The 55,856-nt window shown below is 66.3% G+C and carries 52 protein-coding genes (1 of these 52 running past the window's edge); 20 read left to right on the plus strand and 32 right to left on the minus strand.

All coding sequences use genetic code 11. The features are described 5' to 3' along the window. Positions 1 to 106: 106 nt before the first annotated feature. Entirely contained in the window at positions 107 to 1,219 is a 1,113-nt protein-coding gene (locus AC3WTC_RS11325) for a PLP-dependent cysteine synthase family protein (RefSeq protein WP_025877326.1), read from the minus strand. Between the two features lie 126 nt (positions 1,220 to 1,345). Here AC3WTC_RS11325 and gloA point away from each other — a divergent pair, with 126 nt between their 5' ends. After that, on the plus strand, positions 1,346 to 1,864 hold the full coding sequence (gene gloA / locus AC3WTC_RS11330; RefSeq protein ID WP_088101934.1) for a lactoylglutathione lyase: 519 nt from the start codon (positions 1,346 to 1,348) through the stop codon (positions 1,862 to 1,864). Between the two features lie 125 nt (positions 1,865 to 1,989). Then, entirely contained in the window at positions 1,990 to 2,418 is a 429-nt protein-coding gene (locus AC3WTC_RS11335; protein WP_025877330.1) for a VOC family protein, read from the plus strand. A gap of 125 nt (positions 2,419 to 2,543) precedes the next feature. On the opposite strand, the gene AC3WTC_RS11340 is transcribed toward AC3WTC_RS11335, so the two are convergent. Both AC3WTC_RS11340 and glmS read right to left on the minus strand, forming a co-directional pair. Continuing rightward, entirely contained in the window at positions 2,544 to 2,975 is a 432-nt protein-coding gene (locus AC3WTC_RS11340; RefSeq protein WP_025877332.1) for a CBS domain-containing protein, read from the minus strand. 442 nt (positions 2,976 to 3,417) lie between these two features. Further along, positions 3,418 to 5,256: a glutamine--fructose-6-phosphate transaminase (isomerizing) gene (gene glmS / locus AC3WTC_RS11345; protein WP_032976564.1), complete on the minus strand. Its 1,839-nt coding sequence runs from the start codon at positions 5,254 to 5,256 to the stop codon at positions 3,418 to 3,420. Positions 5,257 to 5,470: 214 nt separating this feature from the next. On the opposite strand from glmS, the gene AC3WTC_RS11350 reads away from it, so the two are divergent. The 7 genes from AC3WTC_RS11350 to AC3WTC_RS11380 all read left to right on the plus strand — a co-directional run bounded on the left by AC3WTC_RS11350 (position 5,471) and on the right by AC3WTC_RS11380 (position 13,289). After that, positions 5,471 to 6,748: an efflux RND transporter periplasmic adaptor subunit gene (locus AC3WTC_RS11350; protein ID WP_025877336.1), complete on the plus strand. Its 1,278-nt coding sequence runs from the start codon at positions 5,471 to 5,473 to the stop codon at positions 6,746 to 6,748. Positions 6,749 to 6,779: 31 nt separating this feature from the next. Beyond that, complete coding sequence (locus tag AC3WTC_RS11355) at positions 6,780 to 7,502, plus strand: ABC transporter ATP-binding protein (RefSeq protein ID WP_025877338.1); 723 nt, start codon at positions 6,780 to 6,782, stop codon at positions 7,500 to 7,502. 10 nt (positions 7,503 to 7,512) lie between these two features. Continuing rightward, the gene (locus AC3WTC_RS11360) at positions 7,513 to 8,817 is read left to right on the plus strand and encodes an ABC transporter permease (RefSeq protein WP_492711439.1); all 1,305 of its coding nucleotides are present in this window, start codon (positions 7,513 to 7,515) and stop codon (positions 8,815 to 8,817) included. A 21-nt stretch (positions 8,818 to 8,838) separates the two neighbouring features. Beyond that, a complete protein-coding gene (locus AC3WTC_RS11365; RefSeq protein WP_033832271.1) occupies positions 8,839 to 10,053 on the plus strand; it encodes an ABC transporter permease in 1,215 nt (404 codons plus the stop codon). A gap of 1 nt (position 10,054) precedes the next feature. Beyond that, a complete protein-coding gene (locus tag AC3WTC_RS11370; protein WP_218788011.1) occupies positions 10,055 to 10,444 on the plus strand; it encodes a PDZ domain-containing protein in 390 nt (129 codons plus the stop codon). Between the two features lie 140 nt (positions 10,445 to 10,584). Beyond that, complete coding sequence (locus AC3WTC_RS11375; RefSeq protein WP_025877345.1) at positions 10,585 to 11,931, plus strand: sigma-54-dependent transcriptional regulator; 1,347 nt, start codon at positions 10,585 to 10,587, stop codon at positions 11,929 to 11,931. Then, positions 11,928 to 13,289 carry a sensor histidine kinase gene (locus AC3WTC_RS11380; protein WP_492711440.1) on the plus strand — a complete coding sequence of 454 codons (1,362 nt, stop codon included), beginning with the start codon at positions 11,928 to 11,930 and terminating at the stop codon, positions 13,287 to 13,289. Before AC3WTC_RS11375 ends, AC3WTC_RS11380 begins: the two co-directional genes overlap by 4 nt. A 469-nt stretch (positions 13,290 to 13,758) precedes the next feature. Here AC3WTC_RS11380 and AC3WTC_RS11385 read toward each other — a convergent pair whose 3' ends face one another. Further along, positions 13,759 to 14,292 (minus strand): GNAT family N-acetyltransferase, encoded by a 534-nt coding sequence (locus AC3WTC_RS11385; protein WP_492711441.1) that lies wholly within the window; start codon positions 14,290 to 14,292, stop codon positions 13,759 to 13,761. Then, entirely contained in the window at positions 14,261 to 15,628 is a 1,368-nt protein-coding gene (gene glmU / locus AC3WTC_RS11390; RefSeq protein ID WP_100436937.1) for a bifunctional UDP-N-acetylglucosamine diphosphorylase/glucosamine-1-phosphate N-acetyltransferase GlmU, read from the minus strand. Before glmU ends, AC3WTC_RS11385 begins: the two co-directional genes overlap by 32 nt. A gap of 79 nt (positions 15,629 to 15,707) precedes the next feature. Between glmU and AC3WTC_RS11395 the strand changes: the two genes are divergently transcribed. Next, positions 15,708 to 16,091: a GtrA family protein gene (locus AC3WTC_RS11395; protein ID WP_100436938.1), complete on the plus strand. Its 384-nt coding sequence runs from the start codon at positions 15,708 to 15,710 to the stop codon at positions 16,089 to 16,091. Between the two features lie 77 nt (positions 16,092 to 16,168). On the opposite strand, the gene AC3WTC_RS11400 is transcribed toward AC3WTC_RS11395, so the two are convergent. The 9 genes from AC3WTC_RS11400 to AC3WTC_RS11440 form a co-directional block, all read right to left on the minus strand. Further along, positions 16,169 to 16,591 (minus strand): F0F1 ATP synthase subunit epsilon, encoded by a 423-nt coding sequence (locus tag AC3WTC_RS11400; protein WP_025877355.1) that lies wholly within the window; start codon positions 16,589 to 16,591, stop codon positions 16,169 to 16,171. 112 nt (positions 16,592 to 16,703) lie between these two features. Beyond that, on the minus strand, positions 16,704 to 18,110 hold the full coding sequence (atpD, locus tag AC3WTC_RS11405; RefSeq protein WP_025877357.1) for a F0F1 ATP synthase subunit beta: 1,407 nt from the start codon (positions 18,108 to 18,110) through the stop codon (positions 16,704 to 16,706). Between the two features lie 38 nt (positions 18,111 to 18,148). Next, positions 18,149 to 19,012 carry a F0F1 ATP synthase subunit gamma gene (gene atpG, locus AC3WTC_RS11410; protein ID WP_025877359.1) on the minus strand — a complete coding sequence of 288 codons (864 nt, stop codon included), beginning with the start codon at positions 19,010 to 19,012 and terminating at the stop codon, positions 18,149 to 18,151. Positions 19,013 to 19,107: 95 nt separating this feature from the next. Continuing rightward, positions 19,108 to 20,655, minus strand: coding sequence for a F0F1 ATP synthase subunit alpha (gene atpA, locus AC3WTC_RS11415; protein ID WP_025877361.1), 1,548 nt, complete (start codon positions 20,653 to 20,655; stop codon positions 19,108 to 19,110). Between the two features lie 44 nt (positions 20,656 to 20,699). Beyond that, positions 20,700 to 21,227, minus strand: coding sequence for a F0F1 ATP synthase subunit delta (locus AC3WTC_RS11420; protein ID WP_025877363.1), 528 nt, complete (start codon positions 21,225 to 21,227; stop codon positions 20,700 to 20,702). A 2-nt stretch (positions 21,228 to 21,229) separates the two neighbouring features. Further along, the gene (locus AC3WTC_RS11425; protein ID WP_025877365.1) at positions 21,230 to 21,700 is read right to left on the minus strand and encodes a F0F1 ATP synthase subunit B; all 471 of its coding nucleotides are present in this window, start codon (positions 21,698 to 21,700) and stop codon (positions 21,230 to 21,232) included. Positions 21,701 to 21,814: 114 nt separating this feature from the next. Further along, positions 21,815 to 22,117 carry a F0F1 ATP synthase subunit C gene (atpE, locus tag AC3WTC_RS11430; RefSeq protein ID WP_025877367.1) on the minus strand — a complete coding sequence of 101 codons (303 nt, stop codon included), beginning with the start codon at positions 22,115 to 22,117 and terminating at the stop codon, positions 21,815 to 21,817. Positions 22,118 to 22,181: 64 nt separating this feature from the next. After that, positions 22,182 to 22,970 carry a F0F1 ATP synthase subunit A gene (gene atpB / locus AC3WTC_RS11435; protein ID WP_025877369.1) on the minus strand — a complete coding sequence of 263 codons (789 nt, stop codon included), beginning with the start codon at positions 22,968 to 22,970 and terminating at the stop codon, positions 22,182 to 22,184. Between the two features lie 31 nt (positions 22,971 to 23,001). Further along, complete coding sequence (locus AC3WTC_RS11440; RefSeq protein ID WP_032952006.1) at positions 23,002 to 23,334, minus strand: hypothetical protein; 333 nt, start codon at positions 23,332 to 23,334, stop codon at positions 23,002 to 23,004. 496 nt (positions 23,335 to 23,830) lie between these two features. Here AC3WTC_RS11440 and AC3WTC_RS11445 point away from each other — a divergent pair, with 496 nt between their 5' ends. Next, positions 23,831 to 24,649, plus strand: a complete 819-nt coding sequence (locus AC3WTC_RS11445) for a hypothetical protein (protein ID WP_025877373.1) — start codon at positions 23,831 to 23,833, stop codon at positions 24,647 to 24,649. Between the two features lie 463 nt (positions 24,650 to 25,112). Here AC3WTC_RS11445 and lpdA read toward each other — a convergent pair whose 3' ends face one another. The 3 genes from lpdA to AC3WTC_RS11460 all read right to left on the minus strand — a co-directional run bounded on the left by lpdA (position 25,113) and on the right by AC3WTC_RS11460 (position 29,442). Further along, the gene (lpdA, locus tag AC3WTC_RS11450; protein WP_492711443.1) at positions 25,113 to 26,921 is read right to left on the minus strand and encodes a dihydrolipoyl dehydrogenase; all 1,809 of its coding nucleotides are present in this window, start codon (positions 26,919 to 26,921) and stop codon (positions 25,113 to 25,115) included. 107 nt (positions 26,922 to 27,028) lie between these two features. Further along, positions 27,029 to 28,759, minus strand: coding sequence for a dihydrolipoyllysine-residue acetyltransferase (gene aceF / locus AC3WTC_RS11455; RefSeq protein ID WP_032976572.1), 1,731 nt, complete (start codon positions 28,757 to 28,759; stop codon positions 27,029 to 27,031). Positions 28,760 to 28,872: 113 nt separating this feature from the next. Then, positions 28,873 to 29,442: a DNA-deoxyinosine glycosylase gene (locus AC3WTC_RS11460; protein ID WP_080149793.1), complete on the minus strand. Its 570-nt coding sequence runs from the start codon at positions 29,440 to 29,442 to the stop codon at positions 28,873 to 28,875. Positions 29,443 to 29,628: 186 nt separating this feature from the next. Here AC3WTC_RS11460 and AC3WTC_RS11465 point away from each other — a divergent pair, with 186 nt between their 5' ends. The 3 genes from AC3WTC_RS11465 (at position 29,629) to glpK (ending at position 33,432) form a co-directional block, all read left to right on the plus strand. Then, positions 29,629 to 30,264: an OmpW/AlkL family protein gene (locus tag AC3WTC_RS11465; RefSeq protein ID WP_049464294.1), complete on the plus strand. Its 636-nt coding sequence runs from the start codon at positions 29,629 to 29,631 to the stop codon at positions 30,262 to 30,264. A 120-nt stretch (positions 30,265 to 30,384) separates the two neighbouring features. After that, positions 30,385 to 31,869 (plus strand): glycerol-3-phosphate dehydrogenase, encoded by a 1,485-nt coding sequence (gene glpD / locus AC3WTC_RS11470; protein ID WP_492711444.1) that lies wholly within the window; start codon positions 30,385 to 30,387, stop codon positions 31,867 to 31,869. 63 nt (positions 31,870 to 31,932) lie between these two features. Continuing rightward, positions 31,933 to 33,432, plus strand: coding sequence for a glycerol kinase GlpK (glpK, locus tag AC3WTC_RS11475; protein ID WP_025877385.1), 1,500 nt, complete (start codon positions 31,933 to 31,935; stop codon positions 33,430 to 33,432). An 86-nt stretch (positions 33,433 to 33,518) separates the two neighbouring features. Here glpK and AC3WTC_RS11480 read toward each other — a convergent pair whose 3' ends face one another. Both AC3WTC_RS11480 and AC3WTC_RS11485 read right to left on the minus strand, forming a co-directional pair. Further along, complete coding sequence (locus AC3WTC_RS11480) at positions 33,519 to 34,313, minus strand: MetQ/NlpA family ABC transporter substrate-binding protein (RefSeq protein ID WP_025877387.1); 795 nt, start codon at positions 34,311 to 34,313, stop codon at positions 33,519 to 33,521. A 26-nt stretch (positions 34,314 to 34,339) separates the two neighbouring features. Beyond that, entirely contained in the window at positions 34,340 to 35,311 is a 972-nt protein-coding gene (locus tag AC3WTC_RS11485; protein WP_025877388.1) for a helix-turn-helix transcriptional regulator, read from the minus strand. Between the two features lie 81 nt (positions 35,312 to 35,392). On the opposite strand from AC3WTC_RS11485, the gene AC3WTC_RS11490 reads away from it, so the two are divergent. Continuing rightward, entirely contained in the window at positions 35,393 to 35,995 is a 603-nt protein-coding gene (locus tag AC3WTC_RS11490) for a LolA family protein (protein WP_025877389.1), read from the plus strand. Positions 35,996 to 36,102: 107 nt separating this feature from the next. Then, positions 36,103 to 36,879 (plus strand): DUF481 domain-containing protein, encoded by a 777-nt coding sequence (locus AC3WTC_RS11495; protein ID WP_025877391.1) that lies wholly within the window; start codon positions 36,103 to 36,105, stop codon positions 36,877 to 36,879. A 116-nt stretch (positions 36,880 to 36,995) separates the two neighbouring features. Here the strand turns inward: AC3WTC_RS11495 and hemC are convergent, their stop codons facing one another. The 5 genes from hemC to mdoH all read right to left on the minus strand — a co-directional run bounded on the left by hemC (position 36,996) and on the right by mdoH (position 42,904). Beyond that, a complete protein-coding gene (gene hemC / locus AC3WTC_RS11500) occupies positions 36,996 to 37,907 on the minus strand; it encodes a hydroxymethylbilane synthase (RefSeq protein WP_025877394.1) in 912 nt (303 codons plus the stop codon). 575 nt (positions 37,908 to 38,482) lie between these two features. Beyond that, complete coding sequence (locus AC3WTC_RS11505; protein WP_025879008.1) at positions 38,483 to 39,211, minus strand: LytR/AlgR family response regulator transcription factor; 729 nt, start codon at positions 39,209 to 39,211, stop codon at positions 38,483 to 38,485. A 10-nt stretch (positions 39,212 to 39,221) separates the two neighbouring features. Next, positions 39,222 to 40,238 (minus strand): sensor histidine kinase, encoded by a 1,017-nt coding sequence (locus AC3WTC_RS11510; RefSeq protein ID WP_080277664.1) that lies wholly within the window; start codon positions 40,236 to 40,238, stop codon positions 39,222 to 39,224. Between the two features lie 30 nt (positions 40,239 to 40,268). Continuing rightward, positions 40,269 to 40,928: an alpha/beta hydrolase gene (locus AC3WTC_RS11515; RefSeq protein WP_059065212.1), complete on the minus strand. Its 660-nt coding sequence runs from the start codon at positions 40,926 to 40,928 to the stop codon at positions 40,269 to 40,271. A gap of 50 nt (positions 40,929 to 40,978) precedes the next feature. Next, positions 40,979 to 42,904, minus strand: a complete 1,926-nt coding sequence (gene mdoH, locus AC3WTC_RS11520) for a glucans biosynthesis glucosyltransferase MdoH (protein ID WP_051585049.1) — start codon at positions 42,902 to 42,904, stop codon at positions 40,979 to 40,981. Between the two features lie 494 nt (positions 42,905 to 43,398). Between mdoH and AC3WTC_RS11525 the strand changes: the two genes are divergently transcribed. Next, a complete protein-coding gene (locus tag AC3WTC_RS11525) occupies positions 43,399 to 45,435 on the plus strand; it encodes a TonB-dependent receptor domain-containing protein (RefSeq protein WP_492711447.1) in 2,037 nt (678 codons plus the stop codon). Between the two features lie 57 nt (positions 45,436 to 45,492). Here the strand turns inward: AC3WTC_RS11525 and AC3WTC_RS11530 are convergent, their stop codons facing one another. Beyond that, positions 45,493 to 45,663 carry a hypothetical protein gene (locus AC3WTC_RS11530; protein WP_162887695.1) on the minus strand — a complete coding sequence of 57 codons (171 nt, stop codon included), beginning with the start codon at positions 45,661 to 45,663 and terminating at the stop codon, positions 45,493 to 45,495. Between the two features lie 216 nt (positions 45,664 to 45,879). On the opposite strand from AC3WTC_RS11530, the gene AC3WTC_RS11535 reads away from it, so the two are divergent. Further along, positions 45,880 to 46,266, plus strand: coding sequence for a DUF2628 domain-containing protein (locus tag AC3WTC_RS11535; protein ID WP_025879013.1), 387 nt, complete (start codon positions 45,880 to 45,882; stop codon positions 46,264 to 46,266). A gap of 72 nt (positions 46,267 to 46,338) precedes the next feature. On the opposite strand, the gene AC3WTC_RS11540 is transcribed toward AC3WTC_RS11535, so the two are convergent. Further along, a complete protein-coding gene (locus tag AC3WTC_RS11540) occupies positions 46,339 to 48,873 on the minus strand; it encodes a methyl-accepting chemotaxis protein (protein ID WP_492711448.1) in 2,535 nt (844 codons plus the stop codon). 222 nt (positions 48,874 to 49,095) lie between these two features. Beyond that, positions 49,096 to 49,989 carry an NAD-dependent epimerase/dehydratase family protein gene (locus AC3WTC_RS11545; RefSeq protein WP_080149788.1) on the minus strand — a complete coding sequence of 298 codons (894 nt, stop codon included), beginning with the start codon at positions 49,987 to 49,989 and terminating at the stop codon, positions 49,096 to 49,098. 329 nt (positions 49,990 to 50,318) lie between these two features. On the opposite strand from AC3WTC_RS11545, the gene AC3WTC_RS11550 reads away from it, so the two are divergent. Then, positions 50,319 to 50,615, plus strand: coding sequence for a KGG domain-containing protein (locus AC3WTC_RS11550; RefSeq protein WP_080149787.1), 297 nt, complete (start codon positions 50,319 to 50,321; stop codon positions 50,613 to 50,615). A gap of 103 nt (positions 50,616 to 50,718) precedes the next feature. Here the strand turns inward: AC3WTC_RS11550 and AC3WTC_RS11555 are convergent, their stop codons facing one another. The 5 genes from AC3WTC_RS11555 to AC3WTC_RS11575 form a co-directional block, all read right to left on the minus strand. After that, positions 50,719 to 51,069, minus strand: coding sequence for a VOC family protein (locus tag AC3WTC_RS11555; protein WP_279209197.1), 351 nt, complete (start codon positions 51,067 to 51,069; stop codon positions 50,719 to 50,721). Positions 51,070 to 51,168: 99 nt separating this feature from the next. Next, the gene (locus AC3WTC_RS11560) at positions 51,169 to 51,369 is read right to left on the minus strand and encodes a hypothetical protein (protein ID WP_033832284.1); all 201 of its coding nucleotides are present in this window, start codon (positions 51,367 to 51,369) and stop codon (positions 51,169 to 51,171) included. 83 nt (positions 51,370 to 51,452) lie between these two features. Continuing rightward, a complete protein-coding gene (locus tag AC3WTC_RS11565; protein WP_234003384.1) occupies positions 51,453 to 52,076 on the minus strand; it encodes an SLOG cluster 4 domain-containing protein in 624 nt (207 codons plus the stop codon). A 36-nt stretch (positions 52,077 to 52,112) separates the two neighbouring features. After that, the gene (gene cml, locus AC3WTC_RS11570) at positions 52,113 to 53,294 is read right to left on the minus strand and encodes a CmlA/FloR family chloramphenicol efflux MFS transporter (protein WP_492711449.1); all 1,182 of its coding nucleotides are present in this window, start codon (positions 53,292 to 53,294) and stop codon (positions 52,113 to 52,115) included. 216 nt (positions 53,295 to 53,510) lie between these two features. Further along, positions 53,511 to 54,416: a LysR substrate-binding domain-containing protein gene (locus AC3WTC_RS11575; RefSeq protein ID WP_059065226.1), complete on the minus strand. Its 906-nt coding sequence runs from the start codon at positions 54,414 to 54,416 to the stop codon at positions 53,511 to 53,513. Between the two features lie 109 nt (positions 54,417 to 54,525). Between AC3WTC_RS11575 and AC3WTC_RS11580 the strand changes: the two genes are divergently transcribed. Then, positions 54,526 to 55,856 carry the 5' portion of an MFS transporter gene (locus tag AC3WTC_RS11580; RefSeq protein ID WP_492711450.1) on the plus strand. 136 nt of this gene lie beyond the right edge of the window, so 1,331 of the gene's 1,467 nt are visible here — the first part of the coding sequence; its start codon is at positions 54,526 to 54,528; the stop codon falls past the right edge of the window.

Consider the following 55,856-nt stretch of genomic DNA (forward strand, 5'->3'; position numbering starts at 1 on the left):
GGGTATTGAGTGCGGCCAGCTGCGCCGCTGCGCTCGCCGGGCATGGCCCGGCGCTGCCGACCTGTCCTGGTAGCGCCGGGCCATGCCCGGCGGATGCCTGACGGGCTTACAGCGCTTCCAGACTGCACCACGGCAATCCAGGCAGGCCCTGCCCGGCCACCGCCGCCGCTACCTGCGCGTCGGCAGCGTCCACATCGATTCCCTGCCGCACATACCAGGCCGGGTCGTAATAGCTGTGCGCGTAGCGATCGCCGCTGTCGCACAGGATGCTGACGATGCTGCCCTGGCGGCCGGCCTCGCGCATCCACTGCGCGGCCTGCAGCACGCCGATGAAGTTGGTGCCGGTGGAGCCACCGACGCGGCGCCCCAGCTGGCGGCTGACATGACGCATCGCAGCCAGGCTCAAGGCGTCGGGCACCTTCACCATGGCATCGACACTGGTCGGGATGAAGCTGGACTCCACCCGCGGCCGGCCGATGCCTTCCACCCGCGAGCCGCCGTTGCAGGTCATGCCGCGCCACTCGTTGCCGCCGGCCAGGGCAGCCTGGTAGCCATCGTAGAACACCGAGACTTCCGGGTCCGCACACAGGATGCGGGTGTCATGCCGGCGATAGCTGACGTAGCGCCCGAGCGTTGCTGCGGTACCGCCGGTGCCGGGGCTGCACACGATCCAGTCCGGAATCGGGCTGGGCTCCTCGGCCATCTGCTTGAAGATCGATTCGGCGATGTTGTTGTTGGCACGCCAGTCGGTGGCGCGCTCGGCATAGGTGAACTGGTCCATGAAGTGGCCGCCGGTTTCGCGGGCCAGCTTTTCCGAATCGCAGTTGAGGTCGCAGGCGCGCTCGACCAGATGGCAGCGGCCACCGTGGAACTCGATCGCGGCAATCTTCTCCGGCGACGTCGTGGCCGGCATCACTGCGATGAACGGCAGGCCGAGCAGGCGCGCGAAGTAGGCCTCGGAAACGGCGGTGGAGCCGCTGGAGGCCTCGATCACCGGCCGCCCTTCACGCAGCCAGCCGTTGGCCAGCGCATACAGGAACAGCGAACGCGCCAGCCGGTGCTTGAGGCTGCCGGTGGGATGGCTCGATTCATCCTTCAGGTACACCTCGATGCCCTCGAACCCGGGCAGCGCCAGCGGGATCAGGTGGGTATCGGCGGAACGGTTGAAATCGGCTTCGATCTTGCGGATGGCGGCGGCCACCCATTCACGCTGCGACATGGCGGGCAATGGTCATCAGGACGGAACGGTGCGATCCGGCCATTGTACGTCGCGGTGCCGTCAGCTGCCGGCCCGTAGAATGACACCCATCCGGCCGGCAACGGCCCTGTCTGAAGGACCTCCCCCATGACCATTCCCGCCCTGCGCGATGTCCCCGGCGTCGCCGCCCAGGCCCCGGCCGAGACCACCGGCTTCGTCTTCAACCACACCATGCTGCGGGTCAAGGACGCCACCGCCTCGCTGGACTTCTACACCCGCGTGCTGGGCTACCAGCTGATCGACAAGCGCGACTTCGCCGAAGCCCAGTTCAGCCTGTACTTCCTGGCCTACGTACCGGCCGGCACCGTGGTGCCGGAAGATGACAACACCCGCCGCCTGTGGATGGCCGGCCTGCCGGGCGTGCTGGAACTGACCCACAACCATGGCACCGAGAACCAGGAAGGCGCCGTCTACCACGACGGCAACAGCGACCCGCGCGGCTTCGGCCACATCTGCGTGTCGGTGCCGGACATCGAAGCGGCCTGCCAGCGTTTCGAAGACCTGGGCGTCACCTTCCAGAAGCGCCTGACCGACGGCCGCATGAAGAACCTGGCCTTCATCAAGGACCCGGACGGCTACTGGGTCGAGATCATCGCCAACGCCTGACCCAGAAAGGGGCACAATTCCGGTAGCGCCGGGCCATGCCCGGCGGCCTTGAGCAGGCCGCGCTGCGCGCTCGCCGGGCCCGGCCCGGCGCTACCGACTCCGTCCCCCTTTTTTGCGAGGTTCGTATGGAAACGATGGAACTGCACCGTGGGCGATTGATCGACCACATCCAGCTGGTCGTACGCGATCTGGCCGCCAGCCGCCGCTTCTACCAGGCGGTGTTCGACACGATCGGCATCCCGGTGGCCGGCGAAGGCGATGACTACTTCTGGGCCGACGAGTTGTTCATTTCCAGCGCCAGCAGCGAGGCCGCTGCCGGCCAGTTGACCGGTCGCCACCATCTGGCGTTCCAGGCACGCGATACCGCCACCGTCGATGCTTTCCACAGCGCTGCGCTGGCGGCTGGCGGCAAGGACAACGGCGCGCCCGGCGAGCGCCCGTACCATCCCGGCTACTACGGCGCCTTCGTGCTCGATCCGGATGGCAACAACATCGAGGTCGTCTACCACGGCCCGGCGAACTACAGCGCCGATTCGGTGAAGGTCAGCTTCTGATTCCTGCGCTACGCGCTCGCCGGGCATGGCCCGGCGCTACCAACGAATGAAACCGGGCATGGCCCGGCGCTACCAACGAAGAAGCCGGGCAATGCCCGGCTTCGTTTCATCACACAGCGCAGGCCTCAGTGGGCCGCCATGTAGATGTCCTGCAACACGGCCTTTTCCAGCTCCAGCTCGCCCAGCAGGTTCTTCACGATGTCACCCAGGCTGAGGATGCCGACCAGCTTGCTGCCGTCTGTGACCATCAGGTGGCGACGACGCGAGTAGGTCATCAGGGACATGGCCTGCTTCAACGTGGCGTCCGGCGCAATGCCTTCCAGGCCGGTGGACGGCAGGCTGGAAATCACCCGGCGACCGGCCTGCGGGCCATCATCGGCCAGACTGCGGACGATGTCCTTTTCGGAAATGATGCCGACCGGCGCATCATCCTTCATCACTACCAGTGCGGCGATTTTATTCGCGCTCATCTTGTGCGCGGCGGCACCGATCGTGTCTTCCGTGTCGATGGTGATGACAGCTTCTTTCTTGGATTGCAGGAGCTCGCGGACGTTCATTCTTGTTTCCTGGTGCAGGTCACTCAAGTCAAAAAAGTGTGCTCTGCCGATTCGCCCCCTCCCCGGGAACAGACCTTTCAGTGCACGTCTGGCGCACCCACCTGCCGCTTGGAATGGATCGGCAGACGTCGTGCTGCAACACGAACGAGGGGGTTCAACGGCTCAACCCGGATCTCGGTCAACTCGATTCTACGACTGCGACCATCGGTCACTAGCGGCATCGATGGGACAGTTCGTCGTAGGAACCAACTGACGATCCAGAGAATGGCACCGCGGCTGAAACCGCCGCTGAATACAGGCGATGTCGCGCATTAAAGATTGATTGCCTGCTGCCGACTGCGGACAGAAAACCCGGCGGCTGTCCCACTTGGCAGCGCCAGCGTCGTAAACGAAAGGGGCCACGTGGGCCCCTTTCGCATGCAGCATCCAATGGATCCGAGTGTTACTCCACCGTAACGCTCTTGGCCAGGTTGCGCGGCTTGTCCACGTCGGTGCCGCGCGCCAGCGCGGTGTGGTACGCCAGCAGCTGCACCGGGATGGTGTGCACCACCGGGCTGAGCACGCCGGCATGGCGCGGGGTGCGGATCACGTGCACGCCTTCGGACTCGTTGAAGTTGCTGTCCTGGTCGGCGAACACGAACAGCTCGCCGCCACGCGCGCGCACTTCCTGCATGTTGGATTTGACCTTCTCCAGCAGGCTGTCGTTGGGTGCGATCACCACCACCGGCATGTCCTCGTCCACCAGCGCCAGCGGCCCGTGCTTGAGCTCGCCGGCCGGGTAGGCCTCGGCGTGGATGTACGAGATTTCCTTCAGCTTGAGCGCGCCTTCCAGGGCGATCGGATAGTGCAGGCCACGGCCGAGGAACAGCGCACTGCTCTTGCGTGCGAAGCGCTCGGCCCATGCGGCGATCTGCGGTTCCATGTTCAACGCATGCTGCACGCTGCCCGGCAGGAAACGCAGCTGCTCCAGGTAGTCCGCTTCCTGTGCGGCATCAACGCGGCCATGCAGCTTGCCCAGCACCACGGTCAGCTGGAACAGCGCGGCCAGCTGGGTGGTGAACGCCTTGGTCGAGGCCACGCCGATCTCGGCGCCGGCACGGGTGTAGCAGACCAGTTCGCTGGCGCGCGGAATCGCGCTTTCCGGCACGTTGCAGATCGACAGCGTGTGCGTGTGTCCCAGCGATTTGGCGTACTTCAGCGCTTCCATCGTGTCCAGCGTTTCGCCGGACTGGGAGATGGTCACGATCAGGTGCTTGGGATTGGCATACGCGGCGCGATAGCGGTATTCGCTGGCGATCTCCACGCTGCACGGCAGGCCGGCGATGGCCTCGATCCAGTAGCGCGCGGTCAGGCCCGAGTAGTAACTGGTACCACAGGCCAGGATCTGCACGCCCTCGATTCCCGACAGCACCGCTTCGGCATTCTTGCCGAACAGTTCGGCCGGGAAGCCACCAGCGTCGATCGCCGCTTCGATGGTGTCGCCCAGCGCACGCGGCTGCTCGTGGATCTCCTTCTGCATGAAGTGGCGGTACGGGCCCAGCTCCAGGGAGGCCAGCGAGACATCGGAGAGATGCACATCGCGCTCGATCGGCTGATCGTTGCCATCGAAGATGCTCACGCCATCCCGGCGGATCTCGGCGGTGTCGCCCTCTTCCAGGAAGATCACCTTGCGCGTGGCCGACAGCACGGCCGACACATCGGACGCCACGAAGTTCTCGCCCTCGCCCAGACCCACCAGCAGCGGGCAGCCCATGCGGGCACAGACGAAACGTTCCGGCTCGGCACGGCTGACCACGGCCAGCGCATAGGCACCGGTCAGTTCCTTCACCGTGTGCTGCAGCGCGACCAGCAGGTCATCGCCCTTCTTCAGATGGTGGTGGATCAGGTGGGCGATCACTTCGGTGTCGGTCTGCGACTCGAAGGTGTAGCCCAGCGCGCGCAGCTTCTCGCGCTGCTCCTCATGGTTCTCGATGATGCCGTTGTGCACCAGCGCCACGCCATGGCTGATGTGCGGATGCGCGTTCGCCTCGGTGACACCACCATGGGTGGCCCAGCGGGTGTGGCCGATACCGAGGCTGGCGTTGAAGCCTTCCGCCTCGGCAGCAGTGGCCATCTCCGAGACACGACCGGTGCGGCGTACGCGGCGCACCTCGGGCCGTTCGGCCTGATCGATCACGGCGATGCCGGAGGAATCGTAGCCGCGGTATTCCAGTCGCTTCAGTCCTTCGATCAGCAGCGGCACCACGTCGCGCCCGGCGATCGCACCCACGATTCCACACATGTCACGCATTTCCTTGAAGACGGTCGCCGCATTCTAGCCTGCGTGTCCGCCAGCCCCCTCCTGTCCGCTTAATGAAAGTGTCCGGAAAGGTGTCCGCGGACACCCGGACAGTAGCGACACATGTTCAACTCATTGATGGAAAAGGAAATAAAGTTGGCACGCTGTGTGCTTTGTCCATAGCACCACTCTGGCACCACCGACAGGCACGAACCCGATGATCCGCGACACCTCCGCCCAGGACCAGATCGTTTCCTCCGCTTCAGCCAGTGCCCCCAAGGCCGCATGGCACCGTTACCGCTGGCCGGCCCTGGCGGGTATCGCGCTGCTGGCCGGCATCGGCTGGGCCGTGCATGCGTGGTCCAATGCCAGCAGCTCGTTCGACAGCAGCCGGGTGCGCATCGCCGAAGTGCAGCGCGGCGACCTGGTGCGCGACATCGCCGCCGACGGCCGCGTGATCGCCGCCAACAGCCCGGTGCTGTACGCCATCTCCGCCGGCACGGTGGACCTGAAGGTGGTCGCCGGTGACGTGGTCAAGAAGGGCCAGGAGCTGGCGATCATCGACAGCCCCGAGCTGCGCAGCAAGCTCGCCCAGGAGGAGGCTACCCTGGCCGGCCTGGAAGCCGAGGCCAGCCGCGCCAACCTGGATGCCACCCTGGCCCGGGCCAAGTCGCGCAAGGAAACCGACCAGGCCAGCATCGAGCGGCAGGCCGCCGACCGCGACCTGCAGCGCTACCAGCGCGGCTTCGATGGCGGCGCGGTGCCGCAGATCGATCTGGCCAAGGCCCAGGACACCCTGAAGAAGGCCGACATCAGCTTGGTCAATGCCACCACCGATGCACGCCTGCAGAGCCAGGGCGCGGACCTGGACGCACGCAACAAGCGTTTGCTGGCCGACCGCCAGAAGGCCGTAGTGGCCGAAGTGCGGCGCCAGGTGGACGCACTGACCCTGCGTGCACCGTTCGATGGCCAGGTCGGTCAGGTGCAGGCCACCCAGGCCACCAACCTTGCCGCCAACGCGCCGGTGCTGGGCGTGGTCGACCTGTCCAAGTTCGAAGTCGAGATCAAGGTGCCGGAGAGCTTCGCGCGCGATCTGGCGATCGGCATGCCGGCGCAGCTGACCGGTGGCAATGGCCAGCCGTTCCCGGGCGAGATCAGTGCGGTGTCGCCGGAAGTGGTCAATGGTGAAGTCAACGCTCGCGTCCGCTTCGCTGCGGCCCAGCCTGAAGGGCTGCGCCAGAGCCAGCGGATGTCGGTGCGGGTGCTGCTGGATACCCGCAGGAACGTCATGAAGGTCGAGCGCGGCCCGTTCGTGGAACAGGGCAACGGTGTGGCGTACGTAATGGATGGCCGCACCGCGGTGCGTCGTCCGATCGAACTGGGCGTCAGCAGCCTGGGCGAAGTGGAAATCAAGTCGGGTGTGCAGCCGGGGGACCGCATCGTGGTCTCGGGCAGCGACCTGTTCAAGGACGCCGAACGCGTCTCCGTCAACTGACAACTCATACATCCTGGAGAGAGGACACCCCATGTACATGCTCGAAATGCGTTCGGTCGCCAAGGTCTTCCGTACCGAACAGGTGGAAACCCACGCGCTGCGTTCACTGGAACTGCAGGTCAAGGAAGGCGAGTTCGTCGCCGTCACCGGTCCGTCCGGCTCCGGCAAGACCACCTTCCTCAACATCGCCGGCCTGCTGGAAACCTTCACCAGCGGCACCTACATGCTTGATGGCCAGGACGTCAGCAAGCTCGGCGATGATGCCCGCAGCCGCCTGCGCAACCAGAAGATCGGCTTCATCTTCCAGGGCTTCAACCTGATTCCGGACCTCAACCTGTTCGACAACGTGGACGTGCCGCTGCGCTACCGCAGGATGAGCGCCGGCGAGCGCCGCGAGCGCATCGAAAAGGCGCTGAGCCAGGTTGGCCTGGGCTCGCGCATGAAGCACTACCCGAACGAACTCTCCGGCGGCCAGCAGCAGCGCGCGGCGATCGCCCGTGCCCTGGCCGGCAGCCCGCGCCTGCTGCTGGCCGACGAACCGACCGGCAACCTGGACACGCAGATGGCGCGCGGGGTGATGGAACTGCTGGAGGAGATCAACGCCGCCGGCACCACCATCGTGATGGTCACCCACGACCCGGAACTGGCCGCACGCGCGCAGCGCAACGTGCACATCGTCGACGGCCAGGTCACCGACCTGGTGCGCGAGCCGGTGCTGGCCACCCCGCGTCGCATCGTCGCCGTCAACGAGTGAGGGCACGACCATGTTCGCCTACTACGCCCGACTGGCGGTACGCAGCTTCCGCCGCAACAAGGTACTGACCGCGCTGATGGTGGTGGCCATCGCGCTGGGCATCGGTGCTTCGATGACCACCCTGACCGTGTTCCACGTGCTGTCCGGCGACCCGATCCCTGACAAGAGCGACCGCCTGTTCTACGTGCAGGTCGATCCGCGCCCGCGCTCGGGTTACCTGACCGGCGAAGAGCCGGAGACCCAGATGACCCGCTTCGATGCCGAGACGCTGCTGCGCGAGAAGCGTGGCGAGCGCCAGGCGATGATGAGTGCGGGCGCCGTCACCGTCGAGCCGGAAGGCAGCACGTTGAAGCCGTTCAACATCGACACCCGCTGGACCTCGGCCGACTTCTTCCCGATGTTCAACGTGCCGATGCTGTACGGCCGCGCCTGGACCGCCGGCGACGATGACGGTCGCGCCCGCGTGGTGGTGCTGTCCAAGGTGATCAATGACAAGCTGTTCCAGGGCGCCGACAGTGTCGGTCGCCAGATCCGGGTCGAGGGCCATTCGCTGCGCGTGATCGGGGTGATGGATACCTGGAATCCGGAACCGCACTTCTTCGACCTGACCGTGGGCAACTACGGCCGCGAGGAAGACCTGATGATGCCGCTGTCCACCGCGATGGACCTCAAGCTCGGCAGCAACGGCAACATGAACTGCTTCCGCGACGGCGCACCCGATGACGACAGCAATTCGATCAACGCGCCGTGCACCTGGATCCAGTACTGGGTGGAGCTTGAGCCGTCCAAGGCCGAGGACTACCGCCGCTACCTGGTGAACTACTCGGACCAGCAGCGGGCTGCCGGCCGTTTCGAGCGCCCGGCCAACGTGCGCCTGCGCACCGTGATGGAGTGGCTGACCTTCAACAACGCGGTACCCAGCGACGTGCGCCTGCAGATGTGGCTGGCCCTGGGTTTCCTCGGTGTCTGCCTGGTCAACACGGTCGGCCTGCTGCTGGCCAAGTTCCTGCGCCGCAGCGGTGAGATCGGCGTGCGCCGCGCACTGGGTGCCAGCCGCGGGCAGATCTTCCTGCAGTGCCTGGTCGAGGCGGGCGCGGTGGGCGTGGTCGGCGGCGTGCTCGGCATCGGCCTGGCACTGCTGGGCCTGTATGCAGTGCGCCAGCAGCCGGTGGACTACGCCAAGCTGGCCCACCTCGACGGCAGCATGCTGCTGCTCGCCCTCGGCCTGACCCTGCTGGCCAGCATTGCTGCCGGCTTCCTGCCCGCCTGGCGCGCGATGCAGGTCACCCCGGCCATCCAGCTCAAGTCGCAGTAAGCACCAGAACGAGGACTTCCCATGGACATCCGCCCCATCCTCAGCACCCTGCGCCGGCACAAGACCGCAGCCGCATTGATCGTGCTGGAAATCGCCCTGACCTGCGCCATCGTCTGCAATGCCCTGTTCCTGGTCACCCAGCGCGTGGAAAAGATCAGCCAGCCCAGCGGCCTGGCCGAGAACGAACTGGTCATGGTCCGGGTCAGCGGCATCGGCAAGCAGGCCAACGCCATGGCCCGCACCAACGAAGACCTGGCATCGCTGCGCGCGATTCCCGGCGTGACCAGCGTGACCAAGGTCAACCAGCTGCCATTCCGCCGCAACTCGAGCAACACCAGCATCTCGCGCGAACGTGACCAGGAGCGCCCGACCGCGTTCGTGTCGTTGTACATGTTCAGCGAGAACGCACTGCCGACGCTTGGCCTGCAGCTGGTCGCCGGCCGCGACTTCCTGCCCAGTGAATACATCGACTATGAGGAAGCCCAGAAGAATCCGAAGCCCGACCGCGCCGCGCCGGTGATCATCAACCAGCAGGTCGCCGCCAAGATGTATCCGGACCAGAGCGCGCTGGGCAAGACCTTCTACATGGGCAACCAGGCCCTGCACGTGGTCGGCGTGGTCGCCCATCTGGCCACCCCCACCGACTACAACGACAACAGCACCCTGTCGATGATGCTGCCGGTGCGTACCGACTTCACCCGCGGCCCGTACATGCTGCGCACTTCGCCGGAACGCCGCGATGAAGTGCTGAAGGGTGCGCTGGCCGCGCTGGAGCACAACGACCCCAACCGCCTGGTGCGCGAGAAACTGACTTACCAGGAACAGCGTGCCGACTACTTCAAGAACGACCGCTCGATGGTCGGCCTGCTGGTGACGGTCTGCGTGGCGCTGCTGGTTGTCACCGCCCTGGGCATCGTCGGCCTGGCCAGCTTCTGGGTGCAGCAGCGCAGCAAGCAGATCGGCATCCGCCGCGCATTGGGCGCCACCCGCGGGCAGATCCTGCGCTACTTCCAGACCGAGAACTTCCTGCTGGCCACGCTGGGCATCGTGCTGGGCATGCTGGCGGCGTACGCCATCAACCTGGCCCTGATGAACATGTACGAGCTGCCGCGCATGCCGCTGCTGTACCTGCCGCTGGGCGCAGCGCTGCTGTGGCTGCTGGGGCAGATCGCCGTGTTCGGCCCGGCCCGCCGCGCTGCGGCGGTGCCACCGGCCGTCGCCACGCGGGGGGCGTGAGATGCGCGCCAGCCTGCTGGTGCTGTTGCTGGCCCTGCCGCTGCCGGTACTCGCCGGCAGCAGCAGCGCGCAGACGCTGGAGTGGCGCCAGGACGATGCGCGGCTGGCGCTGCGCTCGACCGAAGGCGTGGTGAGGGTGGATGCGGCCAGCCCGGAGGCGCGCTTCGGCGTGCGCCATGGCGACCGCATCCTGCGCGTGGACGATTCGCCGGTGCGGCAGATCGAACAGCTCGCCGACGCAGTGCGGGCGGCATCGACGCCCACCGTCCACCTGCTGCTGCGCCGCGATGGCCGGATGCTCACGGTACCGGTGAACGTGGCCCAGTGGCGCCCCGCGCTGGCGCCGCCGCCCCCCCCTCCGGCTCCGCCGCCGCCGCCGCCACGGCGCTGAGTCCGGACGCCCCTGCGCTACCGCTGGTTTCGCTATATTGCAGAGCGGCCCGGTAGCGCCGGGCCATGCCCGGCGGTTCCAGCCGCTGCAACTTCACCCGCCCCGCCGGGCATGGCCCGGCGCTACCCTCTTTGCGACCCATGCCTGCGATCCTGATCATCGACGACAACGCCAGCGTGGGAACCGCGCTGGACGTGCTGTTCTCCCTGCACGACATCGACACCCTGCTGGCGCAGAGCCCGGCCGAAGGGCTGGCGCTGCTGGAATCGCAGCCGGTGGACCTGGTGATCCAGGACATGAATTTCAGCGAGGACACCACCTCCGGTGAGGAAGGCGAGGCGCTGTTCGCACAGATCCGCGAACGCCACCCCGATCTGCCGGTGATCCTGCTGACGGCCTGGACCCACCTGAGCAGCGCGGTGGACCTGGTCAAGGCCGGTGCCGCCGACTACCTGGCCAAGCCCTGGGATGACCGCAAGCTGCTGACCACGGTCAACAACCTGCTGGAATTGTCCGAAGCGCGGCGCGAGCTGGACCAGCGACGCCAGCGCGAACAGCGCCAGCGGCATGCGCTGGAAGACAAGTACGCATTGTGTGGTGCAGTGTTCGCCGACCCCGCCAGCGAGCGGGTGATCGCCCTGGCCTGCCAGGTCGCGCGCTCGGAGCTGCCGGTACTGATCACTGGCCCCAATGGCGCGGGCAAGGAGAAGATCGCGCAGATCATCCAGGCCAACTCGCTGGTGGCCAAGGGTCCGTTCGTGGCGGTGAACTGTGGCGCCCTGCCCTCCGAACTGATCGAGGCCGAACTGTTCGGCGCCGAGGCCGGCGCCTATACCGGCGCCAACAAGGCGCGCGAAGGCAAGTTCGAGGCAGCCGACGGCGGCACGCTGTTCCTGGATGAGATCGGCAACCTGTCGCTGGGTGGGCAGATGAAGCTGCTGCGCGTGCTGGAGACAGGACGTTTCGAACGCCTGGGCTCCAACCGCGAACGCCAGGTCAAGGTGCGCGTGGTCAGCGCGACCAATGCCGACCTGCCGGCGATGATCCGCGAAGGTACGTTCCGCGAAGACCTTTACTACCGGCTCAACACGGTGGAACTGACGCTGCCGCCGCTGGCCGACCGCCCCGGCGACATCGTGCCGCTGGCCGAGCATTTCCTCAGCATCGGCAAGCCGCTGTCCAGCACGGCGGCCACCGCACTGCAGCGCCACCTGTGGCCGGGCAACGTGCGCGAGCTGCGCAACGTGATCCAGCGTGCCGAGCTGCTGGCCACCGGCAACCGCATCGAAGTGGCCGATCTCAACCTGCCGCGTGCACCTGCTGCACCGCGCCCGACGCCAAGCGCCGGCAATGATCCCGATCGCGCACGCATCGAAGAAGTGCTGGCGCGCAACCACGGCGTCATCGCACAGGCGGCCAACGAGCTTGGACTGAGCCGGCAGGCGCTGTACCGGCGCATGGACCGTCACGGCATCCCACGCGAATGAAGCGACGCTCCTTCACCTTCCGCCTGTTCCTGCGCCTGCTGCCGGTGCTGGCGCTGGCTGCCGCGCTGCCGTGGCTGCTGGCCTACTGGATGGACCATGGCTGGGTGGTGACCACGGTCTCCACGATCATCCTGCTGTCATTGATGTGGTGGACGCTGCGCCGCGCCACCGCACCGGTGCGCTCGTTGATGCGGGCGCTGTCCGGGACCACCAGCAGCTACCGCGACGGTGAGTACAACTTCGGCATCTACTGGCCCGGCAATGACGAACTGGGTGACCTGGTGCAGGCACACCGCGAGCTGGGGGAAGTGCTGCGCGCACAACGCCAGGGCCTGGTGCAGCGCGAACTGCTGCTGGACACCATGGTGCAGAACACCCCGGTGGCGATGCTGCTGATCGCCGCCGGTGGCGATGGCATTTCCCGCGTGGTGTTCTCCAACCTGGCCGCGCGCAAGCTGCTGCACAGCGGCTGGAAGCTGGAAGGCCAGCGCATGGAAGACGTGCTCGAGCAGCTGCCGGTGGAACTGCGCGATGCCATCGGCCGCGGCGGCGACAGCCTGTTTGCGGTGAAGTCGGAAAGCGAAGACGGTGTGGAGGGCGACGAGGACGACGAACAGGTCTATCACCTGTCGCGGCGCGCGTTCCAGCTCAACGGCCGCCCGCATGACCTGCTGTTGGTACGCCAGCTCACTGCCGAACTGCGCCGGCAGGAAGTACAGACCTGGAAGAAGGTGATCCGGGTGATCAGCCACGAACTCAACAACTCGCTGGCGCCGATCGCATCGCTGGCGCACTCCGGCGGCGAACTGGTCAAGCGCGAGCGCTTCGACCGGCTGCCGGAGATCTTCACCACCATCGAAGACCGCGCCCGCCACCTGGAAGGCTTCATCCGCGGCTACGCGCGTTTCGCCAAGCTGCCGCAGCCGCAGCTGCAGACCGTGCACTGGGCGCCGTTCCTGTCCAGCCTGTGCCAGCAGATTCCGTTCACGATGGAGCGTGCACCCGACGAGGAACTGAGCAGCCGGATCGACATCGCCCAGTTCGGCCAGGCCCTGCTCAACCTGCTGAAGAATGCACACGAGGCCTGTGCTGAAGCAGATCCACCGAACAACGACGTGCAGGTGCAGCTGACCCGGCTGCCGCAGTGGCTGCGGCTGGATGTGCTGGACCGCGGCAAGGGCATGAACGAGCAGGTGCTGCAGAATGCGCTGATGCCGTTCTATTCGACCAAGCGCAACGGCACCGGGCTGGGGCTGGCCCTCACCCGCGAGATCGTCGAGGCGCACGGTGGTCGCGTGTCACTGCAGAACCGCACCGACGGCGGGCTGTGTGTGTCGATCCTGTTGCCGGTGGGGTAGGTTTGTTCTTCCTTCCTCTGTTGATGGCTGAAGGTTGATCATTGTTCATGGGTGTCACTTTTCTTTGTACGCAAAGAAAAGTAACCAAAAGAAGCGTTCCGCCGGCCGCGAGCCGTCGTGCTGCGCATCGGTGCTCGGCTCGCTTCAAGACGGACTCGAGAAGCAGAGCAAAAGCATCCACGCATGGCGTGGATCTACTGGGTGCAGCTGTGGCCTTTGACTTGGGTCCGCCTTGAAGCGAGCCGAGCACCGCAGGGCCGGCGAGGGCGAAGAGGCGCGGGTGTCTGAGCGCAGCGAGTTCCCGCGCCGTCCCTCGACGGACCAAGGAGCGCAGGGTACCGGCGTGCGCAGCACGACGGCTCGCGGACTGGCGGCGCGTTTCTTTTGGTTACTTTTCTTTTCGCGCGAAAAGAAAAGTGACACCCATGAACCGTGATCAACCTTCAGCAATCAACAGAAGAGGCAAAAACTAAAGCACCCGTCGCATCGCCACCCGCAGGTGCATCGGGAATCCCAACGCGGCTTCCTCGGCCATCACCCCTCGCAGGCCCGCGCCCCACTCTGGCTCCGGCAGCAGGGTGAATCCTTCGCTGGCATAGAACGCCGCATTCCACGGTACATCGGACAACGTGGTCAGCACCGCCGCCGGATAGCCAAGCGCCCTGGCCTCGGCGAGTGCATGCTGCAGCAACGCCCGTCCGTAGCCACGGCGAGCATGATTGGGATCCACATCCATCTGCAGCACATGGAAATCGCCGTCGAGCGTACCGCCCAGCAAATAGCCGGCGATGCCGCCAGCGGCGCCTTCGATGATCCACAACAGGCCACGCCGCAGTCCGGCCTGCAACGTGGGAAGGTCCAGTCCATGGCCGGCGAACACCGGGTACGCCTCGTGCCCGCGCAGCAGTTCACCCGCACGCTGTTCGATGCGGGGCAGCGCACTCAGTTCATCGACGCGCGGTGGCCTCGGCTCAGCTTTTCTTGATGGGGCGCTGCCAGCCATCGATGGTTTCCTGGCGCGCACGGGCTACGGTCAGCTTGCCGTCCGGCGCAGTGCGGGTGATGACCGAACCGGCAGCAATCGTCGCGCCTTCACCGATCAGCACCGGCGCCACCAGCGAACTGTTGGAGCCGATGAAAGCGTTGTCGCCGATGGTGGTGGTCGACTTGTTCACGCCGTCGTAGTTGCAGGTGATGGTGCCCGCGCCGATGTTGACCTTGCTGCCGATCACCGCATCGCCCAGATAGGTGAGGTGGTTGGCCTTGCTGCCCACTCCCAGGGTGACCTTCTTGGTTTCCACGAAGTTGCCCACGTGCACGCCATCGGCCAGCACGGTGCCCGGGCGCAGGCGCGCGAACGGGCCGATCTGCGCCGCACCCTCACTGATCACGCCTTCCACATCGCAGTGCGCACGCACTTCGGTGCCAGCGCCGAGTGTGACGTCCTTCAGCCGGGTGAACGGGCCGATGGTCACGCCATCGCCGAGCACCACCTTACCTTCAAGGATCACATCGACATCGATCATCACATCGCTGCCGACGATCACCTCACCCCGGATATCCACCCGCGACGGATCGCGCACGCGCGCGCCCTGGATGCACAGCGCGCGCACCGCGCGCCGTTGCCAGGCCCGTTCCAGCTGCGAGAGCTGCCACGGATCGTTCGCGCCTTCGGCGTCCTGCGCATCGGCCACCAGGGCCATCTCCGCCGGAGTGAACTCGCGGGCGGCAAAGGCGAATACATCGGTCAGGTAGTACTCGCCCTGCGCGTTGCTGTTGGACAGCTGCGACAGCCAGCGGCGCAGCGCCGTCGATTCGGCAGTGATGATGCCGGTGTTGATGATGCGCACCCGGCGCTGTTCGTCATCGGCGTCCTTCTGCTCGACGATCGCCCCGACCTTGCCTTCGGCGTCGCGCAGCACGCGACCATAGCCGGTGGGATCCTCGACATCGGCCACCAGCACGGCCAGCCGGCCCGGCTGGGCCAGCAGGTCGCGCAGGGTCTGCGCACGGATCAACGGCACATCGCCGTACAGCACCAGCACCTGGGCGGCGTCGGGCACCTCCGGCATGGCCTGGGCAACGGCGTGACCGGTACCCAGCTGCTGCGCTTGTTCCGCCCACAACAGGTCCGGCTGGTCAGCGAAGTAGCTCCGCACCTGATCCCCGCCGTGGCCGTACACCACGTGGATGGCGGCCGGCTGCAGTTCCCGCGCCGTGGCGATCACATGCGCCAGCATCGGCTGGCCGGCAATCGGCTGCAGCACCTTGGGCAGCACCGACTTCATGCGCTTGCCGGCGCCAGCGGCGAGGATGATCACGTGCAGGGGTTGGGTCATGCGGGCGGTCCACGATTCGATGGCGGTGATTCTAGAACGGAGGCCGTTAACATGGGGCCCCCACCATGACCCCGGCACCATGAGCCTGCTCCGCCAAGGCCGTTCCTATCTCGTCATCGGCCTGCTGCAGTTGCTGCTGGACTGGGCGGTGTTCGTGCTGGCGACGGCGGCCGGCATGCCGGCTGCGCCCGGCAACGTCTGCGGACGCGTGGCCGGCATGCTGCTGGGTTTCTGGCTCAATGGACGCATCACCTTCGCCGACGCCAACGGGCAGCGCCTGGGCTGGCGCCGCTTCGCACGATTCCTGCCGCTGTGGCTGCTGCTGACCATGGCCAGCACACTGCTGGTGGCCGCCGCCGACCATGCGCTGGGCCTGCGGTACGCCTGGCTGGCAAAGCCGCTGGTGGAAGCGGGCCTGGCGGTGGTGTCTTTCCTGCTGCTGCGCCATGTCGTGTACCGGTAACGGCGTTTCCGCTACGTTGTCGACACATACAAAAACGCCGGCACTGGGCCGGCGTTCCTGCTCGATGGCGCTGGACCTCAGTGCTTGAGGGTCTTGCGCAGGCGCTCAAGCGCCTGCAGCTGGACAACGGCCTCTGCCAGCTTCTGCTGGGCTTCGGCCACTTCCATCGCTTCGCCGCGGTTGGCCAGGATGCGTTCGGCTTCTTCCTTGGCCTTGCGGACCGAGGCTTCGTCGATGTCCTGTGCGCGGATCGCGGTGTCGGCCAGCACGGTCACCACCTGCGGCTGCACTTCCAGGATGCCGCCGGAAATGGCGAAATCCAGCTGCTCGCCGCTCGGCGTGGTCACTACCACCTTGCCCGGCTTCAGGCGGGTGATCAGCGGTGCGTGCTTGGGCGCGATGCCCAGTTCGCCCAACTCACCGGTGGCCACGACCAGGGTCGCTTCGCCACGGAAGATTTCCTGCTCGGCGCTGACGATGTCGCAACGGATGGTGCTCATGTAACTCTCTTCGCTAGGGGGCGGGTCGAACCCACCGCAGGGATTCCGCAGCGGTGGGCGCAGGCCCACCCCGTGTCACGGTCGGGACGGGCGTGTGCCCGTCCCCGCCGCATCAGGCCTTCTCGGCCATCTTCTTGGCCTTCTCGACCGCTTCTTCGATGCTGCCGACCATGTAGAACGCCTGCTCCGGCAGGTGGTCGTACTCGCCATCGACGATGGCCTTGAAGCCACGGATGGTGTCCTTCAGCGACACGTACTTGCCCGGCGAGCCGGTGAACACTTCGGCCACGTGGAACGGCTGGCTGAAGAAGCGCTCGATCTTGCGGGCGCGCGACACGGCCTGCTTGTCTTCTTCGGACAGTTCGTCCATGCCCAGGATGGCGATGATGTCCTTCAGTTCCTTGTACTTCTGCAGGGTCTGCTGGACGCGCTGGGCGGTGTCGTAGTGCTCGTGGCCGATGACCAGCGGGTCCATCTGGCGGCTGGTGGAGTCCAGCGGATCGACCGCCGGGTAGATACCCAGCGAAGCGATCGAACGCGACAGGGTCACGGTCGAGTCAAGGTGGGCGAAGGTGGTCGCCGGCGACGGATCGGTCAAGTCATCGGCCGGCACGTAGACGGCCTGGATCGAGGTGATCGAACCATTCTTGGTCGAGGTGATGCGCTCCTGCAGGACGCCCATTTCCTCGGCTAGGGTCGGCTGGTAACCCACTGCCGACGGCATACGACCCAGCAGTGCCGACACTTCGGTACCGGCCAGGGTGTAGCGGTAGATGTTGTCGACGAACAGCAGCACGTCCTTGCCCTTGCCGTTCTCGTCCTTCTCGTCGCGGAAGTACTCGGCCATGGTCAGGCCGGTCAGGGCGACGCGCAGACGGTTGCCCGGCGGCTCGTTCATCTGGCCGTACACCATCGCGACCTTGTCCAGGACGTTGGAGTCCTTCATCTCGTGGTAGAAGTCGTTGCCCTCACGGGTACGCTCACCCACGCCGGCGAACACGGACAGACCGCTGTGCGCCTTGGCGATGTTGTTGATCAGTTCCATCATGTTGACGGTCTTGCCGACGCCGGCGCCGCCGAACAGGCCGACCTTGCCGCCCTTGGCGAACGGGCACATCAGGTCGATGACCTTGATGCCGGTTTCCAGCAGCTCGGTGGCCGGGGACTGGTCTTCATACGACGGAGCAGCGCGATGGATTTCCCAGGTGTCGCTGGAGGCGACCGGACCGGCTTCGTCGATCGGGCGGCCGAGCACGTCCATGATGCGGCCCAGGGTGCCAGCGCCGACCGGCACGGAGATGCCGCGGCCGGTGTTGGTGGCCACCAGGTTGCGCTTCAGGCCATCGGTGGAGCCCAGCGCGATGCAGCGGACCACGCCGTCACCGAGCTGCTGCTGCACTTCCAGGGTGATTTCGGTGTTGTCCACCTTCAGCGCGTGGTACACCTTCGGCACCGACTCGCGGGGGAATTCGACGTCGACGACGGCGCCGATGATCTGAACGATCTTGCCCTGACTCATTGCTGCATCCTCTAAATGTGTGCTTTTAACGAACGCGGTCAGACTGCTGCCGCGCCGCCGACGATTTCGGAGATTTCCTGGGTGATCGCTGCCTGGCGGGCCTTGTTGTAGACCAGCTGCAGGGTTCCGATCAGCTTGTTGGCGTTGTCACTGGCCGACTTCATCGCCACCATGCGCGCGGCATGCTCGGAAGCGACGTTTTCCAGCAGCGCCTGGTACACCAGCGACTCGATGTAACGCGTCATCACGTGCTCGAGCACGGTCGCGGCATCGGGTTCGTACAGGTAGTCCCAGTCGTGGTGCGCAACCTGCTTCTCAGCGGCCGGCAGCGGCAGCAGCTGATCGAAGCTGGCCTTCTGCGTCATCGTGTTGACGAAGCGGTTGTAGACCAGGTACACGCGGTCGACCTTGCCTTCGGTGAAGGCGTCGAGCATGACCTTGATCACACCGATCAGCGATTCCAGCTTCGGCGTGTCGCCGATGTGGGTCACCGTGCCGACCATGTTCACCTTGACCCGGCGGAAGAAGGTCGATGCCTTCTGGCCTATGGTCACCAGGTCCACTTCGGCGCCCTTGTCCTGCCAGGCCTTGGCTTCGCCAAGCATCCTGCGGAACAGGTTGTTGTTGAGGCCGCCGGCCAGACCGCGATCGGAGGAGATCACGATGAAACCGACCCGCTTGACCTGCTCACGCTCGACCAGGAACGGATGCTGGTAGTCGGTGCTGGCCTGCGCCAGGTGGCCGATCACCTGCTTCATCGCCTGCGCGTACGGACGCGAGGTCTTCATCCGATCCTGCGCCTTGCGGATCTTGGAGGCCGAGACCATTTCCAGGGCGCGCGTCACCTTGCGGGTGTTCTGCACGCTCTTGATCTTGGTTTTGATTTCGCGTCCGCTTGCCATCTTTTATTCCCGTGGCGCGGGGCCGGGGCCCCGCGTTGTTCAACCGTTTGATCGTCTGGTCCAGCGGAGCATCGCTCCGCTCTACAGGACCTCGATTACCAGCTGCCGGTGGTCTTGAACTCGACGATGCCCTTCTTGAAGGCACCTTCGATGTCGTTGTCCCAACCGCCGGTGGCGTTGACCTTGCCGATCAGTTCGCCCTGGGTGTTGGCGAAATGCGCGTGCAGGCCTTCTTCGAACGCCAGCAGCTTGCTGACCGGCACGTCGTCGAGGTAACCCTCGTTGACGGCGTAGATCGACAGCGCCTGGTTGGCGATCGACATCGGCGCGTACTGCTTCTGCTTCATCAGCTCGGTGACGCGCTGGCCGCGCTCAAGCTGCTTGCGGGTGGCTTCGTCCAGGTCCGAGGCGAACTGCGCGAACGCAGCCAGCTCGCGGTACTGGGCCAGCGAGATACGGATGCCGCCGGACAGCTTCTTGATGATCTTGGTCTGCGCCGAACCACCGACGCGCGACACCGAGATACCGGCGTTCACGGCCGGGCGGATGCCGGCGTTGAACAGATCGGTTTCCAGGAAGATCTGGCCGTCGGTGATCGAGATCACGTTGGTCGGAACGAACGCGGAAACGTCGCCGGCCTGGGTCTCGATGATCGGCAGCGCGGTCAGCGAACCGGTCTTGCCGGTCACCGCACCGTTGGTGAACTTCTCGACGTACTCTTCGGACACGCGGGCAGCGCGCTCGAGCAGACGGGAGTGCAGGTAGAACACGTCACCCGGGTAGGCTTCACGGCCCGGCGGGCGCTTCAGCAGCAGCGAGATCTGGCGGTAAGCCACGGCCTGCTTGGACAGATCGTCGTACACGATCAGCGCGTCTTCGCCGCGGTCCATGAAGTACTCGCCCATGGTGCAGCCCGAGTAGGCGCTGATGTACTGCATCGCGGCCGATTCGGACGCGGTGGCAGCCACCACGATGGTGTGAGCCAGGGCGCCGTTCTCTTCCAGCTTGCGCACGATGTTGGCAACGGTCGAAGCCTTCTGGCCGATCGCTACGTACACGCACTTGATGCCGGTACCCTTCTGGTTGATCACCGCATCGATGGCCAGTGCGGTCTTGCCGGTCTGGCGGTCACCGATGACCAGCTCGCGCTGGCCACGGCCGATCGGGATCATCGAGTCGACCGACTTGTAACCGGTCTGCACCGGCTGGTCGACCGACTTGCGCCAGATCACGCCCGGAGCAACGCGCTCCACCGGAGCGGTCAGCTGGGTGGCCAGCGGGCCCTTGCCGTCGATCGGCTCGCCGAGCGCGTTGACGACGCGGCCCAGCAGTTCCGGACCGACCGGCACTTCCAGGATGCGGCCGGTGGTCTTGGCGACGTCACCTTCGCGCACGTTCTCGTAGCCACCCAGGACCACGGCGCCGACCGAGTCGCGCTCCAGGTTCAGGGCCAGGGCAAAGGTGTTGTTCGGCAGTTCGATCATTTCGCCCTGCATCACGTCGGCCAGACCGAAGATGCGCACGATGCCGTCGGACACGCTGGTCACGGTGCCTTCGTTGCGCGATTCCGCGGCCAGCTTGACCTTCTCGATGCGGTTCTTGATCAGTTCGCTGATTTCGGAGGGGTTGAGCGTGGTTGCCATCGTCAAGTCCTAGTGCCGGCAGCGGGGCCGGACGTTAAATGAATTCAGTTAGCGAGCGCGGTCTGCAGACGGGCCAGCTTGCCCTTCAGCGAACCATCGATGACCACGTCGCCGGCGTCGATCACAGCGCCGCCGATCAGCGAGGCGTCGACCGCGGTGGCCACTTCGACCTCGCGGTTGAAGCGCTTGCGCAGCGCGGCCTTGATCGCGTCCAGCTCGGCAACCGACAGCTCGGCCGCGGAGGTCACCGTGGCCTTGACCACGTGCTCGGCCTCGGCGCGCAGGGCGTCGAACATGCCGGCGATCTCCGGCAGCAGCGGCAGACGATGCGACTCGGCAAGCACAGCCAGGAAGCGCGAGTAGGTCTCGCCGCGGGACTCCGGCGCCAGCAGGGCGATGGCGTCATCGCGACCCAGCTCCGGGTTGGCGAGCAGGGCCGCCACGCGCGGGTCGGCGGCGACGTGGGCGGAGAACGCCAAAGCGTCCGACCACGGCGCGAACGCGCCTTCGTCACGCGCGGTCGCGAAGGCGGCGCGGGCGTACGGGCGGGCAAGCGTGAGGGCCTGGCTCATCCTTAAATCTCCGAGGCCAGCTCGTCGAGCAGCGCCTTGTGGGCGTTGGCGTCGATTTCGCGCTTGAGCAGCTTTTCGGCACCGGTCACGGCCAGCGCGGACACCTGCTTGCGCAGATCTTCACGGGCACGGTTGGCGGCGGCGTCGATTTCGGCCTGGGCCAGGTCCTTCTGACGGGTGGCTTCGGCAACAGCTTCGTTGCGGGCCGCGTCGACGATCTGGTTGGCACGCGCGTGGGCCTGGTCGATGATCTCGTTGGCCTTGGTGCGGGCTTCCTTCAGCGCTTCATTGACCTTGTCCTGCGCCTGGGCCAGATCTTTCTGGCTGCGGTCGGCAGCAGCGAGGCCTTCAGCGATCTTCTGCTGGCGCTCTTCGATCGCGTTCATCAGCGGCGGCCAGATCTTGGTCGCGATGAGCCAGATCAGGGCGGCAAAGGCCAGGGCCTGGGCGATGAGGGTAAAACCGATATCCATGGGGTTCGCTCAGTCGGTTGTGACGGGATGGATGCGCCGCCACACGGGCGGCGCCTCCGAACCTTCATCCGCGACCAGGCGCCTGCGGCGCCCGGTCGTTTCACTTTCGCTGGATCAGCCAGCGATTGCCGGCAGGCGCGAGACGAACTCGCCGACCAGCGGGTTGGCGAAGGCGAACAGCAGGCCCACGGCGACCGAGATGATGAAGGCGGCGTCGATCAGGCCGGCGGTGATGAACATGCGGACCTGCAGGACCGGGATCAGTTCCGGCTGGCGCGCGGCCGACTCCAGGAACTTACCGGCCATGATGGCCAGACCCAGACCGGCGCCCAGCGCGGCCAGGCCGATCATGATGCCGACGGCGAGGACGGTGGAGCTCTGAACTTGGGCGAGATTGGTCAGGACGGCGAAGTACATGGTTTTCTCCAGGAACTTGATTGCTAAGGGTTTAGAAACAAACGGATGAAGGGTGAAGCGAAACTCAGTGAGCGTCTTCCGACAGGCTCAGGTACACGATGGACAGCATCATGAAGATGAAGGCCTGCAGCGGGATCACCAGCAGGTGGAACAGCATCCAGCCGAAGCCGGCGAACGCGCCTGCAAACATGCCGGCGATACCTGCACCGCCCAGCACCCAGATCAGCAGGAACACGATTTCACCGCCGAACATGTTGCCGAACAGTCGCATCGCCAGCGAAATCGGCTTGCTCAGCCACTCGACGATGTTCAGGATCAGGTTGAACGGCATCATCCACTTGCCGAACGGTGCGGTCAGGAATTCCTTGGTGAAACCACCAATACCCTTGGCGCGCAACGCGAAGAACAGCATCAGGAAGAACACGCTGATCGACATGCCCAGGGTGGCATTGACGTCAGCGGTGGGGACCGGCTTCCAGTACGGCACGCCCATCAGTTCGAGCGGCTTGGCGATGAAGTCGGCCGGGATCATCTTGATGAGGTTCATCAGGAGGATCCAGAAGAAGATCGTGATCGCGATCGGGGTCACCAGCTTGCTGGTGCCGTGATAGGTGTCCTTGGCCTGGCGGTCAACGAACTCCAGGCAGATCTCGACGAATGCCTGCCACTTGCCCGGCACGCCGGAGGTGGCCTTGCGGGTCGCCATCCAGAAGGCGACGACCATCACCAGGCCCATCAGCAGCGAGGTTACCAGCGTGTCCACGTGGATCGCCCACGGGGTGCCATGACCTGCAGTCAGATTGTGCAGGTGATGCTGGATGTAGGAGGTGGGTGTAAGCGCCTCGCCTGCCATGTGTCCGGAACCTTAAGTTAAATGAATTCGATTAGCGCCTGGCCATGGCCAGGACCTGGAACATCAGCCCGACGGCGATACCGGCCAACAGCGCCAGTGCAGGCAGCTTGAAGACCAGGAACCCCACCATCAGGACACCAAAAACGAGCGCCCACTTGGCCACGATCGCAACGATCAGGCGTGCCATGGCCGAACCGGCCCCCAGCGCACCACCACCCAGCGCCATCCGTGCCGCCACCCAACCACCGGCCGAAACCGCCACACCGGATGCCAGGGCACCAAGGGCATACTTCGGCCCCACCAGCAGGAAGGCCAGAGCCAGGACAGCCACCGCGGCCAGCGGGTAGACCGCGGCGCGCAGCATCAGTCGCCGACCCGTTTCTACGGAGTTCAGCACAGGACGTCCCGCGTGGTTACAAGTGGATGGCTGAGGCGACTACAGCAGGGGGGCCTCATCGAGCCGCCAAATTATAGCAATGGGACAATTTGCGAGACAACCGCTGCCTGTTCATATCGGAACAGCGCAAGTTGCGGTAAGGGCTGCGGTTTTGCAGCCCACCACGGGGACAATGCCATCTGCGCGATGTTGCGGTGCAGCGCATTGAACTTTGGTCGCAGGCGGCGGAACTTTTCGCCGACGGCAGTGGTCCCATCTTCCGACCTGCCTGCAGCTACCTCGTCGACGCTTCGCCTGCAGGTCCCCATGATGGCCCCGAAGCGCCGCTCCGGGGCCATCTTTTCGCAGGGCGCTGACAGCGCTGAACCGTCCACATCGCGTGGACCATACCTTCACGAATGGTGGACAGCGACGTCCGGCAAAGTGGCCTTCATTCCGATGAACCACTGCAAGGACTCTTTCGATGCGCTCCGTCCCCACCCTGCTCGCCCTCTCGCTTCTCGCCGCCGGCGCGTCGTTCGCCTCCTCCGCCCATGCCGCCGAAGGCGATGACCGCTTCGCCCTGCGCCTGGGTGCGATGAACATCGACTCGGACAACACCCTGCGCGGCAACACCAATGTCGCCGGCCAGGACATCGGCTTCTCCGAGGACTTCAAGCTGGGTGGCAAGGAATGGGAGCCGCGCATCGACGGCATGTTCCGCATCAGCAACCGCCAGCGCCTGCTGTTCAACTACTTCAAGTACGACAAGGACCGCCGCGAGACGCTTGGCCAGGACATTTCCTTCGGCAACGTCAACGTGCCGGCCGACAGCTTCGTCAAGGCCGAGCTGAAGTACCAGGTGGCCAGCCTGGTGTATGACTACTCGGTGGTGGACACCGAGAAGTTCGATCTCGGCCTGCAGCTGGGTGCCGAATACGCCAAGGTCAGCACCAAGGGCTACGCCGACCTGGGCACGGTGTATGAAGGCCAGTTCCTGGACGAGAAGACCGACGGTGTGGCGCCGGTGGTCGGTGCACGCCTGAGCTTCACCCCGTCCGAAAAGTGGATGATCACCCTGCAGGGCCAGTACCTCAACACGCGCTGGGGCAGCTTCGACGACTACAAGGGTGACCTCAGCCGCGCCAACGCGATCGTCGATTACCGCTTCACCCAGAACTTCGGCGTATTCGCCGGCTACGACTGGTTCAAGCTGGATGCGGACAAGAAGGGCAGCGACGGCACCATCGGCCTGAAGCAGGAATTCAAGGGCCCGGTGGCGGGTATCAGCGTCACCTTCTAAACCCTGCTCCCCTTCCACAGAACTCTCTCTCCTGGCGCGGCCTCCGGAACATCGGGGGCCGCGTTTTTTCTTTGCATCGTCGAGCAGAAGCGGGTTGGTCGAGCGCTTGAGGGAGAGGGGGCGGGGTGCGAATGTCCCCCGGCGCCGGCCTGCGGCCGTCACCTCCTCCTTTACTTCGCACCCAGCCCCCTCTCCCTCCGCGTGTCAGGCATCCAGGCAGCCGCTGCGGTGGTTGTGGCTCCGCCTTCCGCAAGCCGAGCCGCTGCGCGGGCGGCAGGCGTTTCAACAAAGTAAAGGAGGAGGCGACCGCCGAAGGCGGGCGACGGGGGACATTTGTCGAAATGCCTGCCGCCCGCGCAGCGGCCCGAACGCTCGCAGTGAGCATGATCGAAGACTCGCGCAGACGACCAACAAAAAACCCGGCTTGCGCCGGGTTTTCCGTTTCGCCGGGCATGGCCCGGTGCTACTTCTTTTTAGGAAGATACAGATCGGTGATCGTGCCGTCGTAGATTTCCGAGGCCATCGCCACCGATTCGCTCAGTGTCGGGTGCGCGTGGATGGTGTGGCCGATATCTTCGGCTTCGGCACCCATTTCGATCGCCAGGCCGATCTCGGCCAGCAGGTCACCGGCGTGCACGCCGACGATCGCACCGCCGATGATGCGGTGGCTGTCCTCGTCGAAGATCAGCTTGGTGAAGCCCTCGGTGCGACCGATGCCGATCGCGCGGCCGCTGGCGGCCCACGGGAACTTGGCCACGCCAACCTTCAGGCCCTTGGCCTTGGCTTCGGTCTCGGTGACGCCAACCCAGGCGATTTCCGGGTTGGTGTAGGCCACCGACGGAATCACCCGTGCCACCCACTCCTTCTTGTGCCCGGCAGCCACTTCGGCCGCCAGCTTGCCCTCGTGCGTGGCCTTGTGCGCCAGCATCGGGTTGCCGACGATGTCGCCGATGGCAAAGATGTGCGGCACGTTGGTGCGCATCTGCCGGTCGACCGGAATGAAGCCACGATCGGTCACCTGCACGCCGGCCTTTTCAGCATCGATCTTCTTGCCGTTCGGCGAACGACCCACGGCCACCAGCACGCGGTCGAAGGTGCCCTGCGCCAATGCCGGCGTCTGGCCTTCCTCGGCGGCTTCGAAGGTCACGGTGATGCCCTTGGCATCGGCGGTCACGCCGGAGGCCTTGGTCTTCAGGTGCACGTCAATGCCCTGCTTCTTCAGGCGGTCGGCCAGCGGCTTGACCAGGTCCTTGTCGGCGCCCGGCATCAGCTGATCCATGAACTCGACCACGGTGACCTTGCTGCCCAGCGCGCCGTACACGGTGGCCATTTCCAGGCCGATGATGCCGCCACCGACGACCAGCAGCGAACCCGGCACTTCGGCCAGTTCCAGTGCGTCGGTGGAGTCCATCACGCGCTTGTCGTCCCACGGGAAGTTCGGCAGCTTCACCGCCTGCGAACCGGCGGCGATGATGCACTTCTGGAAGCGCAGCAGCTGGGTGCTGCCGTCAGCGGCGGTGATTTCCAGCTCATTGGCGGACACGAACTTGCCCACGCCCTGCACGCTGCGGACCTTGCGCTGCTTGGCCATGCCGGCCAGGCCCTTGGTCAGCTGGTTGACGACCTTTTCCTTGTACTGGCGCAGCTTGTCCAGGGTGATGGTCGGCTTGCCGAACTCGACGCCGAAATCACCGGCATGGGCGACTTCGTCGATCACCGCAGCGGCGTGCAGCAGTGCCTTGGACGGGATGCAGCCGACGTTGAGGCAGACGCCGCCGAGGCTGGCGTAGCGTTCGACCAGCACCGTATCCAGGCCGACGTCGGCGGCGCGGAAGGCGGCGGTGTAGCCGCCCGGGCCCGAGCCCAGCACAACCATTTCGCATTCGATGTCGGCGGCCTTGCCACTGGACAGTGCCGGCTTCGGTGCCGCGGGCTCGGCGGGGGCGCGGTGCGACGGCGTCACCGGCGGCTTGCTGGCCGGGGCGGCGGCCGCCGGGGCCGGCGCAGCGGTCTTGGCCGGCGCTTCAGCGGCGCCTTCGGTCTCCAGCAGCACGACGACCGCGCCTTCGGACAGCGTGTCGCCCAGCTTGACCTTGATTTCCTTGACCACGCCGGCTGCCGAGGACGGCACTTCCAGGGTCGCCTTGTCCGACTCCAGGGTCACCAGACCCTGGTCTTTCTTCACCGTATCGCCAACGGCGACCAGCACTTCGATCACCGGCACATCGCTGTAATCGCCGATGTCGGGAACCTTGATTTCAATCGTGGCCATGGTGGGTTTTCCTCGTGCCCGACCGGCGTGGCCGGCGGGCTGTCACTGCGTTTCGACAGGCGGCCGCGCCAGGGGCAGCGGCCGCACGGTGGGGGCGAAGCGGTGCCTTACAGCAGCACGCGGCGCATGTCGGCCAGCACCTGCGAGAGGTACGTGGTGAAGCGTGCGGCCAGGGCGCCATCGATGACGCGGTGGTCGTAGCTCAGCGACAGCGGCAGCATCAGCTTCGGAGCGAACTCCTTGCCATTCCAGACCGGCTGGATGGACGACTTGGAGACGCCGAGGATGGCCACTTCCGGGGCATTGACGATCGGGGTGAACGCGGTGCCGCCGATGCCGCCCAGCGAGCTGATCGAGAAGCAACCGCCGCTCATGTCGGCCGGGCCCAGCTTGCCGTCACGCGCCTTCTTGGCCAGCTCGCCGGTTTCCTGCGCGATCTGCACCACGCCCTTCTTGTCGACGTCGCGGATGACCGGAACGACCAGGCCGTTCGGGGTATCGGCAGCGAAACCGATGTTGAAGTACTTCTTCAGGGTCAGGTTCTCGCCGCTGGCATCCAGCGAAGCGTTGAACTCCGGGAACTTCTTCAGCGCCGCAGCGCTGGCCTTGATCAGGAAGGCGAGCATGGTCAGCTTGATGCCGGCCTTCTCGTTCTCCTTGTTCAGCGCCACGCGCAGGCCTTCCAGGTCGGTGATGTCGGCCTGCTCGAACTGGGTGACGTGCGGGATCATCGCCCAGTTGCGGGCCAGGTTCGCACCGGAGATCTTCTTGATGCGCGACAGCGGCTGCACTTCCACGTCGCCGAACTTGCTGAAATCAACCTTCGGCCACGGCAGCAGGTTGAGGCCACCGCCGGCAGCCACGGTGCCACCGGCAGCTGCCGGAGCGCCGCCGCTGAGCGCGGCCTTGACGAACTTCTGCACGTCGGCCTTGGTGATGCGGCCGCCCTTCTCGCTGCCACTGACCTGCAGCAGGTCGACACCGAGCTCACGGGCGAACACGCGCACCACCGGCGATGCGTAGGGCACCTTGGCCGGCAGCACGCCATCGGCGTTGAACTGTACCGGCGGGCTGGTCGGCGCGCCGGCCGAGGGGGCGCTGGCGATCTCGCGGGCGGCCAGCTTGTCCGGCTGGGCCGGCACGGCGACCGGCTCGACCTTGGTGGCGGTCTCGGCGGCAGCCGGGGCAGCAGCGGCGGCCGCCTTGCCCGGGGCCGGGGCGGCAGCGCCTTCGGCTTCGATGATGGCGACCACGTTGCCCTGCGACAGGTTGTCGCCGACCTTGACCTTGATCTCCTTGACCACGCCGGCGACCGACGACGGCACTTCCATGGTGGCCTTGTCGCTTTCCAGCGTGACCAGGCCCTGGTCCTTCTTAACCGTATCGCCCACGGCGACCAGCACTTCGATGACCGGAATGCCGCTGTAATCGCCGATATCCGGCACCAGGGCTTCCACCGCGCCGCCGCTGGCAGCGGGGGCGGCAGCAGCGGCCGGAGCGGGAGCGGCCTGGGTGGCAGCGGCCGGAGCAGCGGCCTTGGCCGGTGCGGGTGCAGCGGCGGGTGCAGCGGCAGCGGCCGGCTGGGCAGCCTCGCCGTCGGCCACTTCGATCAGTGCCACGACCTTGCCTTCGGACAGGCTGTCGCCCAGCTTGACCTTGATTTCCTTGACCACGCCGGCCACCGAGGACGGCACCTCCATGGTCGCTTTATCGCTTTCCAGCGTGACCAGGCCCTGGTCCTTCTTCACCGTATCGCCGACGGCAACAAGCACCTCGATTACCGGGATATCGCTGTAGTCACCGATATCGGGGACACGTGCTTCCTTGATTTCGGCCATGGGGAGAACTCCGGCAATCTGGTGTAGGGAAACGTCTATTGTGCGGCCAGCGGGAGCCAGCGCCAACCGTTACAGGTGTTTTCAGTACGCACGCAGCCGGGACACGCTGTTGCTCATGGCCCGCCGGCGCTTCCAGTCGGTAGCGTATTGTCCTGCCGATGTCCGCTTGATGTCGCCAGTGCGACGGCCACCGGCTGCCAGGCCTGGCGCAGGCGCGGCAAGGACCACGCTGCGTTGGCCGGACTGGTGGACGGCAGCGCCAGCACCTTGGCCGACGTGGCCAGCTGCGGCTGCACCCAGCGCTGGAAGGCCTGCATCGCCGCGGCACCGTTGCAGCCGATCAGCTGCAGGCCAGGCAGTGCGGCGATCAGTGCGGGAAGTGCATTGGCCACTTCCGTGCCACGCACGATGTCCGCATCCAGGCTTCCGCGTCGTTCGCAGCGGCCGATCACATCCCACAGGCCGACGCCATTGGCTGCCAGCGCCTGCAGTCGCTGCGCGTACGGCATTGCCGGGTCGAAGCCGCACAGATCGCCGAGCAAGGGCCAGAAACGATTGCGCGGGTGCGCGTAGTAATGCTGTGCCTGCAACGAAGCGATACCGGGCATTGAACCCAGCAGCAACACCCGGCAATCCGCGTTCACCTGCGCAGGCAGGCCGATGCACAACGTTGCAGCGCTCACATCTTCTCCAACTGCATGAATATTCCAGGAGGGCAGAAACCGCATGGAAACAGGGATTTCGCGCTGTTCGCTGAACAGTGCGAACTAATTTTTAACGCGCGTCGGATTCGATTCATGTTGGGGCGACTACGGTGTGCTCGCCCCGCAACCGGGGGCCCAAAACAAGAAACATTAGGAGATTCCCCCATGCGCTCCATCCGTATCCTGAGCCTCGCCCTGCTGACCTCCGCCGCGTTTGCACCGGCTGCCTTCGCGCAGGACAGCAGCACCACCGATACCGCCTCGGGCAAGCATTTTGCCGTGGTTGGCGGCGTCTCGCTGCTGCAGCCGAAGAATGACCCGATCGACGGCATCAAGAAGGTCGATGGCGGCCCGGCACCGACCGTCAGCTTCAGCTACTACATCAACGACAACTGGGCCGTTGAACTGTGGGGCGCTGCAGACAAGTTCGACCACAAGGTGAAGGGCCCGGGCAATGCCCGTCTCGGCAGCGTCGAGCAGCAGCCGGTCGCGCTGAGCGGCCAGTACCACTTCGGCCAGGCTGACAACGTGTTCCGACCGTTCGTGGGCGTGGGCTACTTCCAGTCGGCCTTCAGCAATGAAACCCTGGCCGACGGCAGCGACTCCGACATCCGCCTGAAGGACGCCAAGGGCGTGATCGGCACCGTCGGTGTGGACATGAACATCAACTCGACCTGGTTCGCCCGTGCCGACGCCCGCTACATGCGTTCGCGTCCGGACGTGAAGGTCGGCGGCGAGAAGATCGGCGAAGCGAAGATGGATCCGTGGACCGTCGGCTTCGGCATCGGCGCCCGCTTCTAAGCGCTTCTGCGTCTTTGTCGTACCGCGACGGGCCCTTCGGGGCCCGTCGTCGTTTCCGTCACCCGGGTTCTGTAGAGTCGACTGACAGTCGGATCTACACAGACGGGATGCGGAGGCGCGATGCACGAGGTCGACCTGCTGGTGATCGGCGCTGGCATCAACGGCGCCGGTATCGCCCGTGATGCCAGCGGCCGCGGCCTGAAGGTGCTGCTGTGCGAACAGCACGACCTGGCAGCACACACCTCCAGCGCCAGCAGCAAGCTGATCCATGGCGGACTGCGCTATCTGGAACAAGGCGAGTTCGGCCTGGTGCGCAAGGCGCTGGGCGAGCGCGAGGTGGTGCGTCGGCAGGCGCCGTTCCTGGTGCGGCCGCTGTGCTTCGTGCTTCCGTGGCAGCCGCACCTGCGCCCGCGCTGGATGCTGCGGCTCGGGCTCTGGCTGTACGACCATCTGGGCCGGCGCAGTCCCGCCTTTCCTGCGTCGCGAGCCGTGGATCTGCACGACGATCCACTCGGCGCGCTGCTGTCGCCACAGCTGCAGCACGCCTTCAGCTACGCCGACGCGCAGGTGGATGATGCGCGGCTGGTCATCCTCAACGCGCTCGATGCTGCGCAGCGGGGTGCATGCATCCTGACCGGCACGCGCTGCGTGGACCTGCAACGCGGGCACGGACGCTGGCACGCCGTACTGGAAAACGCCGCAGGCCATCAGCAGACCGTGCAGGCACAGGCGGTGGTCAACGCCGCAGGCCCCTGGGCCGGCGGTCTGCTGGAGCGCATGCACGCCCGCAGCGGCGGACCTGCGCTGCGCTTGGTCCAGGGCAGCCACATCGTGCTGCGCCGCGCCTGGCCGAACGACCGCGCCTGCCTGCTGCAGCAGCCCGACGGCCGCGTGGTGTTCCTGCTGCCCTTCCACGACCATCTGCTCATCGGCACCACCGACACCGACTATCGCGGCGACCCCGCACGCTGCAGTGTGCTGCCCGCTGAAGTGGACTACCTGTGCAGCGCTGCCAACGGCTACCTGCGCGATCCGGTCGCACCTGCCGAGGTGGTCTGGCAGTTTGCCGGCGTGCGCCCGTTGCTGGCCGACCCGGACCCGCGCGCGGCGAAACTGAGCCGTGACTATCGCCTGCAACTGGACGCCGAAGGTGCGCCTGCGCTGCACGTGCTGGGCGGCAAGCTGACCACGTACCGGGTACTGGCCGAGGAGGCACTGGACCTGCTGCGCCCCTATCTGCCGCACGCCCGCCCCGCCTGGACGGCGGCAGGCGAGCCACTGCCCGGCAGCGACTGGGGCGATGCCGGGCAGGCACGGGAACAGCTTCGGCACCAGGCCCCCTGGCTGCCGGAGGCCACGCTGCGGCGCTGGGCCAGCGCCTATGGCAGTCGCAGCATCGATCTGCTGCACGGCGCACGCAGCCTGTTCGATCTGGGCGAAGACTTTGGCGTGGGCCTGCACGCACGCGAGGTGGCGTTCCTGTGCGACCACGAGTGGGCCCGCAGCGCCGAGGATGTACTGTGGCGGCGGAGCAAGCTGGGGCTGCAGATGGACGCGGCACAGGCGGCACGGCTGCAGGCCTGGATGGATTCACGTCGCCGGTAATGCCGCGCGCGGCCCGGCGCCACCGATGCATTACGATCCCAACATCGCCACCGGAGACGCTGCATGACGCCCCGCTACGTGCTGGCCATCGACCAGGGAACCACCAGTTCGCGCGCGATCCTGTTCGATCGCGCCGGCGACATCGTCGGCAGCGCGCAGCGCGAGTTTGCCCAGTTGTTTCCACAGCCGGGCTGGGTCGAGCATGACCCGCGCGAGATCCTGACAAGCGTCTATGCCACGATCACCGAACTGCTCAGCCGCGAACAGATCGATCCCCGCCACATCGCCGCACTGGGCATCACCAACCAGCGCGAAACCACCGTGGTCTGGGACCGTGCCAGCGGCCAGCCGATCCACAACGCCATCGTCTGGCAGTCGCGGCAGAGCCAGGCGATCTGCGAGCGGCTGAAGTCCGGCGGCCACGAAGCGCTGATCCGCGAGCGTACCGGCCTGCTGATCGATGCCTATTTCTCGGCCACCAAGATCCGCTGGATCCTCGACCACGTGGAAGGCGCGCAGCAGCGGGCCGAACGTGGCGAGCTGCTGTTCGGCACCATCGACAGCTGGCTGGTGTGGAATCTCAGCGGCGGCCAGGCGCACGTGACCGACTACAGCAACGCCGCACGTACGCTGCTGTTCAACATCCACACCTTGGAATGGGACGAGGACCTGCTGGCCCTGCTGGACATTCCGCGTGCGATGCTGCCGCAGGTGCGCGATTCCAGTTCGGTGTACGCGCACACGCGCCCGCAGTTCTTCTTCGACCATCCGATCCCGATTGCCGGCATCGCCGGTGACCAGCAGGCCGCGCTGTTCGGCCAGGCCTGCTTCCAGCCAGGCATGGTCAAGAACACCTATGGCACCGGCTGCTTCATGCTGATGCACACCGGCACGCAGGCCGTGCGCTCGCGCAATGGCCTGCTGACCACCATTGCCTGGGGCCTAGAGGGAAAGGTGGAGTACGCGCTGGAGGGGTCGATCTTCATCGCCGGCTCGGTGGTGCAGTGGCTGCGCGATGGGCTGCGCATGATCGATCGCGCTGCTGACAGCCAGGCCTTGGCCGCACAGGTGCCGGACAGCGCGGGGGTGTACCTGGTGCCGGCCTTCGTCGGCCTGGGTGCACCGTACTGGCGCAGCGACGTGCGCGGTGCGATGTTCGGCCTGACCCGTGGCACCGGCAAGGCCCACTTCGTGCGCGCAGCGCTGGAGGCGATGGCCTACCAGACCCGCGACGTTCTGGATGCGATGCAGTCCGATGCGGGCATCTCGCTCAGTGAACTACGCGCCGATGGCGGCGCGATCGGCAACGACTTCCTTGCCAGCTTCCAGGCCGACATCCTCGGCGTACCCCTGCTGCGACCGCGGGTGACCGAGACCACCGCGCTGGGTGCGGCCTACCTGGCCGGGCTGGCGGTCGGCTTCTGGGAGAGCCGCGAACAGATCGCGGCACAGTGGGGGCTGGATCGCCGCTTCGAACCGCAGATGGCGGTGGCCCGGCGCGAGAAACTCTACGCCGGGTGGCAGCAGGCCGTGGCCGCCACCCTCGCCTTCCATGTCGACTGACGGTAGTGCCGGCCGCTGGCCGGCAACACCGTGATCTTCGGGTACACCTGCTGGGTTGCCGGCCAGCGGCCGGCACTACCCCAGAGTCAGAACGCCGGCAGCACCGCGCCCTTGTACTTGGTCTCGATGAAAGTCTTCACCTGGGGGCTGGTCAGCGCCTTGGCGAGCTTCTGCACGCGGGCGTCGTCCTTGTTGTCCGGGCGGGCGACCAGGAAGTTCACGTACGGCGAGTCCTTGCTCTCGATCGCCAGCGCGTCCTTGGTCGGGTTGAGGCCGGCATCCAGCGCATAGTTGGTGTTGATCAGGGCCAGATCGACCTGGTCGAGCACGCGCGGCAGCATGGCCGAATCCAGCTCGCGGAACTTCAGGTTCTTCGGGTTGGAGACGATGTCGCGCTGGGTGGCCAGTGCGTTGGTCGGATCCTTCAGCTCGATCACGCCGGCCTTGTGCAGCAGGATCAGCGCGCGGCTGTTGTTGCTGGGGTCGTTGGGGATCACCACATCGGCCCCTTCACGCAGTTCGGCCAGCGACTTGATCTTGCGCGAGTAGGCACCGAACGGCTCGATGTGCACGCCCACCACCTTGGTCAGGTCGGTCTTGCGATCACGGTTGTAGGCGTCCAGGTACGGTTCGGTCTGGAAGTAGTTGGCATCCACCTGCTTCTGCACCAGCTGGTCGTTGGGCTGCACGTAGTCGTTGAACACGCGCACGTCCAGCTCCACGCCTTCCTGCTTGAGGATCGGCTTGACCACTTCCAGGATCTCGGCGTGCGGCACGGCGGTGGCGGCCACCACCAGCTTCTGCGATGGCTCACCGGACTTGCCGCAGGCGGTCAGGGCCAGCGCAGCGGCGAACAGGGGCAGCAACAGGGTCTTCTTCATGGGCGCAATCGATCTCGGGGGAGGTGTCAGGATTTTTCGTAATTGGTCAGGGCCAGTTCCAGCAGTGCCTTGGCCTGCTCGCGCAGCATCATCGGCTCGACGATCTCGGCATCGGACCCGTAATGCAACACGTCCATCAACAGTTCGCGCGACACGCTGTAGGGCACTTTCAGTTCGTAGCGGCCATCAGCGAGGAAGCGTCCCTGCTGCTTGGAGTGCCAGTGCTCGTCGGCCACCCAGCGCGCGGCCTTGGCACTGAACAGGATGGTTGCCCAGCCCTTGGGCGCACCGGAGAAGATGCCGTAGCTGGCACCCAGCTGCTCGTCCAGCTCGCTGTCGGCGACATCGCGGGCGGTGCTGTCGATCACCCGCGCCTTGTAGATGCGGTCCACCGCGAAGCTGCGCAGGGCCTCGCGATCATGGTCCCAGCCGTCCAGGTACCAGTTGTCGCGGTAATGGGTCAGCCGTTGCGGCGATACGGTGCGCTTGGTCGCTTCGTCGGTCGAGCGGGCGCGGTACTCGAAGCCCAGCTGCTTGCGCTCCAGCACCGCCGAGGCCACCGAACGGAAGCTGGCTTCATCGAACTTGCGGCCACGGTGCGGAATCACCCGCACCCGATCCACCGGCCAGCTGGAAACACCGGCCTGCGCGGCCAGCAGGCTCTCGATGCGCTGCTGCAGCGGCGCCAGCACCGAAGACAGCACGCCGCCGCCGGTACGGGCCAGCAGGTGCTGCGAGGCCAGCAGGGCGTGCAGCTCCTCCGAGCTCAGCCACAGGCCGGGCAGCTCGAAGCGGTCGCTCTCGTCGGCCAGGTAGCGGAAGCCGGCCTCGCCATCGCCCTCGATCGGCGCCATCAGCGCATCGCGCAGGAACGCCAGGTCGCGGTAGACGGTGGCCCGGGAGCAACCGAGCTTGTCCTGCAGGGTCGCCACCGTCACCGGATAGCGTGCGGACTTGAGCAGACGATGCAGGGCGGTGATGCGTTCGTATCGGTCCATGCCCCCGATTATGTCCGAGTCTCGGGCGTTGTGGCGGACGATTGGGCTATCGTGGGCGCCCCCTGCCCCGTGGAGCGCCCGATGCGCCGGTTGTCTGTCCTGCCCCTGCTGGCCTGCCTGCTGCTGGCCGCCTGCGACCGCGCACCGGCGCCCACCGACGCTGCGAGGCCCGTCCCCGCTGCCGATCCGGCACAGGCAGTGCTGTCTGCCAGCCAGCGCTTTGCCGCCCTGCGCAGCTTCCATGCCGAGCTGGAGGTGCTGGGCGCGCAGCAGCCGGTGCGTACCGCGATGGACTTCGTCGCCCCGGACCGGTTCCGGGTGCAGACCCCTGCCGGACCACAGGTGATCATCGGCGACACCATGTTCCTGCAGGCCGACGATGCGATCCGCCAGGTGCCGACCCCGCCGGGGCTGCTGGAGCAATGGCGCAGCCCGCTGCCCGCCGATATCCCTGCACAGGCCCTGCAGGCCGAAGACCTGGGCGAGCAGACGCTGGACGGCGTCAGCACCCGCCACTACCGCCTGCGTGGCGCCACGGCCGGTGAGCGCCTGGAGTACTGGGTGGATGCGCAGGGCCTGCCGCGGCAGATCGTGCGCAGCGGCCACAACAACGGCAAGCCCTTCCAGCTGCGGCTGCGGTACTCGCGCTTCAACGATCCTGCCCTGCAGGTCGACCTGCCCTGAATGGGCCTGGCCGACAACGCCTGCTGAAGCAGGCGGGACGGACGATTCGGACGGTCATCACGCTTCCAGTATCATCACCGGCTGCCAACCGCTTCGGAGAAGCCTCGATGTCCCTGCGCGTGTCCCTGCTGGTCCCCTTGCTGCTCTGCGCCCCGCTGGCGTATGCGCAGGATGCCTCCGAACTGGCGGCGATGTCCTCGCCGTGGAGCGGCAGTGGTGGCGAACTCGGCTTCGCGTCGGCACGTGGCAACAGCAGCACCGAGAGCTTCAACGGCCGCCTGCGGCTGCGCTACACCGATGGCGACTGGGTGCACAGCATGGACCTGTTCGGCCTGCGCTCCAGCTCCAAGGTGACCGAAACCAGCGACGACGGCACCACCACGCGCCGCAACAACACCACCGCCAACCGCTACACCGGCAGTGCAGGCAGCGCGCTGCAGCTGGGCGAACATCGCCAGCTGACGGCCACGGTACGTACCGAGCGTGATGATTTCGCCACCTACGACCGGCAGAGCTCGTTCGGTCTGGGTTACGGCACCCGGCTGTGGAACACCGAGCGCTTTTCGTTCGACGCGCAGATCGGCCCCGGTGTGCGCCGCACCCACAGCACCGAGGACGACCGCACCCGCACCGGCCTGATCGGTCGCGGCCTGTTCGACCTGAAGTACTCGCTGACCGACAACACCGACCTGATCAACACGCTGCTGGTCGAATCGGGTTCGTACAACACCTTCGGCCAGAACGATTTCGGTGTCTCGGTGAGCATGAACGAGCACCTGGCGCTGAAGGCCGGCTGGCAGGCGCGTTACAACAGCGACGTCGCCGAGGACAAGCGCAAGACCGATACCCTGACCACGATGAACGTGGTCTACAAGTTCAAATAAGCGAAACGGGCGCCTGGCGCCCGTTCTGCTTTTGGTAGTGCCGGCCGCCGGCCGGCAACTGCATTCAATCGGGATCATGAGGTTGCCGGCCAGCGGCCGGCACTACCTGCGGTGGCTCAGACGTTCAACAGCTCGCCAGCACCCGCATCCAGCAGCATCTTCGCCACGCGCTGGCCCAGCACTTCCGGGTCGCTGGCCGGGCCCACGGCGTCGGCACGCACCGCGCGGCCGTCGCTGGCGCTGCCGACCAGCCCCTGCAGGTGCAGGTCCTGGCCCTGCCACTGCGCGATCGCCGCCACCGGCACATGACAGCTGCCGTGCAGCGCGCGGTTCATCGCCCGCTCCGCTTCCACACAGGCGCGCGTGGCGGCGTCATCCAGGCCTGCAAACAGCGCCATCAGCGCGGCATTGCCGCCATCGCACTCCACCGCCACCGCGCCCTGCGCCGGCGCCGGCAACCACTGCGGCGGCTGCAGTCGGGCGACGATGCGATTGCCCAGGCCCAGCCGTTCCAGCCCGGCCACGGCCAGCACGATGGCGTCGTAGCCGCCGTTGTCGAGCTTGGCCAGACGGGTGTTGACGTTGCCGCGCAGGTCCAGCAGTTCCAGGTCCGGGCGCAGCGCACGCAGCTGGGCCTGGCGGCGCAGTGACGAGGTACCGACGCGCGCACCGATCGGCAGTGCATCCAGCGAGGCATACAGGTTGGAGACGAAACCATCGGCCGGATCGTGGCGGGTCAGCATTGCCGGCAGCGCGAACGGCGCATCCAGTTCCATCGGCACATCCTTCAACGAGTGCACCGCGCAGTCGGCCTCGCCACGCAGCATGGCCAGTTCCAGTTCCTTGAGGAACAGGCCCTTGCCACCGATGGCAGCCAGCGAGCGGTCAAGCACTTCATCGCCGCGGGTGCTCATCGGCACCAGTTCCACGTGCAGATCGGGATGTGCCTGGCGCAGGCGGTCGGCGACGTGTTCGCTCTGCCAGAGGGCGAGCGGGCTCTTGCGGGTAGCGATGCGGACGGTTTCCATCCCTTCATTATCGCGCCTATCGGCGGGATACGGCCAACGGCGGAGCCCCTCGTGGCTGGTGTGGTCGTGCAAGCAACAGCTGTGCTTGGCCGGGCGGGGTGGGCTGCGCGGGGGACGCCGTAAACCCATCCCTGGGGGCTTGGCCGCGGCATCCATGCCGCGGACACCCCCACGCAGCCCACCCCGCCCGGCCTCTGACAGTTTCCGTGTGCGTCAGCCACGGAAGATCAAAAGAAAAAAGAAAAAAGCAGAAGCAGAAGCAACAGCCGGCGACTTCCGGGGTCAGATCCCTTTTCCGCAGGAAAAGGGATCTGACCCCTCTTTCCCCACCCGATAACACCAACGCTCTTGCTGTCCGTCACCGGGAAATTCGCGAGGGCGAGGCGGGATGGGCGGGCGGGACCGTTGGCGCCATGGATGGCGCCATCGAGCCCCCATGGATGGGTTTACGGCGTGTCCCGCCCGCCCATCCCGCCTCACCCAACACGCAACAACACAGAGCCGACCAACCCGCTGTTGCTGTTGCTGTTGCTGTTGATGTCGAAGCAGTCGCGGCCGCAGGCCGCGCGGAAAACCTACAGATGCCGCAATTCCTGCTTCAGCGTCGCCACGCAGCGCCGGCTCACTTCCAGCGGCTGCTTGCCATGCCGCAGCACCGCCTGCACCTGGCCTCCGCTGCCACGCCGCAGCTCCACCAGCTCGTGGCGCGCCACCAGGCAGTTGCGATGGATGCGCACGAAGCGGCTGGCGAACTCCTCCTCCAGCGACTTCAACGATTCCTCGATCAGGTCCTCGCCACGCGCGTGATGCACCACCACGTACTTTTCTTCGGCCTGCAGATAGTGGATATCGTCCAGCGGAATCAATCGCAGGCTGCCGCGCAGGCGGGCACACAGCATGCTGCGGGCCTGGCCGCCGGTGTGCTGGGGTTGCCCGTCACGGCCGGCCAGGAAGGTGCGGGCACGCGCGATCGCCGCTGCCAGCCGCTCGGCGCGCACCGGCTTCATCAGGTAATCGATGGCCGCTGCCTCGAACGCCGACAGCGCGTGCGCATCGTAGGCGGTGCAGAACACCACCGCCGGCCTGGGCTCGAAACTGGCCAGGTGGCGGGCCGCTTCCAGCCCGTCCAGGCCGGGCATGGCGATATCCAGCAGCACCAGGTCCGGCTGCAGTTCGGCGCACGCGTGCAGGGCCTGCTCGCCGTTGCCGGCCTCGGCCACTACGTCCACCCCTTCCTGCGCGGCCAACAGGCTGCGCAGGCGCTCGCGCGCCAGCGGTTCGTCATCGGCGATGACTACCCTCACGATCGTCCCCTCACTGGATCGGCACTGTCACCTGGCAGGCATAGTAGCCCTCGCTCCAGCCAGCCGTCATCCGCGCGGCGCGGCCGAAGCGCCAGCTCAGGCGATGGCCGATGCTGTGCTGGGCGTGGCCCGCTCCCTGGGCCAGGGCCAGCCCGGGCACCTGCGGATCCGGTGCAGGATTGCGTACGCGGATCTGCAGCTCGCTGCCCACACAGGCCAGATGCAGCTCGATGGTGCCGCCTTCGGGCAGGCGCGAGATGCCGTGCAGCACCGCGTTTTCCACCAGCGGCTGCAGCACCAGCCGCGGCATCGGCAGGTCCCAGGGCAGGGGTTCATCGCGCTGCCAATGCACCCGCAGGCGGTCGCCCAGGCGCAGTGATTCAATCGACAGATAGCGTTCGGCCAGTTCGCACTCATCGCGCAGGGTCGAATCGCCCTCGCCGGCACCCAGTGCGGCGCGGAACAGATCGGACAGGTCGAGCACGGCACGCTCGGCCACCGCTGGGTCGCGATGCAGCAGGCTGGCGATCAGGTTCATGCTGTTGAACAGGAAGTGCGGGCGGATGCGGGCCTGCAGGGCGTCGGCCTGCGCGCGGGCATTGGCCTGTACCTGCGCCGCCCAGCGGTCGCTGACATAAAAGTAGCGCAGCGCCAACGCGGTGATCAGCGCCGTGGTGGCCGCGCTGCCCAGGGTGAAGCGCCAGAAGCCGATGCCGCGCGCGAAGTTGTCGCCCAGCACGCCATACAGGGCATGGATGATGCCCGCGCACAGGATGGCGATCAGCGCGGCCAGGCCGACGGCGGCGACGGCGCCCAGCAGTTCCGGCAGCTTCGACAGCGCCTGCCGCAGCAGGCACAGGCTGGCGGTGACCGCCAGCGCCAGCCACAGCGCGAAACCGCTGGCCGAGGCCAGTTCCCCCATCGTCCAGTGGCGGCTGCCATCGGGCGCCAGCGCCAGCACCACCACCACCAGTTCGGCCAGGCCGAGCATCGCTGCCAACCGCGGCAAACGGCACAGTTCCGGCATCCACGGGGTGGCAGCGCTCGCGGCCATGGGTCAGGCGACGCCCAGGCGTGCCTGCAGCCAGTCGCCCAGCGCGTCGATTTCCTCGGCGCAGACCTGGTGGGCCATCGGGTAGCTGTGCCACTGCACGTCCAGCCCAAGCGTGCGCAACGTCTCGGCGCTGTGCGCGGCCACCGCCTGCGGGATCACCGGATCGCTGCTGCCGTGGGCCATGAACACCGGCACATCCACCGCACCATCAACGCGCGACGCGGTTTCGGCCTCCGGCAGGTAGGTCGACAGTGCGATCAGTCCGGCCAAGGGGGCAGTGCGTGCCAGCGCGGCGCTGAGGATCACCGCCCCGCCCTGCGAGAAGCCAGCCAGGAAGATGTGATCAGCGGCGACACCGCGTTCGATCTCACGGGCGATCAGCGCATCCAGCTGCACCACCGACTCCTGCACGCCGGCCATGTCGGCGCGCGAGCGGAAGTCCATGCCGACGATGTCGTACCAGCCACGCATCGGCACGCCGTTATTGATCGTGATCGGCCGCACCGGTGCGTGCGGGAACACGAAGCGCAGCGCCGGCCAGTGCGGACGCACCAGTTCGGGCACGATCGGCGCGAAATCATGGCCGTCGGCACCGAGGCCGTGCAGCCAGATCACCGACCACTGCGGCGAGGCGCCGGTTTCCTGTTCCACCGTTTGCAGCATGTTGCGGCTCCTGTACGTTCGAGCCGCATTATGCCGCTGGCACGGTGCGATCAGTACAGCGGCGGTTGCTCGGCCGCTTCCCGGCGCAGCTGTGCGGCGCGCACCAGCACCGGCGGCGGGATGTTCTCTTCGGGAATGTCGAGCAGGCCCAGGCGATGCAGGAAGGCGCCCGGCCCGCGCAGAGAGGTCAGTGCCACCACCGGCACCGCCAGCACCATGCCGATCACCACCGGCGCCATCCAGGCCGCCAGCGACGGCGACACCGCCCACGCCAGCACGCCCATGAAGGCACCAAATACACCCAGGCCACCGTAGCCGCGCACCAGCGAAATCCACGAGATGCCACCGTCATCGCGCTGCTGTGCATCCCAACCCGAGTCACGCCCGGACAGCACTTCGGCCACCCCGCGCGACTGCACGTACATCACCACCGGCGCCATCAGCGCGGCCAGCACGGTTTCCACCAGCATCGACAGGAACGCCCGGATCGCGCCACCACAGCCACGGCGTTCAACCGGATCGAGCAGCATCGCAAAGTAACCCAGCACCTTGGGCATCAGCAGCACCGCCATGGTGGCGGCGAACAGGCGCACCACCTGTTCTTCATCCTGCGCACGCCAGTACACGCTGGGCGACAGGTGCAGCAGGGCGTTGAAATCGATGCCTTCCTGGAACAGCGGGATGGCGATGCCGATCAGCATCAGCATCGCCCACATCGGTGCGGTGAAGTAATGGCCGATGCCGATCAGCATGTGCACGCGGCTGATCCAGTGCAGGCCACGGCTGCCCACCACCTTGCCGTGCTGCAGGTTGCCCTGGCACCAGCGGCGGTCGCGCACCAGCAGGTCGGTCAGCGTCGGCGGGCCTTCCTCGTAGCTGCCGCCCAGGTAGGGCACCATGTGCGCGGCCCAGCCACCACGGCGCATCAGCGCCGCTTCCACGAAATCATGGCTGAGCACGTGGCCGCCGAACGGCTTGCGCCCCGGCAGCTCCGGCAGGCCAGCGTGGTCGGCAAAGGCACGGGTGCGGATGATCGCGTTGTGCCCCCAGTAATTGCTTTCGGCACCGTGCCACCAGGCCACGCCACGGGCGATCACCGGCCCGTACACGCGCCCGCCGAACTGCTGCATGCGCGAGAACAGGGTGCGGCCGCCGATCACCGACGGCAGGGTCTGGATCAGGCCGACGTCGGCGTTGTGCTCCATGCCGGCCACCAGGCGCACGATGCTGTCACCGGTCATCAGGCTGTCGGCATCCAGGATCAGCATCTGCGGGTAGGCACCGCCGAAACGGCGTACCCAGTCGGCGATGTTGCCGGCCTTGCGCGCGCTGTTGTCGCCACGGCGGCGATAGAACAGTCGCGCACGCCCATCGGGCACCAGCTCGCGCAGCTCGGCGAACACCTGTTCTTCGGCCCGCGCGATGTCCTCGCGACGGGTATCGCTGAGCACGAAGAAATCAAACCGCTGCAGCTGGCCGGTGGCCGCCACCGATTCGTAGATCGCACGCAGGCCGGCCAGCAGCCGGCGCGGGTCTTCGTTGTAGGTGGGCATCAGCAGCGCGGTGCGGCTGTGCACGGTGGGCAGCGGCTTGTCCGGATCGATGCCCAGGCGGTAGCCCCGGTCGAACACGGCCGTCAGGAAGCCGGCCACCGCACTGGCAAAGGACAGCGCGATCCAGGCGAACAGGCCGACGAACAGCACCAGCAGGCAGGCCTCCAGCACGCTGATGCCGTTGCCGGACAGCACCCGCCACATCATCCGGGTGGCCACGGCGGTCATCGCCACGGTGCCGCCGAGGATGTACAGGCGACGCAGGCCGATCATGCGTGGCGAGGTGCGATGGCGCCGGACCTTCAGCGAGCCTTGCCGGAGCGTCTGTTCGGGCATCAGCAGCGGTGCTTCGGCCGGCAGCAGGGCCCAGCCCGCGTCGGGACCGGCCGTGACCGGTTCCGTGTCGATGGTTTCACTCCCCATGGCCGCCTACTCCCTGCAGGCCGCAGGACCAGCCGTCCCGGCCAGGCTGCATGCACCAAGGTTCCTGGCCCGCATTCCCGGCGTCCGCACTTGTCCTGTCTGCCACGGCGTCATGCCGCGCAGTCGCTGTCTGTCACTACCAGAACCCACACGATCTCCAACGGGGCGGAATCGAAAAATGCGGCCCAGTCTATGGCCCCGAATGTAAGCCGGGTGCGAAGGTCTACGCCGGGAAATCTCCCCATTCAGCAATCAGCAGGCGAACCGTCGCGCGCGGCCGGGGAATGTCGATTCATCCCGGGAAGTACTGGATCGTAACAAACGAGAACGGTTATCATTCCGTTAACCAGGCAGGTCACCGCGCTCCGCGCACCGGACCCACCCAGCTGCGCCGGACCTTCCGCGCGCCCGACGACCCAGGGAAGGGGTGGCTGCCTGCTGTCTGCGTGCGCCTGCTGCTTCCACCGGGTCTCTCCTCTCCCTTGGAAGCCGTCATGTCCCCTCTCCGTTCCGCGCGCCTGTCGCGCACCCGCCTGGCCAGCGCCCTGGCCGCCGCCTGCCTGCTGGCCCTGCCTGCCCTCGCCGCCGCTGAAGCCAGCGCCGATGCCTCGACCAAGGACCTGGATACCGTGGTGGTTACCGCCTCGGGCAACCAGCAGTGGATCAAGGATGCCCCGGCCAGCATCAGCGTGATCAGCCGCGAAGACATCGAACGCCAGCCGGTGCACGACCTGGCTACCCTGCTCAGCCGTATTCCGGGCGTGACCGGTGGGCTCAGCGCCATTGGCGAGCAGTCCAAGATCAAGCTGCGCGGCATGCCGTCCAACTACACGCTGGTGCTGGTGGACGGCAAGCGCATGGGCAGCTCGGCCTCGACCAACTATCGCCCCGACCTGGGCCGCCAGGACCTGAACTGGATTTCTCCCGACCAGATCGAACGCATCGAAGTGGTGCGTGGCCCGATGTCCTCGCTGTATGGCTCGGACGCGATGGGCGGGGTGATCAACATCATCACCAAGCGCATCGGTGACAGCTGGAACGGCAGCGCCACCCACAGCTACACCCGGCCGCAGGATGGCGACCGTGGCGACACCCAGCAGATCGGCGCGACCTTCTCCGGCCCGCTGGGCGAGCGCTTCGGCCTGCGCATCGGTGCCAACAGCATGCGCCGCGACTCGGACCGCTCCAACGGCGGCGTGTATGGCAACGCCTACGCCGGCGAGAAGGACCGCAATGTCGACGCGCTGCTGCAGTGGAAGCTGAGCGAGGCACAGGAAGTGTCACTGGAAGCTGGCCACGGTGTGCAGCAGGCCTTCATCGCCCAGGCGCTGGAAAAGCAGGACGAAGGCGCCTGGGGTGCCAGTGAGCTCAAGCGCAGTTCGCTGGCGCTGAACCACGACGGCAAGTGGGATTTCGGTACTTCCAAGCTCAGCGCGTACTGGACCGAATACAAGAACGACATCGGCGCCACCGGTCGCTCCGAGGCAACCGATACGATCATCGAAGGCAGCCTGAGCACGCCCTTCACCCTGGGCGTGGACCACCAGTTCGCGGTGGGCGGCCAGTGGAAGCGCCAGGAGTTGACCAACACGGACACCATCGGCCAGGCACCGATCGACTACGCCGGCAACCCGGTGGTCGGCTCCACCCTGGAAGTGGACACCTGGGCGCTGTTCGTCGAAGACGAGCTGAAGCTGCACCGTACCCTGGCACTGACCCTGGGCGCGCGCCTGGACCACCATGAACAGTTCGGCAGCCATGTCAGTCCGCGTGCCTACCTGGTCTGGCACCCGAGCGAGCAGTGGACGATCCGTGGCGGCGTGTCCAAGGGCTTCCGCGCGCCGAGCCTGACCGAGAATTCGCCCAGCGCGGCGACCCAGTCCGGTGGCCGCGGCTGCACCTCACTGATCCCGCTGGGCTATACCCGCGGCGGTTGCTACATGGCCGGCAACCCGGACCTGGACCCGGAAACCAGCACCAACCGCGAGATCGGCATCAGCTTCGACAACGACCTGGTCGACGCCGGCCTGACCTACTTCCATACCGACTTCAGGAACAAGATCGAGTATGAAGCGCTGGGCTTCTTCAACGGCTACTGGTGGACGCGCATGAGCAACGTGCAGCGCGCGCGCACCAGCGGCATGGAAGGCAACCTCAACTTCCGCTTCGGCGATCACTGGCGCTGGCGCACGTCGGCGACCTGGATGAAGGAAGCCAAGAACCTGACCACTGGCCGCAACCTGATCGACACACCGGAGTTCTCAGGCTATTCGTCGCTGGACTGGACCCCGAACACCACGTTCTCCAGCAGCCTGTCGGCGCAGTACACCGGCAAGCAGACCGGCGTGGTCAATACCTTCCTGAAGGCCTATACGCTGTATGACCTGACCGCTGCATGGAACGTCAATGAGGTGCTGACCCTGCGTGGCGGCGTCAGCAACCTGGCCGACAAGAAGCTGTACGCCGACGGCTCTACCGACTACTTCGTCGCCGGCCGCAGCTACTTCCTCAGCATGACCGCGCGCTTCTGATGCGCACTGCGATCGCGCTGGCAGCAGGCCAGCGCGATCGCGGCTGGTTTCCCAGGCTCAGTCGTTTTCCAACACGGCCGGCGCAGCGTCGCGGCTGGCCGCGATGCGTGCACGGTCCATCGCCACCGCCAGTTGCTGGCGGGCGAGCAGTTGTTGTGCCTGCACCACTTCGGGTGTCGGCAGGAGCACCGGTCCGGGTGCGTTTTCCGGTGTAGCAGGTGTGGTCATGCAACCTCCATGGACATACCGCAGCTACCCGCAAACAGCCGGGGTAGCAGCGGAACTGCGCACCCTATCCTAAAAACAAGGCGGATGGGTGACGGTGCGGCACCGGGACGCAAGCCCTTTGCCGTAGGAACGTCACATTTTTGACGCTCCAAGCTGGTTTGCTGAATGTGACTCACTTATCATGAAAACGTTTTCCTAACAGGGAAGTCCCTATACATGAACACCGTTGACCTGACCCGCTTCAGCCCGAAGTGGCAGTTCCGCTTCAACTTCTTCCAGCAGCACGGCGCTCCCAAGGAGCCCGGCTTCAAGCAGGCCTGGAAGGCGCTGTCCTTCGGCGACCGCCTGAAGATCAACCTGAACTTCTTCGCCTTCTTCTTCGGCGCGATCTATCTGTTCATCCTGGGCATGTGGCGCAAGGCGCTGGTGGTGATCGGCATCAACATCGTGCTGATCGCGGTCAGCCTGGTGCTGCCGGACATCGTGGCCCGCGCACTGTTCATCGCAATGAACTTCCTGGTCGCCTCGAGCACCAACTACAGCTACTACCTGGAACAGGTGAAGGGCAACACCAGCTGGAACCCCTTCGAAGGCATGTTCTAAGCCCAGCGCACCACGTACGCAGTGGCACATCGACGCCCGGCCTTGGCCGGGCGTCGTCGTTCAAGCCCCGGCTCAGGCGGCGCGCAACGCAGCAGCCGGTCGGGTGTCGGCCTGCAGGCGGAAGCGGGACACCGCCACCGCCAGCTGCTCGGCCTGTTCTTCCATCGCCCGCGCCGCAGCGGTGGCTTCTTCCACCAGCGCAGCATTCTGCTGGGTGGTCTCGTCCATCTGCACCACCGTCTGGTTGACCTGCTCGATACCGGCCGACTGCTCGCGCGAGGCGGCCGAAATCTCGGCCATGATCTCGTTGACCCGACCGACCTGGCCGACGATCTCCTGCATCGTGCGGCCCGCACCGTGCACCAGCTGCGCGCCGGCGCCGACATGGCCGACCGAAGCGTCGATCAGCTCCTTGATCTCCTTGGCCGCGCCCGCCGAGCGCTGTGCCAGCGCGCGCACTTCGCTGGCGACCACCGCAAAGCCACGGCCCTGTTCACCAGCGCGCGCCGCTTCCACCGCTGCGTTCAGGGCCAGGATGTTGGTCTGGAAAGCGATGCCGTCGATCACCGAGATGATCTCGGCGATGCGCTGCGAAGAGGTCTCGATCTGCTCCATGGTCTGCACCACCTGGCTGACCACCTGCCCGCCTTCGCTGGCAACGCCTGCGGCCGAGGCCGCCAGCTTGTTGGCCTGCAGGGCATGATCGGCGTTCTGGCGCACGGTGGAGGTCAGTTCCTCCATCGACGCGGCGGTCTCTTCCAGGTTGGCCGCCTGCTGCTCGGTACGGCGTGACAGGTCGCTGTTGCCCGACGCGATCTCGCCTGCGGCCAGGCGGATGCTGGCCGCAGACTGCTGGATCTGGCCGACGATCTGGGTCAACTGCTGCACGGTGCTGTTGGCATCGTCGCGCATCACCGCGAACACACCGTGGAAGTCACCCTCCATCCGTGTACTCAGGTCACCGGCGGCGATGGCGCGCAGCAGCGTCGACAGCGCAGCCAGGTTCTGGTCGCTGACCTGCATCATGGTGTTGAGCGTTTCCACCATGCGGCGGAAGTCATGCTCGAAGCGCTGGGCATCGCCACGCACGGCGAAATCACCTGCCGCCGCCGCAGCGGCCAGCTGCTGGATCTGCTCGTTGATCGCCGCCAGGTTGGTCTTGGTGGTTGCCATGGCAGCGGTGAATATCGCCTTTTCGCCCGGCAGTGCCTCCATGTCCACGCTCAGGTCACCCACCGCGTAGCGCTGCATCACCTCGACCAGGCGTTGGGTGACCGCATTGCTGTCGGCCACCAGCTGGTTGCTGTCGGCCACCATGCGGCCATATTCGCCCGGGAACACCGAGGCATCCATGCGGTAGCTGATTTCACCGGCATCATGGCGGCGCGCCATCTCCGCCTGTGCGGCCATCACTGCCTGCAGCTGGCCACGCATGCCCTGCATGGCGTCCAGCAGGCGGCCCACTTCGTCGTTGCCCAGCACCGGCATGGCGGTATCCAGCTTGCCCGCAGCCACGTCGCCGGCGATGCGCACGGCCTGCGCCAGCGGTCGCACCGCCAGGCGCTGCAGCAGCAGGTAGACACCGCCACTGAGCACCAGCGCAGCCACCACACCCACCAGCAGGATGATCCACAGCAGTTCGCGGGCCTGCGCGATGATCACCGCATGCGGCACCACCACACCCAGCGCGAAACGCTGCGGCGCGTCACCCACCTGCAGCGGCACGTACAGGCGGACGTTGCCGGCAGCGTCGGGCTCGAACGCTTCATAGGTCTTGTCGGCGGCGATCTGCGCCAGCATGCCGAGGGTGGCGGCATCGGTACGCGGCTTGCCGATCTCGGCAGCGTCGGCCGAGGCCAGCACCACGCCCTTCGGCGACAGCAGTTCGACGCGGCCAGCGCCCATCGGCGTCAGCGTGGCCAGGTGCTTCTGCAGCGCGTCCAGCGAGAAGTCGACGGTGAAGACACCGAGGAAGGTGCCGTTCTCGACGATCGGCGTGCTCAGCGTGCTCATCAGCACCTGCTTGCCGCCGATGTCGTAGGCATACGGTTCGCTGACCAGCGGCAGCTTGTCGCGGCTGGGCACCATGTACCAGTTGCCCGAGCCGCTGGGCGTCTCGGTGTAGTCGGTCATCGTCGACTGCTGCGGCTTGCCGTCCTGCCAGGCCCAGTAGCTCATGTAGCGGCCGGTGGCGTCGTGCGCCTCGCTGTTGACGAACTCGGCGTCCTTGCCGTCGAAGGCATTGGCCTCCCACATGGTGCTCTTGCCCAGCCATTCCGGGTGCGCGTGCAGCTGCTCGCCGATGACATTGGCCAGGCTGGCGCGATCAGGGGCATCACCGCGCGCACGCTGGGCCAGCACGGTTTCCACCATCGCATCGTTGCTGGCAAAGGCCGTGCCCAGGTCGGCAGCCACCTGCCGCGCCTCGGCACGGGCTTCGCTGGCCATGGTCTGCCGCGAGGACGACACCAGCGCCGAACTGGCCTGGTGATAGATCAGGAACGCGGTCGCGCCGAAGCACAGCAACGCGATCACCGCGGTGCCCAGCATCAGCTTGTGGGCGATGCTGCCGGGGCGACGGGCAGCGACGGAACGGGAAGAAGACATGGGAGGATCCGCAGGCAGTTCAGGTCGACCGGTGCCACCAGGGCACCGCGCAGATGCGCGATCCGTCGCGCGGGCCGCCTGCCCGCCGGATCGGAACCCGGCGCGGGAAGGCGCGCACCGGGTTAGCGGCCATGGCCGGGCGAGGTTGAGGCTCGCCGCACGCACAAAACCTGAACCCGCTCAGCTGCGGCCGTCGACCCAGGCCTGTGCTGCTCGCCTGTGCTATTCGGCGACGCGGTCGCGGATCCACTCCGCACGGGGCAGGACCTCGATGCTGCCCGCGGCGTACTGCTGAAGCACGTCCTCCGGACCGAAACGTGGCTGCCAGCCCAGCGCTGCACGCATCCGGCTGCTGTCATAGACCCGATCGATGCTGAGCGGCAGTGGCCAGCCACGGCGCTCGAACTCGGCCAGCAGCTGCGGTGCGCGGCGCGCCAGCACCTGGCGCGGATCGGCGGCCAGCTGCAGGCAGTCCTCGCGCCGGAAGGGCGTCGGTGCACAGGCGAGGTAACGCTGGAAGGCCGCGCCTTCATCGTGCAGCAGCGCGGCATGCGCGCTGGCCACGTCGCGCGCGTCGATACCACGGTGCAGGCGGAACATCGCCATGCGGTCAGGCGGTTCGGGGAAGCAACGTGCCATCCGCAGCACGCGCACGGTGAATGTTGCACTGGCCGCCGCTTCGGCAGCCGCCTCAGCCTGCAGCTTGGTGCGGTGGTAGATCGTGCGCGGCAGCGGCTCGGTGTCCTCGTCGATCCAACGGCAGCCGCCGGACACCACGGCATGGCCGTACAACGCCGTGGTACTGGTCAGCACGAAGCGCTGCACGCCGGCCTCGCGCGCCAGCTGCAGCAGGTTCGCGGTGGCCTCCACGTTGATCTGCTGGAACACCGCGTCAGGTACCAGGCCCACGTGCGGGGCGTGCAGGGCCGCGGTATGGATCACCGCGTCGACCCCCTGCACGGCGCGTTCCAGCGCCCGGCGATCGGTGACATCGGCAATGACGCGCGTGGTGGCGAACGGACTGCGATCCAGCCCCACCACCTCATTGGCAGCGGCCAGCGCACCGAAGATCGCCCGCCCTATCCGCCCGGAACTTCCGGTCAACAGAATCTTCATTGAATCCATTCACTCGACAGCGCCCGGGACCTACCGGGATGGCTTGATTCTAGGCATGCACGATGGCGTCGGCGATAGCAGACGATGACATTCTGCATGCCATCCACCTCCGGCCAACCGCTCGGACTCTCCCTTGCCAGGGCGCCACGGGTGACTGCCGTGACGACCGGTTGCAGAGCCCGGCGCTTCCTGCACGGTAACCGGTTGTCAAACGCGTGCGCAGGCCATGTGAGCCTCGTACAGCCCACTTCGACCTGTCTTTAGCCTGCACTGTGCAACATGGGACCGTCACTGATGGCAGCGCCCCATGTTCACACCGGAGACCGGTAATGACCAACTCACGCAATGGCAACAGCAATCGGGGCTTTGCCTCGATGGACGAAGACAAACAGCGCGCGATCGCAGCCAAAGGGGGACGTGCTGCCCACGCATCCGGCAATGCGCACCAGTTCAGCCCGGCCGAGGCCCGGGTGGCGGGCCGGAAAGGCGGTGAAGCGATCAGCCAGGACCGCCAACACATGGCCACGATCGGCCGTGAAGGCGGCCATGCGCGGCACGCCAGCAGCCGCCAGCAACAGCAACAGCAGGACATGCCCGACAAACCTGACAGCGGTCAACAACGTTGACGTGTTGCGGTCACTGCGCCGCGTACCGGCGGTGCGGCCGACGTCGATCAGCACTCAGCACTGCCAGCACAGTGGAAAGCGCCGCTGAGCTGGCGCGAGCCGGCTAGGTGTGGGCGAGGATGTTCAACAGGCGCCCGAACGGGTCGCGCACGTAGAAGCGACGTACACCCCATGGCTCTTCGGCTGGGCCATATTCAAGCGCGATGTCCGCGTGTCGCAGGCGTTCGAGCACGGCGTCCAGATCATCCACCTCGATCGAAAGATCCGGCACCGGCGTACCCGATCCGCCTTCGCTGGCAACGCTGAGTTGTGCCAGCGCAGTGCCCTGCCCACCGTAGGTGACGATCCAGCCGTGGTCCATCACGATGTCCATGCCGAGGATGTCGCCGTAGAACGCGGCCGCCTGCGCAGGATCGGCACTGGCGATGTTGGCGACGACACGTTTGACGGCCATGTTGCGGCTCCAGACGATCAGGACCGCGGACTTCGTGCCTGCGACCAGGTGAAAAGGGGCCCCTGGATCGGGCCCCCCATTGCGAACGGTATGCAGGCCTCAGACGGCGCCGCACCTGTCCATGACACAGCGATCGTATTCGAACTGGCACTCCATGGCATCGCCGCCGCCGGAAACGCAGGCCTGGTAGGCCTTCCAGCACGGGAAGTCGCACGGCTGGACCGGACCGGCCACCGCCACCGAACCGGTACACGCAAGTGCAAACACTGCAGCAACGATCACTTTCCTGATGGCTCGCATCGATATCACTCCCTGATAGGCCTGGTGATTCCAGGCTGCATCACCGTAGCCGTGCGTGCGGGATAGGAAGTGAAGGCGCCGGTTCAGCCTGCCAGCAATCGCAGATCACGCAGCTGCGCGCGCAACTCCGCGATGTCATGCCACGGCAGTATCGGCGAGTTCCCGCGCTCATCGGGAGGGTTGCCCGGGAGCCCCTCCGACCAGCCACCCGCGCCCACCAGCGGCAGCAAAGGCCGCTTGTGCAGCCAGGCCAGACACACTTCGGAAATCGTGCCCGCGCGCCCGCCGATGACAATGCAGGCATCGCCGGCCAAGGCCATGATCAGGTTGCGGGCATCGCCCATGCCGCATGGCACCACCACCGTTGCCGGCCAGTCTGCTGCGGGCATGTTGCCTTCCGGAATCACGCTCAGCACCGTGCCGCCAGCTGCGACTGCATGCTCGGCTGCCACCCGCGTGGCTGGGCTGCCACAGCCGCTGACCAGGGTGATTCCATTTTCGGCGAGGAACCTGCCCGCCTGTGCAGCGAGGTCGAACGCCGGTGAGCCAGGATCGGCACTCCCCAGGATGGCGATCTGGGGCTTGCGGAAGGACTTGCGGGAGGTTGGTGTCATGAAGCGACCTGGGTGACCGAACGGAAGGACAGCATGGAGACGGAACCGATCCGGGCAGCCACTGTTCAATTGCCCGACGCGGGAACGTATCACGCCAGCAGTTTGTCTTTCTGATGCTGATTGCACAGTTCACCGCCTCAGCATCACCAGGCCACCCAGGCTCAGCGACGGCAGCAGCAGCCCAAAGGCCACCAGCGGCCAGACCGTATCGCCCGGCAGCAGCAGCGTCGCGAGCGTGCCAAGCGTTGCCACGATCAGGCTCTGCACGGCGTAGTACAGCGCCACTGCCGTGCCGGAGGCATCGGCAAAATCGCGCAGCGCACCGTTGGCCGCCACCGCAGCCACCATCACGATGCCGATGGCCACCAGCCACATCGGCAACACGACACTGGCAAAGGATGGCGGCAGCATCGCCGTCATCGCCATGACCAGCGCGCCGCCAATCATCACCATCAGCCCACGCTGGAAACTGCCACCAATGCCCCATCGCCCGATGAATCGAGCAGCGAAGCGCGAGGTGACGATCATCACCAGTGCCACCGTCGCGAAGGCCAGGCTGAAGCCCATCGCCGAATAGCCGGCCCTCCCCATCAGCACCCGCGGGGCGATCGAGAAAAACACGAAGAACGTGCCCATCGCCGCACTGAATCCCAATGCATGAACCCAGAAGCCGGCATTGCCGAGGATGCGCGCGAAGGCTGGCGATGCGTGGACATGCTGCGGTGGCCGTGTCTCCTGCCAGCCGCGGCATGCGCGTGCACCCGCCAGCAGTCCCAGCACACCCAGCGCGATGAAAATAGCCCGCCAGCCCAGCGTATAGGCGATCAATGCGCCGAGGATCGGACCGAGCGCCGGCACGAACGCCAACATCGAGGCGAACAGGCCATAGAGCGTGGCGCCCTCGGCCGTGTCGGCATACACGTCGCGCACCGTGGCGAAGGTGGCCACCAGTGCGGCCGACGCCCCAATCGCCTGCACGCCGCGCCACGCAAGGAATGCCGCACCATCGCTACACGCGGCCAGCGCGAACGACGCCAGCGTGAACAACAGCGCGCCCATCAGCAGCACCGGCCGTCGCCCGATCCGGTCCGACAGCGGGCCGAAGATCAGCTGGCCCAGCCCCAGCACGAGCATGTACAGGCTCAGCGTCAACTGGATGAGGGCGGGCGACGTGCCGAGTGCCTGCGGCATGGCCGATACGACCGGCAGGTAGATATCCATGGCCAGCGAGGCCAAGAGGTCGAAGGGGGCCATCAACACGATGGCGCCCGGCAGGGAATGGGCCCAGCGAAGGGCTTTTCGATCAGACATGGGGAAACATCCGCTCAGGAGGGAATCCGGCGGTGATCAACCCAGTGCGTGGAAATCGCAGGACAAGATCACCGCAACAACGTGCGTACCGTTGTTGCGGCTCAGCGGACTGTCTGCGGACCGTTCCCGTTCATCTGATGATCCGGTGGAAGATCGAGTGCGGCCAGTGTAGCAAGGCCATTGCGGGGCAGCCCGGCAACGTCGTCCGGCAGGGCTTCAGGGCAAGGGCAGCATGTCGATGCGCCGGGAGGGGGTACGCCGCACCTGCTCGATGAGCCGGCGGACCGCTGGCGATGTTTCCTGTTCACGGTACAGCGCAGCGATGGTCGAGGCGATGACCGGCCCGGCGATCGGCAGATACACCACGCCTGGCAGCAGCAGCGTCCGCTGCAGCACCGACGGCACGATCGCCACGGCGCCATCGCCCACCGAGACCTGCGCGAGCACCGCGACAAGATGACCGGGACGGGAGCGGATGTCCGGCACGAATCCGCCACGGCGGGCGACTTCCAGCGTGCCGGCGGGCTGCTCCGGCATGATGAACGCCTCCTTCGCCAGCAGCGCCGGCTGCACCGGCACCCCCGCGTGGGCCAGCGCATGCGATGCCGGCAACGCCACGCAGAACTGATCTTCGATCAGGATGTGCGAACCGAGCGCATCGGGCACCTCCATCGGAAGCCGGCAGAACACCACATCGATGCGACCGTCCAGCAGCAGGTCCGGCAGGTCGGCCATCGGCCATTCGCCGACCTTCAGCTCCACGTCGGGCGAGGCGCTGCGGAACCGCTGCAACTGCTCCTGCAGCGCGCCGGCATGGACCGCCGAACCTACGTAGCCGATCTCGATCCTGCCGATTTCCCCGCGACCAGCGCGGCGGCCCACGGCCTCTGCCTGCTCGAACTGGCGCAGCACGTTGCGTGCTTCGGCCAGGAAGATCGCACCGGCAGAGGTCAGCGTGACCTCGCGCCTACTGCGATCGAACAAGGGGGTGCCCAGGCGACGCTCGATCTGCTGGATCTGAACGCTCAGCGTCGGCGTGGCGATGCCCAGGCGCAGCGCGGCGCGCCCGAAATGCAGCTCCTCGGCCAGTGCGACGTAGTACTGCAGATGTCGACGGTCCATGCGCACCGGCTCGTTAGCTTTGGCCTAACGTACTTGAAGAACACCGGCAATGAAACAAACAGTCGAAGTTGCTTGAATGGGCCTTCTTCCTTCCCCACCCGAGTGCCCGGTGTCTCTCTTCCCCCGCCGCAGACCGCCCAACTGGATCCTGATCATCGCCTCGCTCGGCTGCACGATGACGGTGCTGGAAACCAACGCCGTGGCCGTCGCCCTGCCGGCCATCGCGCGGAATCTGCAGGCTGACTTCGCCGACATCGAATGGGTGATCAGCTGCTACATCCTGACCTTCACCTCGCTGCTTCTGCCCGCCGGTGCCATCGCCGATCGTCATGGCCGCAGGCGGGTGCTGCTGATCGGCATCGCACTGTTCGCCCTCTCATCGCTGACCTGCGCGCTGGCCCCCACGGCCAGTGCGCTGTATGTGGCCCGAGCGTTGCAGGGCGTGGGTGCCGCTTTCCTGCTGGCCCCATCACTGTCGGTGATCGGCCACGAATTCCACGAGGGCAAGCAACGCGACGATGCCTGGGCCTTCTGGGGCACGGCAATGGGCATGATGATGGTGCTCTCGCCGCTTATCGGTGGGCTGTTGTCCTCGCTGTGGGGATGGCGCTCGGTGTTCATCGCGATCCTGCCCTTCCTCGCCTTCCTGGCCTATGGTGCGATCCGCTGGGTTCCCGACACTGCCGACACGGTGGTACGCCCGCTCGATCCGCCCGGCATCATCACCTTCAGCGTGGCGATCTTCGGCATCGTGTTCTTCCTCGTGGAAGGACTCGCGCAGGGATGGACATCGGCGGTGGCCCTGGCCGGCCTGGGCCTGGGCATCGCGATGGCCGCGCTGTTCACCTGCATCGAGCTCACGCGTCGGCATCCGATGGTCGACCTGCGGCTGCTTGCCAGCCCGCGCTTTGTCGGTGCCCTGATCGCCATGATCGGCTACGCGGTCAGCGCGCAGGTGATGGCCTCGATGCTGCCGCAGTACCTGCAGAACGGCGTCGGCCTGAGTGCGCTGGCCACGGGCGCCGGCATGCTGCCGTTCGCTGCGGCGATGCTGCTGTTCCCCAGCGTGGGCAGGCGCCTGGGCAGACGATTGTCGAGCGGGATGGTGCTGGCCATCGGCCTGTCCATCACTGCCGCCGGCAATGCGCTGGCCGGTATCGGTGCATGGCACAACCAGCCGACGGTGGCGCTGCTGGCGATGGTCATCATCGGCGCAGGCGGTGGCATCCTCAACGGCGAAACATCCAAGGCGATCATCGGTTCGGCGCCCCGCGACCGCGCAGGCATGGCCTCGGGCATCAGTGCGACGACGCGCTTCGTCGGCATCCTGCTCGGCTTCACGGTCCTCTCCAGCGCCCTGACCGTCGGCATCCGCGCCGGACTCTCAGCACGCGTTCCTGCAGATGAAGTCATGCGTCTGGCCGACACCATCGCCACCGG

This window comes from Stenotrophomonas sp. FW305-C-20-S1, from assembly GCF_058783335.1.

Bases quoted from the DNA above. Each gene is read 5' to 3' on its own strand.
- AC3WTC_RS11370 (WP_218788011.1), top strand. From the start codon at position 10,055: ATGCGCGCCAGCCTGCTGGTGCTGTTGCTGGCCCTGCCGCTGCCGGTA.
- AC3WTC_RS11540 (WP_492711448.1), bottom strand. From the start codon at position 48,873: ATGTCTTCTTCCCGTTCCGTCGCTGCCCGTCGCCCCGGCAGCATCGCC.
- AC3WTC_RS11340 (WP_025877332.1), bottom strand. From the start codon at position 2,975: ATGAACGTCCGCGAGCTCCTGCAATCCAAGAAAGAAGCTGTCATCACC.
- AC3WTC_RS11335 (WP_025877330.1), top strand. From the start codon at position 1,990: ATGGAAACGATGGAACTGCACCGTGGGCGATTGATCGACCACATCCAG.
- AC3WTC_RS11400 (WP_025877355.1), bottom strand. From the start codon at position 16,591: ATGAGCACCATCCGTTGCGACATCGTCAGCGCCGAGCAGGAAATCTTC.
- AC3WTC_RS11465 (WP_049464294.1), top strand. From the start codon at position 29,629: ATGCGCTCCATCCGTATCCTGAGCCTCGCCCTGCTGACCTCCGCCGCG.
- gloA (WP_088101934.1), top strand. From the start codon at position 1,346: ATGACCATTCCCGCCCTGCGCGATGTCCCCGGCGTCGCCGCCCAGGCC.
- glmU (WP_100436937.1), bottom strand. From the start codon at position 15,628: ATGACCCAACCCCTGCACGTGATCATCCTCGCCGCTGGCGCCGGCAAG.
- AC3WTC_RS11445 (WP_025877373.1), top strand. From the start codon at position 23,831: ATGCGCTCCGTCCCCACCCTGCTCGCCCTCTCGCTTCTCGCCGCCGGC.
- AC3WTC_RS11545 (WP_080149788.1), bottom strand. From the start codon at position 49,989: ATGAAGATTCTGTTGACCGGAAGTTCCGGGCGGATAGGGCGGGCGATC.
- AC3WTC_RS11350 (WP_025877336.1), top strand. From the start codon at position 5,471: ATGATCCGCGACACCTCCGCCCAGGACCAGATCGTTTCCTCCGCTTCA.
- glmS (WP_032976564.1), bottom strand. From the start codon at position 5,256: ATGTGTGGAATCGTGGGTGCGATCGCCGGGCGCGACGTGGTGCCGCTG.
- AC3WTC_RS11440 (WP_032952006.1), bottom strand. From the start codon at position 23,334: ATGCTGCGCGCCGCGGTCTACCCGCTGGCCGCGGTGGCTGTCCTGGCT.
- AC3WTC_RS11385 (WP_492711441.1), bottom strand. From the start codon at position 14,292: ATGGCTGGCAGCGCCCCATCAAGAAAAGCTGAGCCGAGGCCACCGCGC.
- AC3WTC_RS11375 (WP_025877345.1), top strand. From the start codon at position 10,585: ATGCCTGCGATCCTGATCATCGACGACAACGCCAGCGTGGGAACCGCG.
- AC3WTC_RS11550 (WP_080149787.1), top strand. From the start codon at position 50,319: ATGACCAACTCACGCAATGGCAACAGCAATCGGGGCTTTGCCTCGATG.
- AC3WTC_RS11490 (WP_025877389.1), top strand. From the start codon at position 35,393: ATGCGCCGGTTGTCTGTCCTGCCCCTGCTGGCCTGCCTGCTGCTGGCC.
- AC3WTC_RS11355 (WP_025877338.1), top strand. From the start codon at position 6,780: ATGTACATGCTCGAAATGCGTTCGGTCGCCAAGGTCTTCCGTACCGAA.
- AC3WTC_RS11530 (WP_162887695.1), bottom strand. From the start codon at position 45,663: ATGACCACACCTGCTACACCGGAAAACGCACCCGGACCGGTGCTCCTG.
- hemC (WP_025877394.1), bottom strand. From the start codon at position 37,907: ATGGAAACCGTCCGCATCGCTACCCGCAAGAGCCCGCTCGCCCTCTGG.
- AC3WTC_RS11525 (WP_492711447.1), top strand. From the start codon at position 43,399: ATGTCCCCTCTCCGTTCCGCGCGCCTGTCGCGCACCCGCCTGGCCAGC.
- lpdA (WP_492711443.1), bottom strand. From the start codon at position 26,921: ATGGCCACGATTGAAATCAAGGTTCCCGACATCGGCGATTACAGCGAT.
- AC3WTC_RS11495 (WP_025877391.1), top strand. From the start codon at position 36,103: ATGTCCCTGCGCGTGTCCCTGCTGGTCCCCTTGCTGCTCTGCGCCCCG.
- AC3WTC_RS11360 (WP_492711439.1), top strand. From the start codon at position 7,513: ATGTTCGCCTACTACGCCCGACTGGCGGTACGCAGCTTCCGCCGCAAC.
- AC3WTC_RS11425 (WP_025877365.1), bottom strand. From the start codon at position 21,700: ATGGATATCGGTTTTACCCTCATCGCCCAGGCCCTGGCCTTTGCCGCC.
- AC3WTC_RS11485 (WP_025877388.1), bottom strand. From the start codon at position 35,311: ATGGACCGATACGAACGCATCACCGCCCTGCATCGTCTGCTCAAGTCC.
- AC3WTC_RS11420 (WP_025877363.1), bottom strand. From the start codon at position 21,227: ATGAGCCAGGCCCTCACGCTTGCCCGCCCGTACGCCCGCGCCGCCTTC.
- mdoH (WP_051585049.1), bottom strand. From the start codon at position 42,904: ATGGGGAGTGAAACCATCGACACGGAACCGGTCACGGCCGGTCCCGAC.
- AC3WTC_RS11480 (WP_025877387.1), bottom strand. From the start codon at position 34,313: ATGAAGAAGACCCTGTTGCTGCCCCTGTTCGCCGCTGCGCTGGCCCTG.
- aceF (WP_032976572.1), bottom strand. From the start codon at position 28,759: ATGGCCGAAATCAAGGAAGCACGTGTCCCCGATATCGGTGACTACAGC.
- AC3WTC_RS11575 (WP_059065226.1), bottom strand. From the start codon at position 54,416: ATGGACCGTCGACATCTGCAGTACTACGTCGCACTGGCCGAGGAGCTG.
- AC3WTC_RS11555 (WP_279209197.1), bottom strand. From the start codon at position 51,069: ATGGCCGTCAAACGTGTCGTCGCCAACATCGCCAGTGCCGATCCTGCG.
- AC3WTC_RS11325 (WP_025877326.1), bottom strand. From the start codon at position 1,219: ATGTCGCAGCGTGAATGGGTGGCCGCCGCCATCCGCAAGATCGAAGCC.
- AC3WTC_RS11365 (WP_033832271.1), top strand. From the start codon at position 8,839: ATGGACATCCGCCCCATCCTCAGCACCCTGCGCCGGCACAAGACCGCA.
- AC3WTC_RS11535 (WP_025879013.1), top strand. From the start codon at position 45,880: ATGAACACCGTTGACCTGACCCGCTTCAGCCCGAAGTGGCAGTTCCGC.
- cml (WP_492711449.1), bottom strand. From the start codon at position 53,294: ATGTCTGATCGAAAAGCCCTTCGCTGGGCCCATTCCCTGCCGGGCGCC.
- AC3WTC_RS11395 (WP_100436938.1), top strand. From the start codon at position 15,708: ATGAGCCTGCTCCGCCAAGGCCGTTCCTATCTCGTCATCGGCCTGCTG.
- AC3WTC_RS11510 (WP_080277664.1), bottom strand. From the start codon at position 40,238: ATGCCGGAACTGTGCCGTTTGCCGCGGTTGGCAGCGATGCTCGGCCTG.
- AC3WTC_RS11515 (WP_059065212.1), bottom strand. From the start codon at position 40,928: ATGCTGCAAACGGTGGAACAGGAAACCGGCGCCTCGCCGCAGTGGTCG.
- glpD (WP_492711444.1), top strand. From the start codon at position 30,385: ATGCACGAGGTCGACCTGCTGGTGATCGGCGCTGGCATCAACGGCGCC.
- atpE (WP_025877367.1), bottom strand. From the start codon at position 22,117: ATGTACTTCGCCGTCCTGACCAATCTCGCCCAAGTTCAGAGCTCCACC.
- atpD (WP_025877357.1), bottom strand. From the start codon at position 18,110: ATGAGTCAGGGCAAGATCGTTCAGATCATCGGCGCCGTCGTCGACGTC.
- AC3WTC_RS11560 (WP_033832284.1), bottom strand. From the start codon at position 51,369: ATGCGAGCCATCAGGAAAGTGATCGTTGCTGCAGTGTTTGCACTTGCG.
- atpB (WP_025877369.1), bottom strand. From the start codon at position 22,970: ATGGCAGGCGAGGCGCTTACACCCACCTCCTACATCCAGCATCACCTG.
- AC3WTC_RS11380 (WP_492711440.1), top strand. From the start codon at position 11,928: ATGAAGCGACGCTCCTTCACCTTCCGCCTGTTCCTGCGCCTGCTGCCG.
- glpK (WP_025877385.1), top strand. From the start codon at position 31,933: ATGACGCCCCGCTACGTGCTGGCCATCGACCAGGGAACCACCAGTTCG.
- atpG (WP_025877359.1), bottom strand. From the start codon at position 19,012: ATGGCAAGCGGACGCGAAATCAAAACCAAGATCAAGAGCGTGCAGAAC.
- atpA (WP_025877361.1), bottom strand. From the start codon at position 20,655: ATGGCAACCACGCTCAACCCCTCCGAAATCAGCGAACTGATCAAGAAC.